General features: G+C 65.7%; 51 protein-coding genes, 2 tRNA genes and 1 pseudogene. 23 read left to right on the top strand and 31 right to left on the bottom strand.

The features are described 5' to 3' along the window. Positions 1–110 precede the first annotated feature (110 nt). Both ACFOYU_RS22695 and efp read right to left on the bottom strand, forming a co-directional pair. On the bottom strand, positions 111–1,295 hold the full coding sequence (locus tag ACFOYU_RS22695) for an aminotransferase (RefSeq protein WP_377035326.1): 1,185 nt from the start codon (positions 1,293–1,295) through the stop codon (positions 111–113). 128 nt (positions 1,296–1,423) lie between these two features. Then, positions 1,424–1,990, bottom strand: coding sequence for an elongation factor P (gene efp, locus ACFOYU_RS22690; RefSeq protein ID WP_226741833.1), 567 nt, complete (start codon positions 1,988–1,990; stop codon positions 1,424–1,426). Between the two features lie 166 nt (positions 1,991–2,156). On the opposite strand from efp, the gene epmA reads away from it, so the two are divergent. Next, positions 2,157–3,209 (top strand): EF-P lysine aminoacylase EpmA, encoded by a 1,053-nt coding sequence (epmA, locus tag ACFOYU_RS22685; protein ID WP_377035365.1) that lies wholly within the window; start codon positions 2,157–2,159, stop codon positions 3,207–3,209. Further along, positions 3,206–4,258 carry a lysine-2,3-aminomutase-like protein gene (locus tag ACFOYU_RS22680; protein WP_377035325.1) on the top strand — a complete coding sequence of 351 codons (1,053 nt, stop codon included), beginning with the start codon at positions 3,206–3,208 and terminating at the stop codon, positions 4,256–4,258. The genes epmA and ACFOYU_RS22680 overlap by 4 nt, the downstream gene beginning before the upstream one ends. 10 nt (positions 4,259–4,268) lie before the next feature. Here the strand turns inward: ACFOYU_RS22680 and arfB are convergent, their stop codons facing one another. Beyond that, on the bottom strand, positions 4,269–4,691 hold the full coding sequence (arfB, locus tag ACFOYU_RS22675) for an alternative ribosome rescue aminoacyl-tRNA hydrolase ArfB (protein ID WP_226741831.1): 423 nt from the start codon (positions 4,689–4,691) through the stop codon (positions 4,269–4,271). A 176-nt stretch (positions 4,692–4,867) separates the two neighbouring features. Between arfB and ACFOYU_RS22670 the strand changes: the two genes are divergently transcribed. Beyond that, positions 4,868–5,797, top strand: coding sequence for an AEC family transporter (locus tag ACFOYU_RS22670; RefSeq protein ID WP_226741830.1), 930 nt, complete (start codon positions 4,868–4,870; stop codon positions 5,795–5,797). A gap of 105 nt (positions 5,798–5,902) precedes the next feature. Next, on the top strand, positions 5,903–6,148 hold the full coding sequence (locus ACFOYU_RS22665; protein ID WP_377035324.1) for a hypothetical protein: 246 nt from the start codon (positions 5,903–5,905) through the stop codon (positions 6,146–6,148). A 3-nt stretch (positions 6,149–6,151) separates the two neighbouring features. Here the strand turns inward: ACFOYU_RS22665 and dprA are convergent, their stop codons facing one another. Genes dprA through ACFOYU_RS22640 form a run of 5 tightly spaced genes read right to left on the bottom strand, consistent with a single transcriptional unit; the run spans position 6,152 to position 10,574 of the window. Further along, the gene (dprA, locus tag ACFOYU_RS22660; protein ID WP_377035323.1) at positions 6,152–7,354 is read right to left on the bottom strand and encodes a DNA-processing protein DprA; all 1,203 of its coding nucleotides are present in this window, start codon (positions 7,352–7,354) and stop codon (positions 6,152–6,154) included. Continuing rightward, a complete protein-coding gene (gene plsY / locus ACFOYU_RS22655) occupies positions 7,351–7,950 on the bottom strand; it encodes a glycerol-3-phosphate 1-O-acyltransferase PlsY (protein ID WP_226741827.1) in 600 nt (199 codons plus the stop codon). The genes dprA and plsY overlap by 4 nt, the downstream gene beginning before the upstream one ends. Continuing rightward, complete coding sequence (locus tag ACFOYU_RS22650) at positions 7,943–9,256, bottom strand: dihydroorotase (RefSeq protein ID WP_377035322.1); 1,314 nt, start codon at positions 9,254–9,256, stop codon at positions 7,943–7,945. The genes plsY and ACFOYU_RS22650 overlap by 8 nt, the downstream gene beginning before the upstream one ends. After that, positions 9,256–9,621 carry a DUF4406 domain-containing protein gene (locus tag ACFOYU_RS22645; protein ID WP_226741825.1) on the bottom strand — a complete coding sequence of 122 codons (366 nt, stop codon included), beginning with the start codon at positions 9,619–9,621 and terminating at the stop codon, positions 9,256–9,258. The genes ACFOYU_RS22650 and ACFOYU_RS22645 overlap by 1 nt, the downstream gene beginning before the upstream one ends. Before the next feature lie 8 nt (positions 9,622–9,629). Beyond that, the gene (locus tag ACFOYU_RS22640; RefSeq protein WP_226741824.1) at positions 9,630–10,574 is read right to left on the bottom strand and encodes an aspartate carbamoyltransferase catalytic subunit; all 945 of its coding nucleotides are present in this window, start codon (positions 10,572–10,574) and stop codon (positions 9,630–9,632) included. Positions 10,575–10,686: 112 nt separating this feature from the next. Here ACFOYU_RS22640 and ACFOYU_RS22635 point away from each other — a divergent pair, with 112 nt between their 5' ends. From ACFOYU_RS22635 to ACFOYU_RS22625, 3 genes are all read left to right on the top strand, one after another. Then, positions 10,687–12,330, top strand: coding sequence for an isovaleryl-CoA dehydrogenase (locus tag ACFOYU_RS22635; RefSeq protein WP_377035321.1), 1,644 nt, complete (start codon positions 10,687–10,689; stop codon positions 12,328–12,330). A 137-nt stretch (positions 12,331–12,467) separates the two neighbouring features. Beyond that, positions 12,468–15,170, top strand: a complete 2,703-nt coding sequence (gene topA, locus ACFOYU_RS22630; RefSeq protein ID WP_377035320.1) for a type I DNA topoisomerase — start codon at positions 12,468–12,470, stop codon at positions 15,168–15,170. Positions 15,171–15,175: 5 nt separating this feature from the next. Further along, complete coding sequence (locus tag ACFOYU_RS22625; RefSeq protein ID WP_377035319.1) at positions 15,176–15,670, top strand: MgtC/SapB family protein; 495 nt, start codon at positions 15,176–15,178, stop codon at positions 15,668–15,670. On the opposite strand, the gene ACFOYU_RS22620 is transcribed toward ACFOYU_RS22625, so the two are convergent. Further along, on the bottom strand, positions 15,667–15,864 hold the full coding sequence (locus tag ACFOYU_RS22620; protein WP_377035318.1) for a hypothetical protein: 198 nt from the start codon (positions 15,862–15,864) through the stop codon (positions 15,667–15,669). The two genes, ACFOYU_RS22625 and ACFOYU_RS22620, sit on opposite strands and share 4 nt — an antisense overlap. 241 nt (positions 15,865–16,105) lie before the next feature. Here ACFOYU_RS22620 and parE point away from each other — a divergent pair, with 241 nt between their 5' ends. From parE to rpmG, 5 genes are all read left to right on the top strand, one after another. After that, positions 16,106–18,181: a DNA topoisomerase IV subunit B gene (gene parE, locus ACFOYU_RS22615; protein ID WP_226741819.1), complete on the top strand. Its 2,076-nt coding sequence runs from the start codon at positions 16,106–16,108 to the stop codon at positions 18,179–18,181. Positions 18,182–18,449: 268 nt separating this feature from the next. Beyond that, positions 18,450–20,765, top strand: a complete 2,316-nt coding sequence (rnr, locus tag ACFOYU_RS22610) for a ribonuclease R (protein ID WP_377035317.1) — start codon at positions 18,450–18,452, stop codon at positions 20,763–20,765. 9 nt (positions 20,766–20,774) lie between these two features. Further along, entirely contained in the window at positions 20,775–21,275 is a 501-nt protein-coding gene (locus tag ACFOYU_RS22605) for a DUF983 domain-containing protein (protein ID WP_226741817.1), read from the top strand. Next, positions 21,220–21,966 carry an NUDIX hydrolase gene (locus tag ACFOYU_RS22600; protein WP_377035364.1) on the top strand — a complete coding sequence of 249 codons (747 nt, stop codon included), beginning with the start codon at positions 21,220–21,222 and terminating at the stop codon, positions 21,964–21,966. The genes ACFOYU_RS22605 and ACFOYU_RS22600 overlap by 56 nt, the downstream gene beginning before the upstream one ends. 165 nt (positions 21,967–22,131) lie before the next feature. Beyond that, on the top strand, positions 22,132–22,299 hold the full coding sequence (gene rpmG / locus ACFOYU_RS22595) for a 50S ribosomal protein L33 (protein WP_091138407.1): 168 nt from the start codon (positions 22,132–22,134) through the stop codon (positions 22,297–22,299). Positions 22,300–22,583: 284 nt separating this feature from the next. Here the strand turns inward: rpmG and ACFOYU_RS22590 are convergent, their stop codons facing one another. From ACFOYU_RS22590 to ACFOYU_RS22575, 4 genes are all read right to left on the bottom strand, one after another. After that, positions 22,584–24,518 carry a hypothetical protein gene (locus ACFOYU_RS22590; RefSeq protein ID WP_377035316.1) on the bottom strand — a complete coding sequence of 645 codons (1,935 nt, stop codon included), beginning with the start codon at positions 24,516–24,518 and terminating at the stop codon, positions 22,584–22,586. 374 nt (positions 24,519–24,892) lie between these two features. Beyond that, positions 24,893–27,583 (bottom strand): hypothetical protein, encoded by a 2,691-nt coding sequence (locus tag ACFOYU_RS22585; protein WP_377035315.1) that lies wholly within the window; start codon positions 27,581–27,583, stop codon positions 24,893–24,895. A 695-nt stretch (positions 27,584–28,278) separates the two neighbouring features. Further along, complete coding sequence (locus ACFOYU_RS22580) at positions 28,279–29,187, bottom strand: hypothetical protein (RefSeq protein ID WP_377035314.1); 909 nt, start codon at positions 29,185–29,187, stop codon at positions 28,279–28,281. Beyond that, positions 29,184–29,567 carry a response regulator gene (locus ACFOYU_RS22575; RefSeq protein WP_226741790.1) on the bottom strand — a complete coding sequence of 128 codons (384 nt, stop codon included), beginning with the start codon at positions 29,565–29,567 and terminating at the stop codon, positions 29,184–29,186. The genes ACFOYU_RS22580 and ACFOYU_RS22575 overlap by 4 nt, the downstream gene beginning before the upstream one ends. Before the next feature lie 122 nt (positions 29,568–29,689). Here ACFOYU_RS22575 and ACFOYU_RS22570 point away from each other — a divergent pair, with 122 nt between their 5' ends. Beyond that, on the top strand, positions 29,690–29,959 hold the full coding sequence (locus ACFOYU_RS22570; protein ID WP_377035363.1) for a DUF3572 domain-containing protein: 270 nt from the start codon (positions 29,690–29,692) through the stop codon (positions 29,957–29,959). A 10-nt stretch (positions 29,960–29,969) separates the two neighbouring features. Continuing rightward, positions 29,970–31,244, top strand: coding sequence for a DNA polymerase IV (locus ACFOYU_RS22565; RefSeq protein WP_377035313.1), 1,275 nt, complete (start codon positions 29,970–29,972; stop codon positions 31,242–31,244). Here the strand turns inward: ACFOYU_RS22565 and ACFOYU_RS22560 are convergent. Continuing rightward, a complete protein-coding gene (locus ACFOYU_RS22560; protein ID WP_226741788.1) occupies positions 31,235–32,074 on the bottom strand; it encodes a cell envelope integrity EipB family protein in 840 nt (279 codons plus the stop codon). The two genes, ACFOYU_RS22565 and ACFOYU_RS22560, sit on opposite strands and share 10 nt — an antisense overlap. Positions 32,075–32,198: 124 nt before the next feature. On the opposite strand from ACFOYU_RS22560, the gene ACFOYU_RS22555 reads away from it, so the two are divergent. From ACFOYU_RS22555 to ACFOYU_RS22545, 3 genes are all read left to right on the top strand, one after another. Then, entirely contained in the window at positions 32,199–32,669 is a 471-nt protein-coding gene (locus ACFOYU_RS22555; RefSeq protein WP_226741787.1) for a RidA family protein, read from the top strand. Further along, on the top strand, positions 32,666–33,418 hold the full coding sequence (locus ACFOYU_RS22550; protein ID WP_377035312.1) for a glycerophosphodiester phosphodiesterase family protein: 753 nt from the start codon (positions 32,666–32,668) through the stop codon (positions 33,416–33,418). The genes ACFOYU_RS22555 and ACFOYU_RS22550 overlap by 4 nt, the downstream gene beginning before the upstream one ends. Positions 33,419–33,479: 61 nt before the next feature. Beyond that, positions 33,480–34,664, top strand: a complete 1,185-nt coding sequence (locus tag ACFOYU_RS22545) for a GNAT family N-acetyltransferase (protein WP_377035311.1) — start codon at positions 33,480–33,482, stop codon at positions 34,662–34,664. On the opposite strand, the gene ACFOYU_RS22540 is transcribed toward ACFOYU_RS22545, so the two are convergent. The 6 genes from ACFOYU_RS22540 to ACFOYU_RS22515 form a co-directional block, all read right to left on the bottom strand. Then, positions 34,665–35,204 carry an SRPBCC family protein gene (locus ACFOYU_RS22540; protein ID WP_377035310.1) on the bottom strand — a complete coding sequence of 180 codons (540 nt, stop codon included), beginning with the start codon at positions 35,202–35,204 and terminating at the stop codon, positions 34,665–34,667. After that, the gene (locus ACFOYU_RS22535; RefSeq protein ID WP_226741783.1) at positions 35,197–35,553 is read right to left on the bottom strand and encodes a helix-turn-helix transcriptional regulator; all 357 of its coding nucleotides are present in this window, start codon (positions 35,551–35,553) and stop codon (positions 35,197–35,199) included. The genes ACFOYU_RS22540 and ACFOYU_RS22535 overlap by 8 nt, the downstream gene beginning before the upstream one ends. A 118-nt stretch (positions 35,554–35,671) precedes the next feature. Beyond that, positions 35,672–35,926, bottom strand: a complete 255-nt coding sequence (locus tag ACFOYU_RS22530; protein ID WP_377035309.1) for a hypothetical protein — start codon at positions 35,924–35,926, stop codon at positions 35,672–35,674. Next, positions 35,923–38,382 (bottom strand): ATP-dependent Clp protease ATP-binding subunit ClpA, encoded by a 2,460-nt coding sequence (gene clpA / locus ACFOYU_RS22525; protein WP_377035308.1) that lies wholly within the window; start codon positions 38,380–38,382, stop codon positions 35,923–35,925. The genes ACFOYU_RS22530 and clpA overlap by 4 nt, the downstream gene beginning before the upstream one ends. A 30-nt stretch (positions 38,383–38,412) precedes the next feature. After that, positions 38,413–38,805: an ATP-dependent Clp protease adapter ClpS gene (gene clpS, locus ACFOYU_RS22520; protein ID WP_226741864.1), complete on the bottom strand. Its 393-nt coding sequence runs from the start codon at positions 38,803–38,805 to the stop codon at positions 38,413–38,415. Between the two features lie 255 nt (positions 38,806–39,060). Beyond that, the gene (locus ACFOYU_RS22515; protein WP_226741780.1) at positions 39,061–39,390 is read right to left on the bottom strand and encodes a phasin family protein; all 330 of its coding nucleotides are present in this window, start codon (positions 39,388–39,390) and stop codon (positions 39,061–39,063) included. Positions 39,391–39,643: 253 nt separating this feature from the next. Between ACFOYU_RS22515 and ACFOYU_RS22510 the strand changes: the two genes are divergently transcribed. Beyond that, a complete protein-coding gene (locus ACFOYU_RS22510) occupies positions 39,644–41,227 on the top strand; it encodes a serine hydrolase (RefSeq protein ID WP_377035307.1) in 1,584 nt (527 codons plus the stop codon). A 69-nt stretch (positions 41,228–41,296) separates the two neighbouring features. On the opposite strand, the gene ACFOYU_RS22505 is transcribed toward ACFOYU_RS22510, so the two are convergent. The 5 genes from ACFOYU_RS22505 to ACFOYU_RS22485 form a co-directional block, all read right to left on the bottom strand. Next, positions 41,297–42,010, bottom strand: a complete 714-nt coding sequence (locus tag ACFOYU_RS22505; RefSeq protein ID WP_377035306.1) for a DnaJ domain-containing protein — start codon at positions 42,008–42,010, stop codon at positions 41,297–41,299. Positions 42,011–42,157: 147 nt separating this feature from the next. Beyond that, positions 42,158–42,529: a hypothetical protein gene (locus tag ACFOYU_RS22500; protein WP_377035305.1), complete on the bottom strand. Its 372-nt coding sequence runs from the start codon at positions 42,527–42,529 to the stop codon at positions 42,158–42,160. An 80-nt stretch (positions 42,530–42,609) separates the two neighbouring features. After that, positions 42,610–42,861, bottom strand: a complete 252-nt coding sequence (locus tag ACFOYU_RS22495; protein WP_377035304.1) for a hypothetical protein — start codon at positions 42,859–42,861, stop codon at positions 42,610–42,612. A 24-nt stretch (positions 42,862–42,885) separates the two neighbouring features. Further along, the gene (locus ACFOYU_RS22490) at positions 42,886–43,323 is read right to left on the bottom strand and encodes a DUF1489 family protein (RefSeq protein ID WP_226741776.1); all 438 of its coding nucleotides are present in this window, start codon (positions 43,321–43,323) and stop codon (positions 42,886–42,888) included. 54 nt (positions 43,324–43,377) lie between these two features. After that, positions 43,378–45,381, bottom strand: a complete 2,004-nt coding sequence (locus ACFOYU_RS22485) for an acetyl/propionyl/methylcrotonyl-CoA carboxylase subunit alpha (RefSeq protein ID WP_377035303.1) — start codon at positions 45,379–45,381, stop codon at positions 43,378–43,380. A 325-nt stretch (positions 45,382–45,706) separates the two neighbouring features. Here ACFOYU_RS22485 and ACFOYU_RS22480 point away from each other — a divergent pair, with 325 nt between their 5' ends. After that, on the top strand, positions 45,707–46,156 hold the full coding sequence (locus ACFOYU_RS22480) for an acetyltransferase (RefSeq protein ID WP_377035302.1): 450 nt from the start codon (positions 45,707–45,709) through the stop codon (positions 46,154–46,156). Positions 46,157–46,199: 43 nt separating this feature from the next. On the opposite strand, the gene ACFOYU_RS22475 is transcribed toward ACFOYU_RS22480, so the two are convergent. The 5 genes from ACFOYU_RS22475 to ACFOYU_RS22455 form a co-directional block, all read right to left on the bottom strand. Continuing rightward, positions 46,200–48,908 (bottom strand): valine--tRNA ligase, encoded by a 2,709-nt coding sequence (locus ACFOYU_RS22475; RefSeq protein ID WP_377035301.1) that lies wholly within the window; start codon positions 48,906–48,908, stop codon positions 46,200–46,202. Positions 48,909–49,000: 92 nt separating this feature from the next. Next, positions 49,001–49,558, bottom strand: coding sequence for a PopZ family protein (locus ACFOYU_RS22470; protein ID WP_377035300.1), 558 nt, complete (start codon positions 49,556–49,558; stop codon positions 49,001–49,003). Positions 49,559–49,720: 162 nt separating this feature from the next. Beyond that, on the bottom strand, positions 49,721–51,067 hold the full coding sequence (locus tag ACFOYU_RS22465) for a TolC family outer membrane protein (RefSeq protein WP_377035299.1): 1,347 nt from the start codon (positions 51,065–51,067) through the stop codon (positions 49,721–49,723). Between the two features lie 233 nt (positions 51,068–51,300). Then, the gene (locus ACFOYU_RS22460; protein WP_226741771.1) at positions 51,301–51,963 is read right to left on the bottom strand and encodes a protein-L-isoaspartate O-methyltransferase; all 663 of its coding nucleotides are present in this window, start codon (positions 51,961–51,963) and stop codon (positions 51,301–51,303) included. A 21-nt stretch (positions 51,964–51,984) separates the two neighbouring features. Beyond that, positions 51,985–52,058: transfer RNA gene (locus ACFOYU_RS22455), tRNA-Cys, on the bottom strand. Positions 52,059–52,272: 214 nt separating this feature from the next. Here ACFOYU_RS22455 and ACFOYU_RS22450 point away from each other — a divergent pair. The 4 genes from ACFOYU_RS22450 (at position 52,273) to sseA (ending at position 55,615) form a co-directional block, all read left to right on the top strand. Beyond that, positions 52,273–52,347 (top strand) — tRNA-Asn (locus ACFOYU_RS22450). Positions 52,348–52,450: 103 nt separating this feature from the next. Next, the gene (locus ACFOYU_RS22445; protein ID WP_377035298.1) at positions 52,451–53,908 is read left to right on the top strand and encodes a cryptochrome/photolyase family protein; all 1,458 of its coding nucleotides are present in this window, start codon (positions 52,451–52,453) and stop codon (positions 53,906–53,908) included. A gap of 38 nt (positions 53,909–53,946) precedes the next feature. Beyond that, entirely contained in the window at positions 53,947–54,741 is a 795-nt protein-coding gene (locus ACFOYU_RS22440; protein WP_377035297.1) for an alanyl-tRNA editing protein, read from the top strand. A gap of 19 nt (positions 54,742–54,760) precedes the next feature. Further along, complete coding sequence (gene sseA / locus ACFOYU_RS22435) at positions 54,761–55,615, top strand: 3-mercaptopyruvate sulfurtransferase (protein WP_377035296.1); 855 nt, start codon at positions 54,761–54,763, stop codon at positions 55,613–55,615. A gap of 96 nt (positions 55,616–55,711) precedes the next feature. Here the strand turns inward: sseA and ACFOYU_RS22430 are convergent. Continuing rightward, positions 55,712–55,838: pseudogene (locus ACFOYU_RS22430) on the bottom strand (amino acid ABC transporter ATP-binding protein); the annotation flags it as partial.

Below are 55,838 nucleotides of genomic sequence, written 5' to 3'. Positions count from 1 at the left end.
AATCCTTGGACACCCGGTGCAGGGTGCCTGTTCGGCTGAGAGAGTAACAACCGCCCTGCACTCCTGCCAAGGGCGGGCACGAAGTTTATGGGTATAGCCCCGGCTGCCGCTCAGACCGCGAAGCCGCGCAGGCGCTCCGTCAGACCCGCGAGGATCTCGGCGCTCACATTGGCGAAGGCGATGCGCAGATGCCCGTCCTGCCCCGGCCCGAAATAGCTTCCCGGGAGGCCGAGAACGCCGCGCTCCGTGGCGAGCCTCTCCGCCACCGCCTGGGCGGTTTGCCCCGGGAAGGGGTGGCGCAGATAGGCGAAATACGCCCCCGCCGATTCGATGCGCCATTCCGGCAGCGGCGCGAGCGCCTCGCGGAAGATCCCGGCGCGGCGGTTGATCTCGGCCCGGTTCTCCTCCCGCCACTCCCGCAGCCCCTCGATGGCCCAGGGCAGCGCGGCCTGAGCCGTCCGCGGGGCGCAGATCTGGATGCAGTCGAGGATTTTCGCGACCTGTTCGATCAGCCCGGCATCGGCCGTGATCGCGCCCATGCGGTGGCCCGGAATGGCGTAGGACTTCGAGAAGGAATAGAGCTGGATCACGGTCCCGCGCCACTCCTCCCCGGTGAAGAGACCGTGCGCGCGGTTCACGCCGCTTGGCAGGAAATCCCGGTAAGTCTCGTCGATAACGAGATAAATCCCCCGGCGGCGGCACAGCTCGGCAAAGGCCTCGATCACGTGGGCCGGATAAACGGCCCCGGTCGGGTTGTTGGGCGTCACGAGCACGATGGCCTTCACCCGCCCGTCGATCAGCGCCTCGGCATCCTCCACCCGGGGCACGAAACCGGCCTCCGGATGGCAGGGCAGCGGGCGGGGCTCGACGCCCAGCATGTCGAGGCTCATCTGGTGATTGAAGTACCAGGGCGTCGGCAGCAGGACCGCGTCGCCCTGGCGGGCCAGCAGCATCATGGCGGCGAAGAAGGCGAGGTTGCAGCCGGCGGTGACCGCCGTGTCCTCCGGCGCGATCCTGCCCTCGTAGATCCGCGAGAGATCGGCCGCGTAGGCCTGCCGGAGCGCGGCGTCGCCTGCGATCGCCCCGTATTGGGCGCCCGCGGCGGAGCCTGCGGTGGCGGCGAGGCGCTCCAGCATCCCGGGATGGGGCGGATTGCCGGGCACGGCCTGGGACAGGTTGATGAGCGGCCCCAGGGCGCCGTCATAGCGCCTGGTCCAGCTCTGGGCTTCGGGAATGGGCGGGCTTCCGACATCCGCGACGAGGGGATTGATGGGGTTCAGGAGGCCGCTCGTCATGAAGGTCGTTCCACTCCGCACAAAATGAAGAAGGACAGGGATTTCCGGGGAACCGTCCCCTGAAATCGCCCATCCTTCAAGATCGAACGTGGGCGCTCAATCCGCCCCGTTCAGGCTGCCGGGCAGCTTTAGTCCTTGGCACGCTCCACGTAGGAGCCGTCTTCCGTCATGATCACGACGCGGGTGCCGGCCTGGATGTGGGGCGGCACCATGGTGCGGACGCCGTTCGACAGCATGGCGGGCTTGTAGGACGAGGAGGCTGTCTGGCCCTTCACGACCGGCTCGGTCTCGGTGATTTCGAGGGTCACGCGGGCCGGGAGCTCGATGGCGATCGGCACGCCGTTATGGGTGGAGAGCATCACCGGCATCCCTTCCTGCAGGTAGGGCTTCTGGTCGCCGATGATGTCCTCCGGCACGGCCACCTGGTCGTAGGTCTCCGGGTTCATGAAATGGAAGCCCTCGCCGTCCTCGTAGAGGAAGGTGTGCTCGCGGTCCTCGACGAAGGCGCGCTCGACCTGCTCCGTGGTGCGGTAGCGCTCGGAGACCTTCACGCCATCGGAGATGCGGCGCATGTCGAGCTGGGTCACAGGGGTGCCCTTGCCGGGATGGATGTTCTGGGCGGTAAGCACGACGTAGAGCCTGCCGTCGATGTCGACGACATTGCCCTTGCGGAGCGTAGAGGCGATGACCTTCACGAGAAGTCTTCCTTGTGACAGAGGTGGACACGTCGTAAGGGTCGGGCCAGCCCTGCCCCCGTCGACGCGAAAAGCGTTTTCGGTGCCGCAACTAAACCATCTTGGCGCAAATCGCCAGCCTGACCTCACGAAAGCCTGAACGGAAGCCGTGGACCGGAAAGCCGCCATCTCCACTCCCTCCCCCTGGTGGACGCCCCATGTCCATGCCGACCGGCGCCCGTTCCTCCTGGGCCGCAACCGGATCCAGGCAGCCCTGCGCGGCTATTTCGCGAGCCGGGACTTCGTGGAGGTCGATACGGCCACGCTCCAGGTCTCGCCCGGCAACGAGGCCCATCTCCACGCCTTCGAGACCGCCGCCGTCGGGCCGGACGGATCCCGGACGCCGCTCTATCTCCACACCTCGCCGGAATTCGCCTGCAAGAAGCTCCTGGCGGCGGGCGAGGCCCGGATCGCCTGCTTCGCTCATGTCTACCGCAACCGGGAGCGCGGACCGCTGCACCATCCCGAATTCACCATGCTGGAATGGTACCGCGCGGGCGAGAGCTACGAGGCCCTCATGCGCGACTGCGCGGAGATCCTGGCCCTTGCCGCCGAGACCGCCGGAACCCGCCGCCTCGCGTTCCGCGGCGGCGAGGCCGATCCCTTCCGGGAGCCCGAGCGCCTGAGCGTGGCGGAAGCCTTCGACCGCTTCGCCGGCATCGACCTCCTCGCCTCCATCGACCGGAGCGGCGCCACGGACCGGGACCGGCTGGCGGCGAGCCTGCGGGAGGCCGGTCTGCGGATCGCCGGGGACGACACCTGGTCGGACCTGTTCAGCCGCGTCATCGTGGAGCGGATCGAGCCGCAACTGGGCCATGGCCGCGCCACGATCCTGGACGAATACCCGGTCGCCGAGGCGGCCCTCGCCCGCCCCACGGCGCGGGACCCGCGGGTGGCGGAGCGCTTCGAGCTCTATGCCTGCGGCGTGGAACTCGCCAATGCCTTCGGCGAGCTGACCGACGCGGCCGAGCAGCGGCGCCGGTTCGAGGGAGAGATGGCGGAGAAGATGCGGGTCTACGGCGAAACCTACCCCCTGGACGAGGATTTCCTGGCCGCGCTCGCCCAGATGCCGGAGGCGAGCGGCATCGCGCTCGGCTTCGACCGCCTTGTCATGCTGGCGACAGGCGCCTCCCGCATCGAGCAGGTGATCTGGGCCCCCGTGCCGGAGACGCATCCGTGAACGCGAGCCGCCCCCTCCGCACCGCCGGGGACCTGATCGAGGCCGGTCTCCTGCCGCCCGAGCGCCTCGACGAGATCGAGCAAGTGGCGGAGCGCTACGCCGTCGCGATCAGCCCGGCCATGGCGGCGCTGATCGACCGGGACGACCCCGCCGATCCCATCGCCCGCCAATTCGTGCCGGACGGCGCCGAGCTCCACATCCTGCCGGAGGAGCGGGAGGACCCCATCGGGGATCTCGCCCACAGCCCTGTCGAGGGCATCGTCCATCGCTATCCCGACCGGGTGCTGCTCAAGGCCGTCCATGTCTGCCCGGTCTATTGCCGGTTCTGCTTCCGCCGCGAGATGGTGGGTCCCCAGGGGCTCGGGACCCTCTCGCCGGACGCCATGGACAGGGCCTTCGCCTATATCGCGTCACGCCCGGAAATTTGGGAGGTGATCCTGACCGGCGGCGACCCGCTGGTGCTGTCTCCGCGACGCCTCGCCGAGATCATGGAGCGGCTCGCCGCCATCGATCACGTGAAGATCGTGCGCTTCCACACCCGGGTTCCCGTCGTCGAGCCGGAGCGGATCGACGAAGCGCTGATCGCGGCGCTCAAGGCGAGCGGCAAGACGACCTATGTGGCGCTCCATGCCAACCATCCCCACGAGCTGACGTCCGAGGCCCGCGCGGCCTGCGCCCGTCTGGTGGATGCCGGCAGCGCGATGATCAGCCAGTCGGTCCTGCTCAGGGGCGTGAACGACGATCCGGACATCCTGGCCGCCCTCATGCGCGCCTTCGTCGAGACGCGGATCAAGCCCTACTACCTCCACCATCCCGACCTTGCCCCGGGCACCGGCCATTTCCGCCTTTCCATCGAGGAGGGCCAGAAGCTGGTCGCGGGCCTGCGCGGCCGGGTCTCCGGCCTGTGCCAGCCGGCCTACATCCTCGACATCCCGGGCGGGCATGGAAAGGCAGTGATCGGCGCGAGCACGATCCGGCCCACCGGCGACGGCTGCTATAGGGTCTCGGACTTCCGGGGCGGCGAGCACAGCTACCCGCCTGAGGCGTAGGAGCGCAGGATCAATCGAATCCCGGTTTGGCGCTGCGGCCCTTCTTGATGTCGGCGCGCCGGCCCTTCTCCTCCAGTCGGCGCTTCTTCGAGGCCAGGGTCGGGCGCGTGGGGCGGCGGGGCTTCGGCCGTTCGGTCGCCTGCCGGATCAGCTCGACGAGGCGGGCCACCGCATCCTCGCGGTTGCGCTCCTGGGTGCGGAATCGCTGGGCCGTGATGACGAGCACCCCCTCGTTCGTCAGCCGTTGACCGGCCAGACGCTCCAGCCTCGCCTTCACGTCATCCGGCAGGGAGGGCGATTGGCGCACGTCGAAACGCAGCTGGACCGCGCTCGACACCTTGTGCACGTTCTGCCCGCCCGGCCCCGAGGCGCGGATGAAGCTCTCCTGCAGTTCCGCCTCGTCGATGGCGATGGAATTGGTGACCTGGATCATGGAGCCTCTGGCGAAACACGGGAGACGAAGAAAACTGGGGCATCGCGCCCGGCATGTCCAATGAGAGCTTGGCCACGGCTTGTCGACCCTCCCGATAGGGTCTAAGCGCCTTTGACCATAGGAACGGCGCGGGTTCGAGAGCCGGCGCGTTCCGCCCTCCTGATCCGGCCTCCTGCATGTCCGCTGTCTTCGCGAGCCTCGTCCCCACCTTTCTCATCATCGCCACCGGCTGGCTCTGCCGGGCCACCGGCTTCGTGGACGAGAAGCACTGGGCCGGAATCGAGCGCGCCACCTACGTGATCTTCTTTCCCGCCCTGATCATCGACACCCTGTCCCGGGCCGATCTCGGCTCGGTGCCGGTCGCGGGCGTGGGCGGGGCCCTGATCGGCGCCATCCTGATCATGGCCACCATCGTTTTGGTGCTTCGTCCGGTTCTGGAGCGCCGCTTCGGGATCGACGGGCCGACCTTCACCTCGATCTTCCAGGGTGCGACCCGGTGGAACACCTTCGTGGGCCTGTCGGTGGCCGGAAGCCTGTTCGGGCAGCGGGGCATCGCCCTGATCGCGGTCGCCATCGCGGCCATGGTGCCGCTGCTCAACCTGCTCGCCTTCTACGTCTTCATCCGCTACGCGGGCCAGCCCCGGCAGAGCCCCTGGAAGATCCTGCATTCCTTCGTCACCAACCCCTTCATCTGGTCCTGCGCCGTCGGCCTGACGCTCAACCTCCTCGTCCCGCCCCTGCCCCAGCCCATCGTCGGCTATATCGAGATCATGGGGCGGGCGGCCCTTGCGGCGGGCCTGCTCATCGTGGGAGCGGGCCTCGACATCCGGCGGCTGAGCCGGCCCGGCCTGCCGCACTTCATCGCCTCGGGCCTCAAGCTCTTCCTGATGCCTGTGGTTGCGGTGACCCTGGCGCGCCATGTGGGCGTCGCCGGAAACGACATCGTCGTGACCATCATCGCCGCCTCGGTGCCCACGGCCAGCGCAGCCTATGTGCTGGCCCGCCAGATGGGCGGCAACGCGCCTCTCATGGCCGAGATCCTGACCCTGCAGACCCTGATTGCCCTGGTGTCGATGCCGCTGCTGATTTCCACCCTGGGCGCCTAGGAAACTCTGTTCTGCAACCAAAAGTCAGATATTGGCTATTGTTTTATTTATAGTTGAGCTGCTATCTAGACGGACCGAAACCGTCGAGACAGCCGTTCCTTCCCGATGTCCAAGGCCGTAAAGCACCCCAACAAGTCCGATGCGTCCCCGGAGAAGTCCCTCGAAAGCAAGATGGGACCGTCGCCCGAGACAGGTGCGTCCGCGGGAGAAACGGCCAAGTACATCGCGGAATTCACGGCGGAGCTGTCGTATCTGGCGCAGCGGGCCGATCTCGGCCTTCTCTCCTATCTCCTCGACATGGCCCGCCTGGAGGCGATCCGCACGGTCAAGGCCCAGCACGAGAAAGGCTGAGGCTCAGCGCGCCGCGAGCAGGGAGACGGCGTTGCCGCCGTGGCGTTCCAGCCTGCCTGCAATCTCCAGTTCGATCAGCGCCGTCTGCACCACCCGGATCGGAAGGCCCGACTGGCGCACGAGATCGTCGATGGCGACCGGCGAAGGTCCCAGCAGACCGACCAGATCGAATCCGGCGCCGTCCGTGTTCTCGCCTTCCGAAAAACCTGTGTCGGGCAGGACCAGCCCGACCGGAGGCCGGGCGATCTCCGGCAGGTCGAGCTCGTCCCACAATTCCTCGATGCCGGGCACGTGCTGGGGCTCCTCGACACCCGCTTCCGGCACAGCTCCCTTGGCGATCAGCGGCTCCAGCACGCTCGTGACGTGCTCGATTCCGGCGCAGAGGGTCGCGCCTTCGCGGATGAGATCGTTGGTGCCCTCGGCCCTGGGATCGAGGGGCGAGCCCGGCACGGCGAAGACCTCCCGCCCCTGCTCCAGGGCGAATCGGGCGGTGATCAGCGAGCCGGAGCGGCGCGCCGCCTCCACCACCACCACGCCGTAGGACAAGCCCGACACGATTCTGTTGCGCCGGGGGAAATCCCTTCCTCTCGGCTCCCACCCGAAGGGCATCTCGGAGATGACGGCGCCGCCGCGCTCCACGATGGAGAGCAGCAGGGCCTCGTTCTCGGCCGGATAGATCCGGTCGTGCCCGCCCGCGAGAACCGCCACCGTGCCGGTATCGAGGGTGGCCTTGTGCGCACGGGTGTCGATGCCGCGGGCGAGACCCGATACGACCACGTACCCGGCTTCGCCCAGCTGCCGCGACAGGCGCTCCGTGAAAGTCAGCCCCGAGGCGGAGGCGTTGCGCGAGCCGACGATGGCGACGGTCGGCCTCGCCAGCACGTCCGTCGAGCCGCGGACGGCGATGAGCGGCGGGGCCGTGTCGATGGCCTGCAGGGTCTTCGGGTATTCCGGCTCGCCCATGGCGACGAAGCGCACGCCCATCCGCGTAGCCGCGGCCATTTCCTTTTCCGCCTCCGCCCGGCTCGCGACCTTCAGCAGAAGACGGCCGCCTTTGCGGGCGAGATCCGGCAGCGCCTCGATGGCGGCCGAGGCGCCGCCGTAACGGTTGATGAGCGCACGGAAGGTCCGCGGGCCGACGTTCTCCGACCGGATCAGACGGAGCCAGTCGAGCCGCTGCTCGTCCGTGAGGCGGGCGCCGCTCATCCCTTCTGTCCGATCTTGCCCTCCGTCCCGGCGAGGAGGCGCTGGATGTTCTCGCTATGCTTCCACCACAGGAGGATCGCGAGAATGCCGGCCACGCCCGCCATTCTCGGCTGGTCGAGCAACAGGAGCACGATGGGCGAAGCAAGGCTCGCCACCAGCGCGGACAGGGACGAGTAGCGGAACGCGAAGGCCATGCCGAGCCATATCGCCGCGAAGACGAGCGCCGTCAGCGGGCTGAGGCCGATCAGGATGCCGATAAAGGTCGCGACGCCCTTGCCGCCCCTGAACCCGAGCCAGACCGGGTAGAGGTGGCCGAGGAAGGCGCCGAGCGCGGCGGCGGTGGCCGCTTCAGCCCCCCACATGCCGGCGATGAGGACCGCGGCCGTTCCCTTGAGGGCGTCGCCGAGCAGGGTCGCCGCGGCCAGGCCCTTGCGGCCGGTCCGGAGCACGTTGGTGGCCCCGATATTGCCCGATCCGACCTTGCGGATGTCCCCGAGCCCCGCCATCCGGGTGAAGATCACGCCGAAGGGGATCGAGCCCAGGAGGTAGCCGAAAACCAGGGCGCCCAGCAGGAGCAGGTTGGAATCGTCAGACATTCGCTTCTCTTGAACCGTTGCGGCGATCGAACACGATCCTGCCTCCAACCATCGTCACCGTCACCTGTCCTTCCAGACGGGCTTCGTCGAACGGAGTGTTTTTCGACAGGGACCGGAGATCGCGCTTGTCGAGGACGTAGGGCGCGTCGGGATCGAACAGGATGAGGTCGGCCGGGGCGCCGCGCTGGAGCCGTCCGCCCGGCAAACCAAGGATTTCAGCCGGCCGCGTGGACATCGCCCGCAGGACCTTGGGCAGGGAAACCTGACCCGCATGGACCAGCCGCAGGGCGGCGGACAGGAGCGTTTCGAGGCCGACGGCGCCGTTCTCGGCCTCCGCGAAAGGCAGCCGCTTGGTCTCCACATCCTGTGGATTGTGGTCCGAGACGATCACGTCGAGGGTGCCGTCGTTCAGCGCCTCGATCATCGCCTGCCGGTCGTCCTCGTGCCGCAGGGGCGGCGAGAGCTTGAGGAAGGTCCGGTAGTCGCCGATGTCGTTCTCGTTGAGGGCGAGGTTGTTGATAGAGATCCCGCTGGTGACGGGAAGCCCCCTCGCCTTCGCGTCCCGGACGATCTCGGCCGAATCGGCGCAGGAGATCATGGCGGCGTGGTAGCGCCCGCCCGTGAGGCGCACGAGGCGGATATCCCGCTCCAGCATCACGGTCTCGGCCTCGCGCGGAATGCCCGGCAGGCCGAGGCGGGCGGCGAACTCGCCCTCGTTCATCACCCCCTGGCCGACGAGGTCCGGATCCTCCACGTGATGGAGGATCAGCGCATCGAAATCGCGGGCATAGGTGAGCGCGCGGCGCATCACCTGGGCGTTGGTGACGGAGCGCGCCCCGTCCGTGAAGGCGATGGCGCCCGCCTCGCGCAGCAGGCCGATCTCGGCCATCTCCTCGCCTTTGAGTCCCTTGGTCAGCGCGGCGGCGGGGCGGACATCGACGATGCAGTTGTCCCGTGCCCGGCGCATGACGAAATCGATGATTGCCGGGTCGTCGAGGACCGGGTTCGTGTCGGGCATGGACACGATGGTGGTCACGCCCCCGGCGGCGGCGGCCTCGCCGGCGCTCTTCAGGGTTTCCCGATGCGCGGCCCCCGGTTCGCCGATGAAGGCGCGCATGTCGATGAGCCCGGGGCTGAGAACCTGCCCACCGCAATCGAGCACGTCCGCATCGGTTACGACCGCCACGTGCGGGCCGACATCCTGAATGGTGCCGCCCTGGATCAGGACGCCGCCCCGCTCCTCGCGCCCGCTGGCGGGATCGACGAGACGGGCGTTCTTCAACAGCAAGGGACGGTCAGCAATCATCACGCGCAACCTGGAATGTCTTCGTAGCGATGGAAAACGAGCTTCCCGTTCTCCTTGGCGAGGGCGACCATCTCGTCGGCGCCGGCCGAGGGTCCGCCGATCCGCAGGCAGGCGTCGCACTTGGCGACGAGGCGGCGCGCAATGGGATGGAAGATCTCGTCGAACACCGCGTCGCCGATCCGCTCGGAGCCCGCGAATTCGATGAGCGGCAGCGCGTACCATTCGCCCAGGACCGGCAGATGGCCGGCCCGGAACAGGCGCAGGGCCATGTCCATCATGGCGTCCACATTGGCCTGGATCTTCACCGGATCGTCGCCCGTGCCCGAGCGATAGGGTCCGGCGACGAGGATCATGAGGGGGGTCATAGGGATTCTCACCTGTTCGGCAGATGGCTCGCGAGAGCCTCGAGCACGGCCATGCGCACGGCGACGCCCATCTCGACCTGCTCGCGGATGAGCGACTGCGCTCCGTCCGCCACCTCGGAGGAGATCTCGACTCCGCGGTTCATCGGGCCGGGATGCATCACGAGGGCATCCGGCTTGGCAAAGCCAAGCTTTTCCTGGTCGAGACCGTAGAAGCGGAAATACTCCTTCACGGAAGGCACGAAGGAGCCGTTCATGCGCTCGCGCTGCAGGCGCAGCATCATGACGATGTCCGCGTCCTCGAGCCCCTTGCGCATGTCCGTGAAGGTCTCGAAGCCGAGGCGCTGGATGCCGGGCGGGATCAGGGTCGAGGGCGCCACGAGCCGCACCCGCGCGCCCATGGCGGCGAGCAGGATCATGTTGGAGCGGGCCACCCGCGAATGGAGGATGTCGCCGCAGATCGCGACCGTCAGCCCTTCGATGCGGCCCTTGTTGCGGCGGATGGTGAGCGCGTCGAGCAGGGCCTGGGTCGGGTGCTCGTGGGCCCCGTCTCCGGCATTCACCACCGAGCAATCGACCTTCTGGGCCAGAAGATGCACCGCGCCCGCCGCATGGTGGCGGACGATGATGAGATCGGGCCGCATGGCGTTCAGCGTCGCCGCGGTGTCGATCAGGGTCTCGCCCTTCTTCACCGAGGAGGACGCCACCGACATGTTCATCACGTCGGCGCCGAGGCGCTTGCCGGCGATCTCGAACGAGGATTGCGTGCGGGTGGAGGGTTCGAAGAAGAGGTTGATCTGGGTCCGGCCCCGAAGGGTCGACTTCTTCTTCTCGACCTGCCGGCTGACCTCGACCTGCTCATCGGCGAGGTCGAGCAGCGCCTGGATATCCAAAGGGGACAACCCCTCGATTCCGAGCAGGTGGCGGTGGGGGAAAGCGGATCGGGGAGTGCTCATCTTAAAGCGATGGCTATAGGCGGTCCGGACAAGGGCGGCAAGCCGCGTCTCTTCGCCAGAAACGTTCGTCACCCTACAATAAATGCGAGTGTGCTTTCCGGGATCGGCCGCCTTGTCCTTCGACACCCACCAGGTCTTCAACCAGACACCGCCCTTCGGGGACGTGAACCTCGTCACGGCGGACCGGCCCCTCCTCGATGCCCTCATGGCCAACGGAGTGGACAGGCCGCAGGAAACGCTCGGGCCTTTCGGCCAGGCCTGGGGCAGCGCGGAGCGTCTCGATCTCGGACGTCTCGCCAACGAGAACCCGCCGAAGCTGCGCACCCACGATCCGCGAGGCCACCGGATCGATGCGGTCGAGTTCCACCCGGCCTACCACGCCCTCATGCGCGCCAGCATGGCGGACGGGCTCCATGCCTCGTCCTGGGACGGCGCCGATCAGGGCCACCTGTCGCCGCGGGGCCAGGTGGAGCGGGCAGCGCGGATCTACGCGGTGGCGGGGGTCGAAAGCGGCCATGTCTGCCCCATCACCATGACGAATGCCTCGGTGGCGGCGCTCGCGGCGGCGCCGAACCGCCTGGCCGAATGGCTGCCGAGGATCCGGGCGCGGGACTACGATCCGCGCTTCGTCCCGTTCTGGGAGAAGAGTGCCGTCACCCTCGGCATGGGCATGACCGAGAAGCAGGGCGGCACCGACGTTCGCGCCAACACCACCACGGCCGAGGCCGCAGGCGGGGACGAATACGCGCTGACCGGGCACAAGTGGTTCATGTCGGCCCCGATGTGCGATGCCTTCCTGGTTCTGGCCCAGGCGCCGGGCGGGTTGACCTGCTTCCTCGTCCCGCGGTTCCGGCCGGACGGGTCGCTCAACGCCCTTCGCCTCCAGCGGCTCAAGGACAAGCTCGGCAACCGCTCGAACGCCTCCTCCGAGGTGGAGTTCGAGAAAGCCTTCGCGTGGCGCATCGGCGAGGAAGGGCGCGGGGTGCGCACGATCATCAACATGGTCCAGCTGACCCGGCTCGACTGCGCGGTGGCCTCGGCCGGGCTCGTGCGCATGGGCCTGAGCCTCGCCCATCACCACGCGACCCACCGCACGGTCTTCCAGAAGAAGCTGATCGACCAGCCGGCCATGCGGATGGTCCTGGCCGACCTCGCTCTCGAAAGTGAGGCCATGACGGCGCTCGGCATGAGGCTCGCCGCCAGCTTCGACCGCGCCGGCAGCGACGAGCGCGAGGCCGCCTTCAGCCGCCTCGTGACGCCTGCGGCCAAGTTCGGCATCTGCAAGGCGGCCCCGAACCTCCTCTACGAGGCCATGGAGGCGCTCGGCGGCAACGGCTATGTGGAGGAGAGCCCCCTGCCCCGCCTGTACCGGGAGGCGCCGGTCAACGCGATCTGGGAGGGGTCCGGCAACGTGATCGCGCTCGACCTCCTGCGGGCCGAGAACCGCGAGCCGGAGGTCGCGGCCTCGGTTCTGGAGAGTCTCATGGCCGAGGTGCAGAGCCTGCCCGGCGCCTCGGACGCCGCCCGCGACATCGTGCTGGCGCTCCAGTCCCCGGACGCGGAGGCGAAGGCCCGCCTCGTGGCCGACCGGCTCTTCACCCTGGCGGCGACGGCGGCCCTGGCGCGCTCCGCCCCTGCGGAAATCACCGAAGCCTATGCGCTGACGCGGCTTGCCTCGCCGGCCCGGATGATCGGGGCGAACGACCTGGGCAGGGCAGTGAAACCCTTGTTGGACCGGGTTTTTATGCCCATATAGACAGACAGCGGAAAGGTCGCATTTGACTTGTCCGCAATCATTGATCACTTATCCCGCCCCACGGCTGCCGGTCTCCGACGGCCGCTGTTTCGTCACGACACCGGGCGTCCGCTCCCCGTCACCGTAGGAAGTCGTCCATGAAAGTCCTCGTCGTCGAGTCGCCTGCCAAGGCCAAGACGATCAACAAATACCTGGGCAAGGACTACGAGGTCCTGGCGTCCTTCGGGCATATCCGCGACCTGCCCGCCAAGGATGGCTCGGTCGACCCGGATGCCGACTTCCGCATGATCTGGACCCTGGAGGACCGGGGCTCGAAGCGCGTGGCCGAGATCGCCAGGGCGCTCAAGGGAGCCGAGAAGCTGATCCTCGCCACCGACCCGGACCGCGAGGGCGAGGCGATTTCCTGGCACGTGGTCGAGGCGCTGCGCGAGAAGCGCGCCCTGAAGGACATGCCCATCGAGCGCGTGACCTTCAATGCGATCACCAAGGACGCGGTGCAGACGGCGCTGCGCCAGCCCCGCGAGATCGACCAGGCGCTGGTCGATGCCTACATGGCCCGCCGCGCGCTCGACTATCTCGTCGGCTTCACCCTTTCGCCGGTGCTGTGGCGCAAGCTTCCGGGAGCCCGCTCGGCCGGACGCGTGCAGTCGGTGGCGCTTCGCCTCGTCTGCGATCGCGAACTCGAGATCGAGACCTTCAAGACCCAGGAATACTGGTCGCTGATCGCCACCCTCGCCACCAGGGACGGCGGCGTGTTCGACGCCCGCCTCGTGGGTGCGGACGGCAAGAAGATCACCCGGCTGGACATCGGCACGGGCGCGGAGGCGGAAGCCTTCAAGAAGGACCTGGAGCTTGCGACCTTCACGGTCTCGAACGTCGAGGCCAAGCCCGCCAAGCGCCATCCCTACCCGCCCTTCACCACCTCGACCCTGCAGCAGGAGGCCTCGCGCAAGCTGGGCCTTGCTCCGGCCCAGACCATGCGCATCGCGCAGCGGCTCTACGAGGGCATCGATATCGGCGGCGAGACCGTGGGCCTCATCACCTACATGCGTACCGACGGCGTCGACATGGCGTCCGAGGCGGTGCAGGCCGCCCGCCGGGTCATCGGCAAGGAATACGGCGACCGCTACGTGCCGGACGTGCCGCGAAAATACACCACCAAGGCCAAGAACGCCCAGGAGGCCCACGAGGCCATCCGCCCGACGGACATGAGCCGCCTGCCGAAACACGTGGCGAAGTATCTGGAGCCGGAACAGGCCCGTCTCTACGAGCTGATCTGGATCCGCACCGTCGCCAGCCAGATGGAATCGGCGCAGCTGGAGCGCACCACCGCCGATATCGCGGCGGCGGTCGGCCCCCGCAAGCTCGACCTGCGCGCCACCGGCCAGGTGGTGAAGTTCGACGGCTTCCTGACCCTCTACAACGAGAGCAAGGACGACGATCCGGACGAGGACGAAGGCCGCCTGCCGCCGATGAAGGCTGGCGACCCGCTGGAGCGGCGCCGCATCGCCGCCAACCAGCACTTCACCGAGCCGCCGCCGCGCTATTCCGAGGCAAGCCTCGTCAAGCGCATGGAAGAGCTCGGCATCGGCCGCCCCTCGACCTATGCCGCCGTGCTCCAGACCCTGCGCGACCGCGAATACGTCCGCATCGAGAAGAAGCGCCTCGTGCCCGAGGACAAGGGCCGGATCGTCATCGCGTTCCTGGAGAGCTTCTTCCGCCGCTACGTGGAATACGACTTCACCGCCGACCTCGAAGAGCAGCTGGACCGGATCTCCAACCACGAGATCGACTGGAAGCAGGTGCTGCGCGACTTCTGGCGCGACTTCTCGGCCGCCATCGGCGAGACCAAGGAGCTTCGCACCACCGAGGTCCTGGACGCGCTCAACGAGCTGCTCGGCCCGCACATCTTCCCCGACAGGGGCGACGGATCGAACCCGCGCACCTGCCCGACCTGCGGCACGGGCCAGCTCTCGCTCAAGCTCGGCAAGTTCGGCGCCTTCATCGGCTGCTCGAACTATCCGGAATGCAAGTACACCCGCCAGCTCGCCGCCTCGGGCGTCGACGGCGACGGCGAAGGCTCCTCGGAGAACGGCGGCACGCCGGGCGTGAAGGTGCTCGGAGACGATCCCGAGACCGGCCAGCAGGTCACGCTCCGGGACGGCCGGTTCGGACCCTTCGTGCAGCTCGGCGAGGGCGAGAAGCCCAAGCGCTCCTCCCTGCCGAAAGGCATGTCCCCTGCCCTGGTCGATCTGGAAAAGGCGCTCAAGCTCCTGGCGCTCCCGCGCCAGGTGGCGACGCACCCCGAGACGGGCGAACCGATTCTCGTCAGCATCGGCCGCTACGGACCCTACGTTCAGCACGGCAAGACCTATGCCAATCTCGGCAAGGACGACGACGTGCTGGAGATCGGCGGCAACCGGGCCATCGACCTGATCGTCGCCAAGGAAAGCGGCGCCGGCGGCTTCCGCCGCGGCGCGGCCGATCCGGGCCGTCCGCTCGGCGAGGATCCGGAATCGGGCAAGCCCATCGTGGTGAAGGCAGGCCGCTTCGGGCCCTACGTCACGGACGGCGAGACCAACGCGACCCTGCCGAAGACCACCTCGGCGGAAGCGGTGACCCTCGACGAGGCGGTCGGCCTTCTCAACGCCCGCCGCGCCATGGGCGGAAGCAAGAAGTCCGCTCGCGGCCGCAAGGCTCCGGCCAAGAAGGCGGCTGCCAAGAAAGCTCCCGCAAAGGCCGCCACGAAGACGGCAGCCAAGAAGCCGGCCGCCAAGAAAGCCCCTGCCAAGAAGACCGCGACCAAGAAGGCCGCCTCGAAGGCTGCTCAATCCGGCTGAATGCGATGACCGAGTGGTTTTTCGCGTTCCATGCGGAGCACAGAGAGTCTTTCGAGATGCTGCTCCGCCTCTTCGTGGCGATGGTCTCTGGCATGGCCATCGGCCTGAACCGGGACCTCTACGGCAAGCCCATCGGCATGCGGACGCTGGGGTTGGTTTCGCTCAGCTCGGCCCTCGCCGTCATGGCAGGCTCGTCCTACGGGCACGTTCATTTCGAGGAGGACGCGGTCAGCCGCGTCATCCAGGGCATCCTGACGGGAATCGGCTTTCTCGGCGCGGGCGTGATCATCCGCCGGCAGGACGGATCCGACGTTCAGGGCCTGACCACGGCCTCGACGGTCTGGATGGCGGCGGCCCTAGGGGTGACGGCCGGCGTGGGAGCTTGGTTCATCACCATCGTCGGAAACGGGCTCGCGCTCTCGCTCCTGGTGTTCGGAAAGCCCGCGGAAAGGTGGCTCAACAGCCTCTTCGGCGGGCGGCATGAAAGTGCCGAGGACTAGAAGCTGAGCCAGAGGGCCAGAACGGCGATCAGCGCCATGGCCAGCCACAGCAGGTTCGTCCCGTAGCTTCGGCCCGCCGGGGCGGCCCGGAGGGTCTCGGGTTCCTCGAAGGCGAAGGCTTCCCCGGCCGTACGCGCGGCGCGGTTCAGGTGAAGCTGCTGTGCCGTTCCCAGGGTCGTCCGCGTCGTCACCATCGCTCTCCGTTAAGCTCGGGTTAGCCTAACCTCCCAACGTGAACACTAACTAAACAGTTCCTCGTGACGAACGTAAGACATTCTTTAGGGGCAAGCTGAGCCGTTGCGACCCTTTTTCCCATCCCCACCTTTTATGGCTTGCGGGCCAACGAGAGCCTTTATGTTTCCGTTTTGTTCACGTATGAATTTGTGAATGAGATATGGTGTAAAGAAAACCGAATCATCACGAACCAAGGTCCCAATGACCGATAACGACGATCTCTTTGGGGGCAGCGGGGCTGCGTCCGCGAAGCGGGCGGTGCCGGCCTCGGCCAGGAACGCCGCCGCGAAAGTGTCCCGCACTGCACCGCCGCCGCCGCAGGGCACGCCCGGCGAAAGCGGCTACGACGCTTCGGCCATCGAGGTGCTGGAGGGGCTGGAGCCCGTCCGGCGCCGTCCGGGCATGTATATCGGCGGCACGGACGAGAAGGCCCTCCACCACCTCTTCGCCGAGGTGATCGACAACTCCATGGACGAGGCGGTGGCGGGTCACGCGACCTTCATCGAGGTGGAGCTGGAGGAGGACGGCTGGCTCTCGGTCATGGACAACGGCCGCGGCATCCCGGTCGATCCGCACCCGAAATTCCCGAAGAAGTCGGCGCTCGAAGTCATCATGACCACGCTCCACGCGGGCGGTAAGTTCGATTCGAAGGTCTACGAGACCTCCGGCGGCCTGCACGGCGTCGGCGTGTCGGTGGTCAACGCCCTGTCCGAAACCCTCGAGGTCGAGGTGGCGCGCGGCCAGACCCTCTACCGCCAGGTCTTCGCCCGCGGCGTCCCCCAGACGAAGCTGGAAACCGTGGGCCGGGTTCTCAACCGGCGCGGCACCAAGGTCCGCTTCAAGCCCGACCACCAGATCTTCGGCAAGGACGCCCATTTCCAGCCGCGCCGCCTGTTCAAGATGGCGCGCTCGAAGGCCTATCTGTTCGGCGGCGTCGAGATCCGCTGGAAATGCGCGCCCTCGCTGCTGGAGGGCGTCGAGAACGTTCCTGCGGAAGCCACCTTCAAGTTCCCGAACGGCCTGAAGGACTATCTGGCCCGGGACATCGAGGGCAAGGAACTGGTCACCGACCAGGTCTTCTCCGGAAAGATCGCCAAGCCCGGCGGCCACGGCTCCCTGGAATGGGCGGTCGCCTGGATGGCGAACGAGGACGGGTTCTCCTCCTCCTACTGCAACACGATTCCGACCCCTGAGGGCGGCACGCACGAGAACGGCCTGCGCATCGCCCTCCTGCGCGGATTGCGCGACCATGCCGAGCGCGTGAACCAGCAGAAGCGCATGGCGGCAGTGACCACCGACGACGTGATGGCGACCTGCGCGTCCATGCTGTCGGTCTTCATCCGCGAGCCGGAATTCCAGGGCCAGACCAAGGACAAGCTGGCGACGCTGGAGGCCGGGCGCATCGTCGAGGCCGCGATCCGCGACACCTTCGACCACTGGCTCGCCGCCTCGCCGCAGCAGGCCAACAAGCTGCTCGACTGGGTGATCGACCGGGCCGAGGAGCGCCTGCGCCGCCGCCAGGAGAAGGAGGTCGCCCGCAAGACCGCGACCCGCAAGCTGCGCCTGCCGGGCAAGCTGGCGGACTGCACCAACGCGGGCATGGCCGGCTCCGAGCTGTTCATCGTCGAGGGCGACTCGGCCGGCGGCTCGGCCAAGCAGGCCCGCGACCGCGCCACCCAGGCCGTTCTGCCCCTGCGCGGCAAGATCCTGAACGTGGCCTCGGCGGGGCGGGACAAGCTGCACCAGAACCAGCAGCTCTCGGACCTCGTCCAGGCGCTCGGCTGCGGCATGGGCTCCCAGTACCGGGATGCGGACCTGCGCTACGACAAGGTCATCATCATGACCGATGCTGACGTGGACGGCGCCCATATCGCGTCCCTGCTGATCACCTTCTTCTACCGGCAGATGCCCCGGCTCATCGACGCCGGGCACCTCTACCTCGCCGTTCCGCCTCTCTACCGGCTGACCCAGGGCACGAAATCGGCCTATGCACGGGACGATGCCGACCGGGACCGCCTGATGAAGACGGTCTTCAAGGGCAACGGCAAGGTCGAGATCGGCCGCTTCAAGGGCCTGGGCGAGATGCTGCCGGCCCAGTTGAAGGAAACCACCATGGATCCGAGGAAGCGCCTGCTTCTGAAGGTGGTGGTGGAAAGCGACGAGCGGCCCGAGACCGGCGACACAGTGGAGCGCCTGATGGGCAACAAGCCCGAAGCCCGCTTCACCTTCATCCAGGAACGCGCCGCCTTCGCCGACGAGGCAGACCTGGACATCTGACGGGGTGTCCGAAATTTTTTCGAAAAAATTTCGAAACCGCCGGAACCTTCTTTGAAGTTCCTCGTTAACAGGCATCACCGGCTCATTCTGCCCCCACGGGCCGGTCCCTTAAAAGACTCCGATTTCGGGGTCTTTTTTTTGTCTCGAGCCTGAAAGCGGGCCCGAATGGATCCATTGCCCCGGCTCATGCGTCGTCTTCGGGGCAGTCCCCCTAGCGGCGGCCCTGTCCCCATGCGACAAGACATCACAATCTGATCGAGTTTGACCCTTGGCGAAACGCACCAAAGACTCCGTCTCCACGCTCCCCTCGCGGGAGGATCTCGTCGCCTTCATTTCCAGCGCGACCGGCAAGCTGGCCAAGCGCGACATCGCCAAGGCCTTCAACATCAAGGGCGGCGACCGGATCTGGCTCAAGCAGATGCTGAAGGACCTGGAGATCGAGGGCGTCGTCGACCGCCGCCGGAAGGTAGTCCACAGGGCGGGGCAGCTCCCTCCGGTGGTCCTGGCCGACATCACCAAGCGGGACCGGGACGGCGAGCTCATCGCGGTGCCGACCGAGTGGGATGCCGAGGAGCACGGGGATATCCCGACGATCATCATCACCCCTCCCCGCAAACCGCGCCCGGGCATGCCTGTCGCCGGTGTCGGCGATCGGGCCCTCCTGCGCGTCGACCCTCTGAAGGAGGGCGACATCCATCGCTATGCGGGCCGCGTCACCAAGATCATCGCCAAGAAGCAGGCCCAGGTGCTCGGCATCTTCCGGGCCCTGCCCGAGGGCGGCGGACGGCTCGTGCCGGTGGACAAGAAGGCCCGCGAGCAGGAACTTCAGATCAACCCGGGCGACGAGGGCGGGGCGCAGGACGGCGACCTGGTGGCGACCAGCATCGTCAAGCACGGGCGCTACGGCCTGCCCCATGCCAAGGTGCAGGAGCGCCTCGGCTCCGTGAAGTCCGAGAAGGCGATCAGCCTCATCGCGATCTATGCCCACAACATCCCGAACGTGTTTCCCAAGGATGTCCTGGAAGAGGCCGAGAAGGCCCAGCACGCGACGCTTGACGGCCGCGAGGACTGGCGGAAGCTTCCGCTCATCACCATCGACCCCGCCGACGCCAAGGACCACGACGACGCGGTCCATGCGGTGCCGGATCCGGACACCGGCAACGAAGGCGGATTCGTGGTCACGGTGGCGATCGCCGACGTGGCGGCCTATGTGCGGCCGGGCTCGGCCCTCGACCGCGAGGCGCAGGAACGGGGCAACTCGGTCTACTTCCCCGACCGGGTCGTGCCGATGCTGCCGGAGCGGATCTCCAACGATCTCTGTTCCCTGCGCCCCCAGGAGGACCGCCCCGCCCTGGCCGTGCGGATGGTGATCGGCCCCGACGGACGCAAGAAGAGCCACAGCTTCCACCGGGTGATGATGCGCTCGGCCGCCAAGCTCTCCTACCAGCAGGCGCAGGCCGCCATCGACGGCCGCCCGGACGAGACCTCCGGCCCGATCCTCGATTCCATTCTCAAGCCCCTCTGGGCTGCCTACGAGGCCGTGAAGAAGGCGCGCGACATCCGCGAGCCGCTGTTCCTCGACCTGCCCGAGCGCAAGATCGTGCTCAAGCCCGACGGCACAGTGGACCGGGTCTTCGTGCCCGAGCGGCTGGAGGCGCACAAGCTCATCGAGGAGTTCATGATCCTCGCCAACGTGGCCGCGGCGGAAACCCTGGAAAAGGCCGACAGCGACCTGATCTACCGGGTCCATGACGAGCCGTCCCTGGAGAAGATGCGGTCCTTGAGCGAGGTGCTGGCCTCCATCGGACTCAAGCTTCCGACGCAAGGCGCCCTGAAGCCCGAGCTGTTCAACCGCATCCTGCGCAGCGTCGAAGGTTCGGAGCACCAGCTCTTCATCAACGAGGTGGTTCTGCGCTCCCAATCGCAGGCGGAGTACTCGGCGGAAAACTACGGCCATTTCGGCCTGAACCTCAGGCGCTACGCCCATTTCACCTCGCCCATCCGCCGCTATGCCGACCTTATCGTGCACCGCGCCCTCATCAGTGCGCTCAAGCTCGGCAAGGACGGGCTGAGGCCCGACACGACCCGGGCGGAGCTGATCGAAGTCAGCGCCCGCATCTCGGCGGCCGAGCGGCGCGCCATGGCGGCGGAGCGTGAGACAATCGACCGCCTCATCGCGCACTTCCTGGCCGACCGGATCGGGGCCACATTCAACGGGCAGATCTCCGGCGTCACCAAGGCCGGGCTCTTCATCAAGCTCGAGGATACGGGCGCGGACGGTTTCGTGCCGGCGGCCACCATCGGCGAGGACTACTACGCCTTCGACGAGCGGACCCATTCCATGCGCGGCGAGCGCACGGGAGAGACCTACCGCCTCGGCGACAAGGTCGAGGTCAAGCTGGTCGAGGCGGCTCCCGTCGCCGGCGCGCTCCGCTTCGTGCTGCTCTCCAAGGGACGCTACAGCGGCAGGCCCTCCGGAGCCAAGAAGGGGGCCAAGCGCATGCGCGGCGGCCCGAAGGCCGCCAAGGACAGCCGGCGCACGGCGACCCGCGTGAAGGTGAAGCGGTCGAGCCGCGCCCGATAAGGAACGACGATGCCCTATTCCATCGAAACCGCGACGCCACGCGATCCGGCTGCGGTTCCGGTCTTCACCGCCATGAGGCGCGGCTTCATGGGCCGCTGCCCGGCCTGCAACCGGGGCCGCCTCTTCGGCCGCTTCCTCAAGGTGGCGGACCAGTGCGATGCCTGCGGGACCGAGTTTCACCACCACCGGGCGGACGACTTCCCGCCCTACATCGTCATGTTCGTGGTGGGCCACCTGATCGGCTACGGCATCCTCATGACCGAGACCAGGATGGAGGTTCCCATGTGGCTCCATCTGGCGCTCTGGCCCGCCCTCACGCTCGTCCTGTGCCTTGCGCTTCTCCAACCGGTGAAAGGCGCTGTCGTGGGCCTGCAATACGCGCTAGGTATGCATGGCTTCGGCGCGGCCCGCGCCGGGAGCGGAGAACAGGACGGGGAGCGGACACGTGACGGAGATGCAGGCGCAGCTGGAACAGATGGAACGCTTCGCGTCCGCGACGCGCGATCCTAAGGCCCCGGCGCTCCGCCCTGCCGACGCCGCCACCCTCATCATCATCGACCGCAAGGGACGCACCCCCAAGGTGCTCATGGGCAAGCGCCATGCGGGACACAAGTTCATGCCCGGCAAGTTCGTCTTCCCCGGAGGACGGATCGAGGCGGGCGACCGTTCCATGGCGGTCGCGGGCGCCCTTCACCCGCGGGCCGAGCATGCCCTCATGGCGCGGGTGACCCGCCCCTCCGCCCAGCGCAGCCGCGCCCTGGCGCTGGCCGCCATCCGCGAGACCTTCGAAGAGACCGGCCTGCTTCTCGGCACCAAGGATTACGGCAGCCCTGACAGGGTGCCGGAAGGCACGCCCTGGGCCACCTTCAAGGAGCGGGGGATCTTCCCGGATCTCGAGGCCCTGCACTTCATCGGCCGCGCCATCACGCCGCCCAAGCGCGTGAAGCGGTTCGACACCCGCTTCTTCGCCGTGGACCGGACCGCCATCGCGGAAGAGATCGAAGGCGCCGTCGGCCCCGATTCGGAACTCGTGGAGCTGACCTGGGTCACCATCGAGAAGGCGCGGGCCCTGGACCTGCCGCCGATCACCGCCGTGCTCCTCTCGGAGCTGGAATCGCGGATCGCCGCCGGATTCGGCCATGAACTGCCGGTGCCCTTCTTCTACCAGAAGCGCGGCCGTTTCGTGCGGGAATTGCTGTAAAACCCGGGCTTTTGGCCGCCCATCCTCTCCGTCCGGCCTTTCTCGCCGAGGGAAAGTCTTGACGGAGCGGCCTAAATCGGGCATGGGAAGCCACGATTTTCTCGGCCGGGTTCGCCCGGCCTTTGCGTTTCGGCCACGCCGAGCGCCGAACCAAGAGGTCCGACCATGGCCAAAGCCGCAACCATCAAAGTGAAGCTCGTCTCCACCGCCGACACGGGCTATTTCTACGTGACGAAGAAGAACTCCCGCACGATGACCGACAAGATGTCGTTCAAGAAGTACGACCCGGTCGCCAAGAAGCACGTCGAGTTCAAGGAAGCCAAGATCAAGTAACGGCTTCGCTTCACGTTGCAGAGAACATAAGCCGCTCCCTTCGGGGGGCGGTTTTTCTTTTGGACTCCCCTGCTCGCCTTTCGTCGGCGCCAGCCATTCCGCAAGAATGCCGCGGGTTGCGCGACGAGAGACCGAGCGCGGAGGCTGTATCAGATGACGGGGGCAGCCGCGCCGACGCCTCCCTCTTCCTCGAGGGCATTCCAGCACGGAGTTCCCCCCCTCTAAAGCAAAAGCCCCTCCCCGGCTGATGCCGAGGAGGGGTTTCATAGCGCCGCCGCAATCCGTCAGATGATCTCGAAGTCGTCCGCGCGCAGCTTCAATCGCTTTCTCAGGATGGCGATCTCCACGGCCTCCTTCGAGCCCGAGCCGTCCACGTCGATGGACAGCTTGCCGCTCCTCGGATCGAAGAGAACGTAGTCGTTGCGGTCGTCTGCCTCGCGGCCGATCTCGAAGAACGTCTTCTTCAGCTTGGCCGGCTTGTCCAGACTGCCCTTCTTACCGAGCTTCTTGAGGATCTTGTTGTCGAGGAAGATCGTATCGTCCTTGACCTTGAAGTCCTTGATCCGGTCGGCATCCTTCTTGCGTGCCTTGGTGTCGAACACGAACACGTCCCGGCCCGTGCCGCCGTAGAGCATGTCCTTGCCCTTGCCGCCCCAGATCAGATCGTCGCCTGCGGAGCCCTTCAGGCGGTCGTTGCCGGAAAGGCCGACGAGGACTTCGTCCGAGGCGCGGCCCGTGATCTTGTCGCCCTTGGAGGTGCCGTTGACCTTGATCCGGTCGCCCGCCGCGAACTGCAACGCTCCCATTGCCGCGAACTGGGCGATGGAGAGTGTGATCGCATTGTCGCTGGCGTCGAGAGCATCGACGCCCTTGGCCGCGAGTTCGGCGATCTGCGCAGGGGTGAGGCCGCGGATCTGCGCGCCTGCATCCGCGAGGACCAGGGAATCGGCCGCCGACAGAGTCACCGTTCCGAGGGCGCCGAACTGTGCGAGGGACAGGGCGAGGGAATTGTCGGTGGCATCCACCGTGCCGACACCCTGCGCGGCCAGCGCTCCGATCTGGGCCGGGGTCAGCGCGGCGATGGCGGCGCCCGTATCGGCGACCGCGACGGTGCTTCCTCCTTGGGAGAGCGCCCCGCCCAGGGCCTCAATCTGCGAGACCGACAGGGTCACGGCATTGTCGCTCGCCTCGAAACCATCGACGCCCTTCGCCTTCAGCGCCGCGATCTGAGCACCGCTCAGGCTCGCGAGATTGGCGCCCGTATCACGCACGGTGACATTGTCGTCGGCGGCAAGGACGGTGGCCGTTCCGGCCAGAGCCGCGGCCTTGCCTGCATTCAGCACCACCGGAGCCGCTGCATCGAACATGTCGACGCCCTTGGCGCCGAGGGCCGCAATCTGAGCCGCCGTGAAGTCCCCAATGGATCCGGATACGGTGACGTTGCTGCCCGCCGTGTAGCCCATTCCCCCACTCACTAGGGTCGCGGCCTGCGAGGCGGTGAGATTGACGGCATCTGTCGCGTGCAGCCGGTCGATGCCCCGCGACGCATAGTTCTGGAGCATCGTGGAGGAGATCCCCGCAAGCTCCGCAGCCGTTCCGGAGATGGAAACCTCGTCGGCCGCGGCGAATGCCACCGCTTCGTCGATGCTGTTCACCTGCGCCAGCGTCAAACCGATGGCATCGCCGATGACATCGATGGCCACGACCCCTTTGCCGTCGAGGGCGCTGAGCTGAGCGTCGTCAAGCTCCGTGATGTTGCGGCCGGTATCGCGCAGGGTGACGGCATCATCCTCGGAAATCCCGTCCAGCGTTTCGTTGAGGCCCTGCGTTGCCAGGATCTGCGCGGCGGAAAGCGTGATCTCGTCGTCGACCGCATCCAGGTACCGAATGTTCTTGCCGTTCCGTCCCAGGAGCGTGATTTGCTCCGCAGAGAGACCGGCAATGTTCTCACCCTCATCCGAGATGAAAACCCTCGAACCGGACGTGAAAGTAATTACCGTGCCCAGGAGAGCCTTGGCCTGGTTCACCGTCCAATGGGAAACGTTGCCGGTCTCATCGGAAACGACCTGCAGGTGATCGACCCTGTAATCGCTCAGGGACTCGATTTCTCCGACCGTGAGAGCATTGAAGTTCGTCACCGTGTCGATGACGATGACGGTATCGCCGTCGTTGAAGCGCCCGCGGAGGGCTTCCTGAATGGTCACGTAGACATCGGCCATGGCGGCTCACCTTTCGATTTCCCGGTTTAAACCCGTGCCTGAGCGGCATCTTTCGGGGAGTAATCCAGGGGCGAGGGAAAGAGGTCTACTCTCTAAAAAGAGAGTACCGGCAGCATGCCAGGGCAATAATTTGTAATATCAGGCATTTACCTCAGAAATATCACTGGATCAGCCGTGATGATTTTGAGCGAATTGGTCAGACAACCTTGCAGAAACTATTGGCAATTCGTCGATTCGGATACGAATTCTCCCACTCGATCTGACGAATCGGCCTCCGCGTCTCAGGCAGTGCCATGGCAGGCATGTCTTCCTCAGAGAAAACCCCTCCCCGGCTGGTGCCGAGGAGGGGCAGGGCTCGGGCGTGCTTCACCACGTCAGACGATGAAGAAGTCCTTGTTCGTCAGCTTGAGGTTCTTGTCGAGCCTGGCGATCTCGACCGCCCGCCCGGAACCCGAGCCGTCGGCATCGTAGTAGAGCACGCCGTTCTTCTTGTTGTAGATCAGGTAGTCGTTGCGGTCGTCGGCACTGCTGTCCCGCTCGAAATACGAGCTCTTCAGCTTGCCCGGCTTGAACTCGCTGCCCTTTCCGAGCTTCTTGAAGACCTTGTTGTCGAGATAGATCGTGTCGTACTTCACGTTGAAGTCGGTGATCTTGTCGAGGTTCATTCTCTTGTGCGGCTTGGCATCGAACACGAAGGTGTCCCTGCCCTTTCCGCCGCTCATGATGTCGTTGCCGCTGCCGCCGTAGAGCCAGTCGTTGCCGTCCTGGCCGTAGAGGCGGTCGTTTCCGGAGCCGCCTTTCAGGAAATCGGCGCCGTCACCACCATAGAGACGGTCGTTTCCGGAACTTCCGTTGAGGAAGTCGGCCCCATCGCCGCCGTAGAGACGATCGTGGCCCCTGCCACCGTCGATGATGTCGTTGGACGAGCGGCCGACGATCCGATCCGAGCCGGAGGTTCCGGTGATCTTCAGGGTATCCTCGGCCGCGAACTGGAGCGAGCCGAGAGCCGAGTACTGGGCGAGGGACAGACTGGCGAAGTTGTCCGTCGCATCGAGAGCATCGATGCCGCGGGGCGCCAAGGCTCCGATCTGGTCCGGCGAGAGGGACGACAAGGCTCCGCCGCTGTCCCTCAACGTGATCGTGTCGCCCGCAGTCAGGCCGACCGAGCCCAACGCATTGAGCTGCGCCAGGGACAGGGCGAGAACGTCGTCGCTTGCGTCGATGCGGTCGATGCCTCTGCCGTTCAGGGCGGCGAGCTCCGCAGCCGACAACCCGCCGAGTGCGGCTCCCGTATCCGCAAGGGCTACGTCGTCCCCGGCAGCAAGCGAGATTCCGCTATCGGCGAGCGCCGCAGCCTGATCCGCCGTCAGGGACACGGCACCGTCACTCGCGTCGATCACGTCGACCCCGTCGGCTCCAAGAGCCACGATCTCCGCCGCCGAGAGTGCCGAGAGTGCCGCTCCCGTATCGGACACCGTCACGACATCATTGGCTGCAAAACTCAGTGCCGAACCTGAGACAAGGAGGGCTTGCCCGACCGAGACGGTGACGACGTTGTCGGTGGCGTCGAGAGCATCGACGCCTGCCGCAGCGAATGCCGCAAGTTCCGCCTGGGTGAGCGAAGCGATGGCCGCGCCCGTGTCGGAGACCGACACCACATCGCCCTGCGTCAGCGCGATGGAGCCGAGCGCGTTGAGCTGGTCGCGCGACAGGTTCAGCACGTCGTCCGTGGCGTCGATGCGGACGACGCCCTGACCGGTGAGCGCCGCAATCTGCGCGGCCGTCAGGGCGGCGATGTTCGTGCTCGTGTCGGAGATGGTCACCGCGTCAGTGTTGGAGAGCCGACCACCGAAGGCGGCGAGCTGCGCGAGAGACAGGCTCACCGCATTGTCGCTCGTGTCGAATGCCACCACTCCCTGAGCCGTGAGGGCTGAGATCTGCGCGGGCGTCAGGGCGGCGATATTGGCGCTCGTATCGGAGATGGTCACCGCGTCAGTGTTGGAGAGCGTGCCTCCGAAAGCTGCAAACTGCGCCAGCGATAAAGTGACAGCATCATCGGTCGCATCGAAGCTGACCACTCCTTGGGCAACGAACGTAGCGATCTGCTCGGCCGTCAGGGCGGCGATATTGGTGCTCGTGTCGAAGATTGTCACCGCGTCAGTGTTGGAGAGCCCACCACCGAAAGCCGCGAACTGCGCTACGGACAGGGTCACGGCATCATCGGTCGCATCGAAGGCATCGACACCCTTCGCCGTCAGCGCAGCGATCTGTTCCGGCGACAAAGCGCTGAGAGCCGCGCCTGTATCCGACACCGTCACGGCGTCATCGGCGCCGAAGGCGATGTTTGTGCCGAGCAACGCCGCTGCCTGCACGCCTGCCAACGTCACGGCGTTGTCGGAAGCATCAAGGATGTCGACGCCGTCCGCAGCAAGGGCTGCGATCTGGTCTGCCGTCAGGGCTCCCAGTTCAGCACCGGTACCGGTCACGACGACCGTGTCGGCGGCCGTAACGCTCACGACGCCTAGGGCGTTGAACTGCGCCAGGGAGTAGATGAGAACATCGTCGGTGGCATCGACGACGTCGACGTTCTTGGCCTCCAATCCCGCGACCTGCTCGGGAGTGCCCCCTGCGAAAGCGTCACTCGAGCCTTGGATCGTGACGACATCCTCCTCCGAGAAGACGACGTCTCCCAGGGCGGCGAACTGATCCAGGGAGAATGTGAGCGCACCGTCCGAGGCGTCGAGGATGTCCACATTGGCGGCGGAAAGGGCGGCAACGTCGTCGGGTGAGCCGCTCTGAAGGACCGCCGCCGTATCGCGAACCGTCACCGTATCTGCGTCGGTCAGCGCAACCGGCCCCAGCGAAACGAACTGGTCGATGGACAGGACCAGCGCCTCGTCGGTCGCGTCGATCGTATCGACATTGAAATTGCGGAGCGCCAGGAGCTGTTCAGGAGAGAGCGCCGCGATGTTCGCGCCCGTATCCGTAAGGATGACGTCGTCTTCCGCCAGGAAAGGTTCGGTAGCTGCAAGATATTGTTCAACGGTCAAAACAACGGTGGCCATGTGATGCCTCTCATTCGTTTGCTGTCCCACCGCGGCTCATTCGGAGCGGGAGAAAGGACGCGAAGGCACCTCGTCCAATACCCGTAAGGGGAGTATTCAAAAGACCCAAAGGGATGAATTCGGCTATTTGCTGAGCACTCTTCGCGGCTCGCAGATAAGAATTCAGTATTATTGATTATCTGCCTCTGCTGCGCGGTCCGCTGTTCTCGCCTCCCGTGGAGCGATACTTGAGCCCATTCGAATTTACAAAAACGCTGCAGAACAAAGGAGCATAAGCTTGGCCGTACTGCATCGGGATTACCGATGCTCAACGCCATCCTCGGAATTGTTCCCATAGCCGGAAGGATATGTCCCTTGCGGCATGGAGGCACGAGCCGCTGGGTTACAGCGGGCGGAACACTGCCGAGCGAAAAGACGAGGCTGTCTTCAAGGGGGAGAGGTGGCCAGCCGGGGACGGCTCTGTTGAGGAGGCAACGATCCGCCCCCGGGCTGGCCGAGCCTACGAATTCCCAGGAGATGCGGCGGACCTGAGCATCCGTGAGGCATTACGGCTCCGCTCATGCGGAGAATTCAATCCGAACATATAGGAAACATCGGGCGGCGCAAGCGCCCCTTCGTTCAAATGTCCTTTATCCAAAGGAAACGCCAAAACCCTGCTCTGTCAACAACAAGAGTCGGATTGCTCACGCTGCGGCTCAAGCAGCGAGGTGATTTGGTGGCAAGGGAACTCCGGACCAAGCCAGCCGGGGGCAGGATTCCAGTCTTGCTGCGAGTGCCTTCAGCGACGTTCCCAAAATGTGCTTCCGGGAGCCCAGCCGAACACGGAGCAGGGTTTCGCACCGGTCGAGGGGGCGCAGAAGGACGTCGTGGAGCGCGCCCTCCGGAGCTTCTGCGTAGACCGCTCCGGCATCGTCGCCCAGGCCGATCAGTCCGAATGCTCCCGCCATGCCGCCGAGACGCAGATGCTGGCGCAGGAGAGCCGCGGCCAACCCTTCCTCCCGGAGCGCCGTGAAGTCGCAGGCGATCACGCCGAAGGCCTCCCTCGTCACCGCTGCGAGGGCCTCCTCCGCATGGGAGGCCGTCGTCACAGGGAATTCCGGCGCCAGGATCTCCTCCAATCGCTGCCGGGACCGGACCTCGGGATCGAGAACGAGGATGCGCGCGCGGCCCGCTGCAGCGGGCGGAACGTCCTGCCCGCCGATAACCGCCATCCGGCGCAGGTTTCCGGTTCGCTCGGACAGCTCGGCAAGGCTGTGCATCCGCAGGAGAAAGAGCCGGTCGGGCATGGAGACCGGGAAGCATTCGTCGACCTGGGTCTCGAGCGCCTGGAGCCGGAGCCGCGGTTCGCCGTCCCGCATCGCCAGCCCCAAGGGAAGGTGCCGAAGCGTGCCCTCCCCCTTGAGCTTCCGGCAGAAGGCGAATGCGTCGAGACCCGGCTGGACCGCATCGAGGAGCACCACGTCCGCCATGCCCCTGCGGCAGAGAGCGAGGCCGTCGCGCCTGTTCGTGGCGATCACCGCATCGAAGCCTGCGCCAAGAAGGGTTTTCTGAAGGGCCTGCGTTCTGACAAAGACGGTGCCGACGATCAGAACCCGGGCCGTCATGAGCGGGGGGTGTCGGCGTCGAGATAGGTCTTGACGGTGGCGATGAACTTGGCGACCGAGATGGGCTTGGACAGATAGGCCTCGCAGCCCCCTTCCCGGATCCGCTCCTCGTCGCCCTTCATGGCGAAGGCGGTGATCGCGATGACCGGGATGGACTTGAGGTCGTCGTCCGCCTTGAGCCAACGGGTCACCTCGAGCCCCGATACCTCCGGGAGCTGGATGTCCATGAGGATCAGGTCGGGTTTGTGAGCGCGGGCGAGCTCCATCGCCTCGATGCCATGGCCCGTCTTCAGGGTCGCATAGCCGTGAGCCTCGAGGAGATCGTTGAAGAGCTTCATGTTGAGTTCGTTGTCCTCAACGATGAGCACCGTCTTCTTCATTGCCGCTGTCCCAGGGGCCCAAAATCCGACTTCACCGGCCCGCTTGTTCGTCCGATGATAAGGCTACATTCGAACCTATTGATGAATTGCAAATCCCTCGCAGGAAGATGCCCTTGAAGAAAATGAGCGTCGATGAGGCCGAACGTGTCGCGTTAAGCGCCTTCTCCTATATCACCAATGATGAAGACCGGCTGAACCGTTTCCTGGCCGTCTCGGGCCTGAGAGTGGACACGATCCGCATCGCGGCCGAATCGGCGGGGTTCTTCGCCGGCATTCTGGACTACATCGCCTCGGACGAGGCCCTGCTCGTCGGCTTCGCGGAGGAACAGAAGATCAAGCCGGAGCAGGTCATGCAGGCCCACTGGACCCTCTCCCCCTCCGAGTTCGAATAGCTCCCCCGCCATGAGCGACGCCCCCTTCTGCCGGGACTGCCTGACCTTCGCCGGATCGTCGCTGGCGCAGCGATGCAAGGCCTGCGGCTCCCCGCGCCTGCTGCGGCATCCGGAGCGGGACCTGCTCTCCATTGCCCATGTGGATTGCGACGCCTTCTTCGCGGCGGTGGAGAAGCGGGACGACCCGAGCCTGGCGGACAAGCCGGTCATCATCGGCGGGGGCAAGCGCGGGGTGGTGGCCACGGCCTGCTACGTGGCGCGAACCTATGGCGTCCGCTCCGCCATGCCCATGTTCCAGGCCCTCAAGGCCTGCCCCCACGCGGTCGTCATCAAGCCGAACATCGACAAGTACCGGGTCGCCGGGCGCGAGGTGCGGCGCCTCATGCTGGAGCTGACCCCCCTCGTGGAGCCTGTCTCCATCGACGAGGCGTTCCTGGACCTGTCGGGAACGGAGCGCCTGCATCACGGCAGCCCCGCCCTCACCCTGGCGCGCTTCGCCCACCGGGTGGAGAACGAGATCGGCATCAGCATCTCGGTCGGCCTGTCCTACAACAAGTTCCTGGCCAAGATCGCCTCGGACCTGCAGAAGCCGCGCGGCTTCTCGGTGATCGGCCGGGCGGAGGCGGCGGATTTCCTGGCGGACAAGCCGGTTTCGATCATCCCCGGCATCGGTGCGTCCGCCCAGAGCCGCCTGTCGAAAGCGGGCGTGACCCTCATCGCCCATCTGCGCGACGTTCCGCTCAAGACCTTGTTCGAGGCGCTGGGCCGCGACTCGCAGCGGCTGTCGCGGCTCGCCTGGGGCGAGGACAGCCGCTCCGTCACGCCGGAGCGGGAGACCAAGAGCATCTCGGCGGAAACCACCTTCGATGTCGATCTGCGCTCGTTCGAGGATCTGGAACCGGTCCTGTGGCGACTGGCCGAAAAGGTCTCGAAGCGTCTCAAGGCCGCCGGGCTTGCGGGCCAGAGCGTGACCCTGAAGCTCAAGGACAAGGATTTCCGCCTCCTGACCCGAACCCGCTCGGGCCTGCCGGCGACCCAACTCGCGGCCCGCCTGTTCGATCCGGCGCGCCAGCTTCTCAAGGCGGCCTGCGACGGCACCGCCTACAGGCTCATCGGCATCGGCGCGGCGGATCTGTGCGACGGCGCGGAGGCGGACCGGGGCGACCTGGCGGATCAGACCGTGGTGCGCCAGGCCCACATGGAGGCGGCCATCGACAGGATCCGCGACAAATTCGGCGCCGCGGCCCTGCAGAAGGGCATCGCCTTCCGCAAGCCTCAGCGCTGACAGGCCGGCGCCGCGGTGGGCTGGACCTGGAGGCTCTGGAGATCGCCCTTCAGGGCGAAGTCGCCGTAATCGAGCTTCAGCGCCCGGCTGATCCCGTTCTCATAAAGCTCGAACGAGATGGTGTAGACGGGCGTCTGGTCGCCCGTGCCGTCCGTGAAGTAGCTGATGGTGACCGGCCATCGCGGCGAGCTTGCCACGGCGTCCTGGCGCACCGCCTCTTCGAGACCCGCTCCAGCGCCCGGCTCGATCCGGTTCCCGATCAGCGCCAGGGTGTCGTAGATCTTCTTGCCGTCGTCGGAACCGTCATAGACCCGCACCGCCAGGGTCCTCCGTCCCTCGCGGCCCGCCTCGATGAGCCGCTTGAGATGCTCCGTCGGGAAGATCGGCTGGCCGTCGGCCGCGAAAGTGGCATCCTTCGGCTGCTTGAAGCGCACATCCAGCGTGCCGTCGGGGCTGAGCTTCGCATCCCCGTCGACGCCCTCGCGGGTCAGGCCCTGCATGGTGGAGGTGGACTTGAAGCGCATGGACAGGCCGTCGCCGGCCTCATAGGTCGCCGTGCGCGTGTCCACGGTCCGCGAGCCCGACTCCGTGCTGTCGAGGACGGTCACCTGACGGTAGGTCAGCGTATATCCCTCACAGGCATTGCCGCCGAAATCCATCGCGATGCGCCCTCGGGCGGCCTCGACACCGCGAGATCCCTCCGAGCGCAGAAGCGACAGGTCGTAGACCGCCCTGTGCGGGACGAGCTGCACCGGATTCTTGGATGTCTCGGCCGCGGCCGAGACGAGCATGGCGATGGAAAGACCCGTTGCCATCAACAAGGAACGCATAAAACCTCCGATCCCCCAACTCACGAAGATAGAATCCTCCTGCGGACAGGGCAACGTTCCACCTTGCGTCTCCTTGGCTCATCCGCCACTAGTCTTCGGGATTAGACCAAGCCGAGGCTTCATCATGAGCGCAGTCGACAAGAAACTTCAGGATCTGGGCATCACGCTCCCGACACCCGCAGCACCCGTGGCGAATTATGTGCCGTTCGTGCGAACGGGCAACCTGATCGTCATCTCGGGCCAGCTCTGCCTCGGCCTCGACGGCAAGCTCGCCGAGGAGCACAAGGGCAAGCTCGGGGGCGAGATTTCTCCCGATGTCGGCCAACAGGCCGCCCGTCTCTGCGCCATCAACCTCCTGGCCCAATTGAAAGCCGCTATCGGCGATCTGGACAAGGTCGTTCGTTGCGTGCGCCTCGGCGGCTTCATCAATGCGGTGCCCACCTTCGCGGGCCTCGCCCCGGTCATGAACGGCGCCTCCGACCTGATGGTCGAGGTGCTGGGCGATGCGGGTCGCCATGCCCGCTCCACCATCGGCGTCGCGGAACTCCCGCTCGATGCCTGCGTGGAAGTCGAAGGGATGTTCGAAGTCCGATGAGCACCCCCGACTGGCTCGTCGCGAAGCCCATTGCCCATCGCGGCCTCCACGACAAAGCCAACGGCGTGATCGAGAACACGATCTCGGCCGCCGAGGCTGCCATCGCCCGCGGCTTCCCGATCGAACTCGACGTGCAGCTCACGGCCGACAACGAGGCCGTCGTGTTCCACGACTTCGAGCTCGACCGCCTCACCGGCGATACCGGCGTGGTCGCGGAGCGTAGGCTCGCGGACCTGACGAAGATCGAGATTTCCGGCGCCAGGGGCGGCGACAGGATCCCGTCGCTGAAGCAGTTCCTCGACACCGTCGCCGGCCGCGTCCCGCTCGTCGTCGAGATCAAGAGCAAGTTCAACGGCGACATGACCCTGACCAAGCGGGTCTGCGAGATCCTGAGCGGCTATAGCGGTCCGTTCGTGATCAAGTCGTTCGACCCCGATATCGTCGCGACCCTGCGCACGAGCGCTCCGTCGATCACGCGCGGGATCATCGGCGAGCTGAACTACGCCTCGAAGAACGACAGCTTCATGAGCGCCGAATTGAAGCACCGGCTGGCCAACCTGCTGCATTTCAGCGAGTCCCAGCCGCAATTCGTCTCCTGGAAGGTGCACGACCTGCCGTCCGCCGGCCCCCATCTCTGCAAGGTGCTGGGCAATCTGCCCGTCATGACGTGGACCGTTCGCACCCCCGAGGAGCGCGCCCGCGCCGAGAAGTACGCCGACCAGATGGTGTTCGAAGGCTTCCTGCCCTGAACTTGAAAGGATCTCGCCGGAGCCTTAGCTTCTTCTGCAACGGCGAGATCCTTATCCATCAGTGACATTTCAAGTTAAAATTGCCCAGGGCCTCAAGGCGGTACCCGCCGCCGCATGGGACGCCTGTGCCTTTCCCGCCCGCACGAACGGGGACGGTGCGGAGGATCCGCACAATCCCTTCGTCTCCCACGCCTTCCTGTCCGCACTGGAAGATTCCGGCTGCGTCGGCGGCCGGTCCGGCTGGGCGCCGCTTCACATCGTCGTCGAGGACGAGGCGGAAAAGCTTCTCGGTGCGGTTCCGTGCTATCTGAAGTCCCATTCCATGGGCGAGTATGTGTTCGACCACGCCTGGGCGGACGCCTATACCCGCGCGGGCGGGCATTACTATCCCAAGCTTCAGGTCGCGGTCCCCTTCACCCCGGTCACGGGCCCACGGCTGCTCGTTCCCGAAGGCCCTCAGACCGAGGAGGTCCGGACGCACCTGATCGCGGGGCTGCGGGCCGTGCGGGATCAGACGAACGCCTCGTCGATCCATGTCACCTTCCTTGAGGAAGCGGACATGAAGGCGCTGGTCGCCAGGGGCTTCCTGCGCCGGGACGACCAGCAGTTCCACTGGTTCAACGACGGCTACGCGACCTTCGACGATTTCCTCGGCGCCCTGGCCTCGCGCAAGCGCAAGGCGATCCGGCGCGAGCGGCGGGATGCGCTCCAGGATGGGATCACCATCGAATGGGTCACGGGCAGCGACATCACCGAGGCCCATTGGGACGCCTTCTTCGCCTTCTACATGGATACCGGCTCGCGCAAATGGGGCCGCCCCTATCTCAACCGCCGCTTCTTCTCCCTGATCGGCGAACGCATGGCGGACCGGATCCTCCTCGTCATGGCAAAGCGGGCCGAACGCCATATCGCGGGCGCCATCAACTTCATCGGAGACACCCGTCTCTACGGCCGCAACTGGGGCTGCATCGAGGATCATCCCTTCCTGCATTTCGAGGTCTGCTACTACCAGGCCATCGAATTCGCCATTGCCAAGGGGCTCGACAGGGTCGAGGCGGGTGCGCAGGGCGAGCACAAGCTGGCGAGAGGCTACAGGCCCGTCACCACCACGTCGGCGCACGACATCGCCGACCCGTCCCTGCGCCGCGCCGTCCGAGCCTATCTCGATCAGGAGCGGCTCTATGTGTCGGAAGCCGCCGAGGAACTGGCCTCGGCGACTCCGTTCCGCCATCGGGAGGGCGAATGATCAGCCTGCCTGCAGGCGTGTCTCGTATTCCGTTTCCAGCCGCCCGAAGGTCGTCCAGAACGGACCAGGCGTCCGATCCTCCAGCTGCGCGACGAGGATGTCGAGATGGGTGTGCCAGCCTCCGGAGACGCTCAGCATGGCGGCCCTGCCGCCGAGGCGCCGATGGGTCAGGACCAGGCGCACGCGGTCGCCCTGAGGCGTCAGCTCGTAGGTGACCTCCGATTCCTCGCCCTTGTTCCCACCCCAGGTGTGGCTGAGGAGACACGGCGGCTCGCACCGGGTCACAATGGCGGTGAAGCCGGCCCCGTCCTGATACTTCCGGTACTTGTCGGGGATCACCTCCGGGCTGGAAGACAGCTCCGAATTGCGGAACACGAGTTCCACCCCTCCGCCGACGCGCAGTTCCATCGGCCCGGACGCGAGCCACCTCGCCCGCTTGTCCGACTCCGTCAGGAAGGCCCAGACACGCTCGATCGGGCCCGGCAGCAGACGTTCGAACCGGACCGTGTCGGCCGCGGTGACAATGCCGTAATCACTCATGTTCCCCTCCTTCGTCGTGGGACGTGTCGACCTGGCCGAGCTCGCGCTCCAGGGCGTCGAGTCGTTCGGTCCAGAAGCGTTCGTAGAAGCGCAGCCATTCGTCCGCGGCTGCGAGCGGTGCCGGGTCGAGGCTGCAGACATGGGTCCGCCCCCTCACCGTCCGGCGGACCAGCCCGGCGCTTTCGAGGGCCCGGACGTGCTTGGAGGCTCCCGCAAAGGACATCCTGAACGGAGCCGCCAGTTCCCCGATGCTCCGTTCGCCGCCGGCGAGACGGCGAAGCATGTCGCGCCTCGTGGGATCGGCCAGAGCCTGGAAGACGGCGTCGAGTTGTGCGCTTTGTTCAACCATACGGTTTAACATACATGCGCACGATATTTATTCAACCGATAGGTTTACTATTATGCCAAAAAATGCCCCGCCTCTGTCGGGAGGCGGGGCTGGTTCGGTTCTTGAGGACCGGAGAGCCTTACAGGTTGGACGTGATGGCCCCGAGCCCCTCGATGATTGCATCCACCGAAGTGCCCAGTGCATTCAACACGGTCTCGACCAGCCAATAGCTGCCGACGACGATGACCGGAACCAGGATCCAGCCAAGGATCTCCTCGAACCAGACGCGCCGGCGACGACGGATCTCGCGCTCTTGGCGCCAGGACAGCCGTGTCGCCGGAGCGGCCGCTGTCGAAGCGGGCTCCAAGGGGCCCTTGTGAAGCTCAGTCGTCATGCTCTAACCAGCGGAACCTTCGGAACGGTGCGGATACCTCCGCCCCCATTACCACCGGGCCCTTTCGGTTTCACGGACTTTTTCGTCTTTGAACCGCTGGACTTAGCGCGAGGCTTTTTTTTCGCCTTTGTGACATCTGTCTCCGGCTTCGGCTTCACCGGCCCTTCGGGATACTCGAACCCGAGGGTCTGGAGGCCGATCTCGTCCGCCTTGACCACCACGCGCACGGCGCCGCCGTCCTTCAGGCGACCGAACAGGATGTCGTCGGCCAGAGGCGTCTTGATCATCATCTGGATCAGACGGCCCATCGGGCGAGCGCCCATGGCCTCGTCGTAACCATGCTCGACCAGCCAGTCGCGGGCTTCGTCCGTGAGCTCGATCGTGACGTTGCGGTCGGCCAGCTGGGCTTCGAGCTGCATCACGAACTTATCGACGACTTTCTGCACCACTTCCTTCGGCAGGTGGCCGAACGAGATGATGGCATCGAGGCGGTTGCGGAATTCCGGCGTGAACAGCCGGTTGACCGCTTCCGTATCGTCACCTTCACGCTTGGTGCGGGTGAAGCCATAGGCCGGACGGGCCATGTCCGCGGCGCCGGCATTCGTGGTCATGATGATGATCACGTTCCGGAAGTCGACCTGCTTGCCGTTGTGATCCGTCAGCTTCCCGTGGTCCATGACCTGGAGCAGGATGTTGAACAGATCCGGGTGCGCCTTCTCGATCTCGTCGAGGAGCAGCACGCAGTGCGGGTGCTGGTCGATGCCGTCGGTCAGCAGACCGCCCTGGTCGAAGCCCACATAGCCGGGAGGCGCGCCGATGAGGCGGCTGACCGTGTGGCGCTCCATGTACTCCGACATGTCGAAGCGCAGGAGCTCGACGCCGAGCGACGTGGCGAGCTGCCGGGCGACCTCAGTCTTGCCGACACCGGTCGGACCCGCGAACAGGTAGGAGCCGATGGGCTTCTCCGGATCGCGCAGGCCGGCCCGGGCGAGCTTGATCGCCGAGGTCAGCGCCTCGATGGCCTTGTCCTGGCCGTAGACGACCCGCTTCAGGGTGTCCTGCAGGTGGGCCAGAACCTCGGCATCGTCCTTCGACACGGTCTTGGGCGGGATGCGGGCCATCGTGGCGATGGTGGCCTCGATCTCCTTCAGGCCGATGGTCTTCTTGCGGCGGTTCTCCGGCAGCAGCATCTGCGAGGCGCCGGTCTCGTCGATCACGTCGATGGCCTTGTCCGGCAGCTTGCGGTCGTTGATGTAGCGGGCCGAGAGCTCCACCGCAGCCTTCACGGCCTCGTTGGTGTAGCGGAGCTTGTGGAACTCCTCGAAATAGGGCTTGAGGCCCTTCACGATCTCGATGGCATCCGGCACGGACGGCTCGTTCACGTCGATCTTCTGGAACCGGCGCACGAGGGCCCGGTCCTTCTCGAAGTACTGGCGGTACTCCTTGTAGGTCGTGGAGCCGATGCAGCGCAGGGTGCCCTGAGCCAGGGCAGGCTTGAGAAGGTTCGAGGCGTCCATCGCGCCGCCGGACGTGGCGCCGGCGCCGATCACCGTGTGGATCTCGTCGATGAACATGATCGCGTTCGGGTGCCCCTCGATCTCCTTCATCACCTGCTTCAGGCGCTCTTCGAAATCGCCGCGATAGCGGGTGCCGGCCAGCAGGGTGCCCATGTCGAGGGCGAAGACCGTGGCGTCCTTCAGGACCTCCGGCACCTCGCCGCGGATGATCTTGCGGGCGAGACCTTCCGCGATGGCGGTCTTGCCGACGCCGGGATCGCCGACGAGCAGGGGGTTGTTCTTCTGGCGGCGGCACAGGACCTGGATCGTGCGCTGCACCTCGCCTTCACGGCCGATGAGCGGATCGATCTTCCCGTCCCTCGCCTTCTTGTTGAGGTTGACGCAGTAGGCCTCGAGCGCGTCGCCCTTCTTCTTCGGGCGGGCATCGGACTCGTCCGGGGTGGGGCGCTCGTTCGACTCCTCCTCGGTCCCGCGCGGCGTGCGACCCTCGGAGAGGCCCGGACGCTTGGCGATGCCGTGGCTGATGTAGTTGACCGCGTCGTAGCGGGTCATGTCCTGCTCCTGCAGGAAATAAGCCGCGTGGCTCTCCCGCTCGGCGAAGATCGCGACGAGCACGTTGGCGCCCGTCACCTCGTCCCGGCCGGAGGACTGGACATGGATGACCGCGCGCTGGATGACGCGCTGGAAGCCCGCGGTCGGTTTGGAATCCTGCCGTCCATCGGCGACCAGGTTCGCCAGCTCGCTGTCCACGTACTCGACCAGGTTGCGGCGCAGGACGTCGAGATCGACGTTGCAGGCCCGCATGACCGCCGCCGCATCCTGATCGTCGATCAGCGCCAGCAGCAGGTGCTCCAAGGTCGCGTATTCGTGACGGCGCTCGCCGGCGAGAGCGAGAGCTCGGTGAAGGGCTTGTTCTAGACTGCGAGAAAAGCTCGGCAACGGCTTATCCTTTGTGAGACGGTGTCTCGGCTAATTCTTTTCCATAACGCACTGAAGGGGATGTTGGTGCTTCCGGGCGAAGTCCATCACCTGGGTCACCTTCGTCTCCGCGACTTCGTAGGTAAAAACTCCACATTCTCCGACGCCGTTCTGGTGCACGTGCAGCATGATCCGAGTGGCGTCTTCTCGGTTCTTGTTGAAGAAACGCTCCAGGACATGCACCACGAACTCCATGGGGGTGTAATCGTCGTTCAGAAGGAGAACGCGGTACAGGTTCGGCCGTTTCGTCCTGGGCTTGGCTTTTGTGATGATTGCCGTGTTCGAGCGGCCGCCCTCGTCCCCTCCGCCGGGGGGCTGCGACCCGGCGCCGGATGCGAGAACCTGCTCCGATCGGGCTAATTGGCCCTGAGCTAAACGCCGCATGATGTTTCGACCGACCCTCTTTATTGGCATGTGGTCCGCGACCTGCGCTTCCAGCCGACCGCGACGCACTACCAAATGTATAGTCGCTCTCTTCGGTTCGCTAGATCAACCAGATGGGAGGTCGCAGGCCTGCCTTAAAGAGCGACATGTTGAACACCTTTTCCGCAGGAAGCGGCGGCGGCAAAGGGCCGCCCCAAACGCAAAACGCCCGGCCTCGACGGCCGGGCGTTCCGTTTTACGCGTGTGCGTCCGGCCTTAGGCCTTCTTGTTCAGAATGCCTTCGAAGGGCTTCAGCGCCTCGGTTGCGAGGGCGGAATAGAGAGCGCCCATCTTCGTCGACTGGCTGACGAGGCTGTCGTAGGCGCCCTTGACATAATCGGTCTGAATCTCGATTGCCTTGTCCAGCGTCCGCACGCCGATAAGCTTTTCCATCGTCGAGGTGTTGTGCTCGAACGATTTCCGGGCGAATTCGGCAGACTCGGTGGCGATGGCCTGGGCATTGGTCGAGAAGGCACCGAAGGCCTTCATGGCGGCGTCCAGGTTGCCCTGACCGAACTTCTGGATTTGTTCGAACGAGTTAATCATGATGAACCTCGGCTTTTGATACTTTCGCTGGCATAATACTGCCCAGCAAACGATAAAGCATAATATGTGCACTGCACAAAAAATGTCAACTTCATTGTGCATTGCACAATGAGTCAGTCACAAGGGTCCCGCCGTTAACGCGCTCGTAACCGCAACCTCTTACCGTCGAAGACTGTGTCGCGCCGGCAACGATCTCCACCAAGGGGCGGCTGGCGAAAGGCCTAAGACCAAACGAAACAGGGATTTTTTCAGGATGAGTTCAGTTTGGGTCGGACGTCGAAGGACTTTGGCCATTGTCGGAATTGCTACGTCCATTGCCATTGCCCTTACCTCCCCCGCTGACGCCGCCCGCCGCAAGGCGAAGAGCGGCGGCGGCTACAATCCCCCTTATGCCTCCATCGTCGTCGACGCGAAGACCGGCAAGGTCCTCCAGGGCACGAACGCGGACGAGCCCCGGATTCCGGCCTCGATCACCAAGGTCATGTCGCTCTACCTGCTGTTCGAGCAGCTCGAGCGCGGCCGGATGCGCCTGGATACGCCTCTCACGGTTTCAGCCTATGCAGCCGGCCAGGCCCCGACTAAGCTCGGCCTGAAGCCGGGTTCGACCATCGAGGTCGAGGACGCCATCAAGGCCATGGTGACCCTCTCGGCCAACGACGTTTCCGTGGTGGTCGCCGAAAACATTGCCGGCTCGGAGGACGCCTTCGCCCAGATGATGACACGCAAGGCGCGTGAGCTGGGCATGAACTCCACCGCCTTCTACAATCCGCACGGCCTGCCGCACGACCCGCCCAACATCACGACGGCTCGCGACCTGGCGATCCTGGGGCGTGCCGTTCAGGACCGCTTTCCGAAGTATTTCGCCTATTTCCAGACACGCTCGTTCCAGTACGGCCAGCGGAACATCCGGGGCCATAACCGGCTTCTGGGGAAGGTCGAGGGCGTGGACGGCATCAAGACGGGCTATACCCGCCTTTCCGGCTTCAACCTGCTGACCTCCGTCAACACCGATACCCGCAGCGTCGTCGCCGTGGTGCTCGGCGGGCGCTCGGGCGCCTCGCGCGACCAGCAGATGGCCGCGCTGATCGACAATCACCTGCCGCGTGCCTATGCGGGCGCCCGGCTGACGCCTCCCGTCGTCGAAGGGACCCATTCGACCACCGTGGCCGCAGCCCCCGCTCCTGCTCCGGTCGTCCCTGCCGCCCCTGTGAGGGTGGCTGCGGCAACCCCCGAAGCGCCGGTGCCTCAGCCGGCTCCCGAGCGCAAGCCGCTCGATCTGAGCTCCCTGCGGCCGGTCGTCGCCTCGGCGGCAGGCGCCAGCTCCACCACGACCCCGTCCTCCGGCCCGGCCATCCGCTGGCAGAAGGGTCCGGATCCGGTGCCGCAGAATACGCAGGCCTATGCTGCCCTCCCGAACGAGACGACGCCGGTTGCGTCGGCCGCTCCGCAGCCGAAGGTCTCGGCGAAAGTGGAAGACCGCGTGCCCGCCTCGGCTCCTGCCCCTGCCCCCGTCAAAACGGCCGCGATCAAGGTCGAAGCGCCCAAGGCCGAGGCCGTCGAGGCCCAGAAGCCCGCTGCTCGTCCGGCTGTGAGCGGCTGGGTGATCCAGCTCGGCGCAACCGATGATGAGGAAAAGGCCAAGGCCATGCTCGACGCGGCCCGCTCGCGCTCCGGCAAGCTCCTCGCCAAGGCAGCCCCCTTCACCGAGAAGATCACGAAGGACGGCAGCACCCTCTATCGCGCCCGCTTCTCCGGTTTCGACGAATCCGCAGCCGCCGAGCGCGCCTGCAAGACCCTGAAGAAGAGCGGCTTCGCCTGCTTCGCCTCCCGAGGCTGACCCAAAGACTGGTGACGGCGCGCGTATTGCGCCGTCACCCTTCCCCCTCACCGGATCGCGCGTGGAGTATCAGCGATGTCGGCTCAACAGAGTTTCCCTGGCCTGGTTTACCCGGGCCGCGAGATAAGCCGTCCCCCCATGGTCGGGATGGAGTTTCTTCATCAGCGTCCGATACGCTTTCTGGACCTGGTCGACGCTCGCGCCAGGCTGAAGCCCCAGGATCTGGTAGGCTTCCTCTTTCGACATTACGCCCGCATGCGCATGAGTGCGCGTCCGCGTGTCGCGATCTCCCTGAGCGTATTCACGCCATCCGGCAAACCGGCGATCAAAATAAGCCTCTAGGAGGGCGACGCCCTCGGGATCAAGGGCGCTGCACTCCTCGTGGAGGCGCTGGAAAGCGGACTGGTCGAGACTGGAAAACTGCCGTCCGGCGAAGGTCCCGGCCAGAACCGAGCCATCCATCATCCCGGTGGAATGGTCTATTTCCATCTCGATCATCGCGGAGCGGATGCGGGAGAAGCGGCTGCCGGAGCCGCCCTTCATCCGCTGCCAGGGCCCCGGCAGGCTCAGGACGCTCCAGCCCAGAGCCCAGGCCCCGAAGCCTCCGAGCAGAAGGGCCATATCGATCCGCCCCCGCAAGCCGAGCACGACCGCGGCGCCCAGAGCCGCGACGCCGGCGGCAACCTTGAGCGCCTTGGCGACGGCGGCCGTGTCGGATCGAACGAAAACCTTCGCTAGCCACCACAGAAGCCCGGCGACAGCGATCCCGTAAAGCAGCATCATGATCGTGCTCCCCGCTTCCACATGTGGGCGGGGACGAGGCGCTTGTAAATGCGCCTCATGACCAAGGTACGAAGATTATGGAAAATCGGGAGCGGCCGGGGATCCCAAGGCAGGGCCGCGATGGCTGCGCGGCCGCTCCGGAAAGAGCTAGTGCAGGAGACGGGCCGGGCCGCGCTGGCGCTCGCGCTCCCATGCCTGAACGACGACCCCATTGATGCCCACATCCTGCAGGCGGTCGCTCAGATCGATGAAATGACGCTCCGTCGTCTCGACGTCGACCTCGATCTGTTCGTCGTCAGGCTGGGATTCATCGGCTAGTTCGAGCTCCGAGGCAGCGTACCTCTCGTAGGCGGCGGACATTTCCGCATAGGCGAAAGCCACGGGAAGGGTACGGAAGATCGTGGAAAACTCCTCGTCCAGGTCACCTGTTGCCAGATCGCGCATTTGAACGAGATACCCGTCCGCATGCTCACACACTTCATAACGCCAGTGCCGGCCTTCGGATGCTGTTAGAAGCATCGCCACCTCCACTCAACTGAACTGTTGAGCAAATGCGAATCGCGGCTCGGCGGTTCCACGAGGCGGCTTAGGGAAAAAGGCTAACGGCGGAGGCCTGTTTCCGCCCTGACGCGACCGCCGACCCGCACCTTGGTGCCATGACCGAGATCGACGAAGCCGTCGCCGCCTCTCATGTCGCTGTGAACGGAGGACTTCGCCTCGCGTCGATCGAGGTGCCTGCACTCGGGCGGCAGGTGAACGGGGATGCCGGGCGGCACGTCCGGCATGCGGCACTCTTTCGCAAGCGCCGGTCCCGCGGCAATGAGCAGGCCGAGAATGATGACGGGTCGCATAAACATCGCCTCGATTAACACATGTTAGAGTAGTCCGAGTTCGGCAAGCTCGCGACGCATGGTTTCAGGCATGACGGCGAGATCGCCGGTCCCGGCGCCGATGTCACGCGGAGCGTCTTTCGAAGCGAGATAGCGCCAGCCCTGGAACGGCCTGTACGGACGCGGCTCGACGCAGACGACCTTCGGCTCCAGCACGAGCCTGCAGCGGCCGATCCCGTCCGCATCGGTGAACGGACGGACATCGAGAAGAGCCTGGCGACAGGCCACCTGCCCGCGAATGACCCAGAACAGGGACCCGCCATCGAGCAGTTCCTCGACGCGCTTTGGCACCATGCGCGTGGTGTGCGTCTGCTCGTAGTCGCGCCCGAGGCGCCGATAGTGACCCCGGTTCTCCTCGATCCATTCCTCGAGGTCCGTGATCGAGTCGCAGCCGACGCAGAGCTTGATAAGATGCAGTGCCATGCGAATGTTGAACCATGCGTGCCGGAACCGGAAAACCGGACGATGCGCCGCAGGTCACTCCTCCCTCTTAAGAACGATGAGCCGCGCGCCTTCCGCCACCTGGGCGCCGGGTTCGGCGGCAATTTCAGCCACCTCGCCGTCCGCGGGCGCGATCAGGACATGCTCCATCTTCATGGCCTCGACTATGGCGAGTCGCTGCCCCTTCTCGACCCTGTCGCCCGGCTGCACGAAGAGCGCGATGAGCTTTCCATGCATGGGCGCCTTGATGGAATCGCCGCCATCCATGTGTTCGAGATCGATGTCGAACGGATCGTACATCGCGATGCGCGTCTGGCGCCCCTCGCGCAGGACGATGACTCCGTCGTCGGTCATCGCGAAGCCGCGCGGGTCGAGAGGCATGTAGTCCTCGATCAGATGCGAGACGCCATCGCCCCACCGCACCGCGACGTTCAGGGCCGCGTGATGTGCGCTCGGATCGGGCCATTCCAGCACGGCCTCGGTGCGCTCGCCGTCGACCTTGATCGGGAAGCCCTGGCGGCGCGGCCCGGCGAGTTGGAAGCCGTCATGATCGTCCCAGGCGGTTTCAGCGCTACCCACTTGGACGGTCGAGCGATAGTTCCGCAGGTCGAAATCGTGCTCCAGCAATCTGAGCACGCCGAGACGGACCGATTCCGGATCCGCCGCCTGAGGCGCGGCACCGAGCTGCTCCATGTTGCGGTCGATATATCCCGTGTCGAACTGTCCCTTCCTGAACTCCCTCGCCTCGCAGAGCTTCTTCAGGAAGGCCACGTTGGTCTTCGGTCCTGCGACGACGGTGTCGCCCAGTGCCTCGGCCAAGCGCGAAAGCGCTTCCTCGCGGGTGGCCCCATGGGCGATGACTTTCGCGATCATGGGATCGTAATAAGGCGTGACCTCGTCGCCCGCCTGCACCCCGGTATCGATGCGGAGCCCCTCGTCTTCCGGAAAGTCGAGCGCCCAGAGCTTTCCCGTCGATGGCAGGAATTCCTTCTCGGGATCCTCGGCGTAGAGGCGCGCCTCGACCGCATGGCCGTGGATTTCGAGGTCGTCCTGGTTGAAGGGAAGCCAGTCGCCCGAGGCAACCTGGAACTGAAGCTCCACGAGGTCCAGGCCGGTGATTGCTTCCGTCACCGGATGCTCGACCTGAAGACGGGTGTTCATCTCCATGAAATAGAACCGGTCGGGGCGGAGCCCCTCGCGACCGTCCGCGATGAATTCCACCGTACCCGCGCCCACATAGCCGACGGCGCGCGCCGCCTCGACGGCGGCCTTGCCCATGATTTCGCGCATCTCGGGCGTCATGCCGGGGGCCGGCGCTTCCTCGATCACCTTCTGGTGCCGGCGCTGGAGCGAGCAATCGCGCTCGAAGAGGTGCACCACGTTGCCCTCTTGGTCGGCGAAGACCTGGATCTCGATGTGGCGCGGGGCGAGGATGTATTTCTCGACCAGAACGCGCGGATCGCCGAAGGCGCTCGAGGCCTCGCGCTGCGCACTTTCCAGGGCCGCATCGAAGTCGGCCGCCTTCTCGACCCGCCGCATTCCCTTGCCGCCGCCGCCGGCCACAGCCTTGATGAGGACCGGATAGCCGATCTCATAGGCTTTCTGCCGCAGGAAGTCCGGATCCTGCTTGGAGCCGTGATAGCCCGGCACGACCGGCACCCCGGCCTGCTGCACAAGGGCCTTCGCGGCATCCTTCAGGCCCATGGCACGGATCGCCGAGGCGGGCGGGCCGACGAAGACGATTCCGTTCTGGGCGCAGGCCTCGGCGAACTCCGCCCGCTCGGACAGGAAGCCGTAGCCGGGGTGAATGCAGGCGGCGCCCGTACGCTTGGCGACGTCGAGGATGCGTTCGATCTGCAGATAGCTCTCCCGTGCGGGCGCCGGACCGATGAGATGGGCCTCGTCGGCCATGCGCACGAAGAGCGCATCCGCATCCGCTTCCGAATAGACCGCAATGGTGCGCATGCCCATCCGCTTGGCGGTCCGGATGATGCGGCATGCAATCTCGCCGCGATTGGCGATCAGGACACTCTCGAGCACGTTCCAATCCCTCGTCCGAAGCCTTTGGCCACTTGCCGATCAGCTAGAGCAAAACCCGCAGGTCTTGTCACCATCCAACCTGCGGCCCTGCGTCTCCGGTCCCAGGTCATAGGGCGCCGACCACCCGTTCGTAGGGGCTGGAGCATAGATTGGCCGCATCCGAGCGGAAAACCTCCGAGCGGAACGTCGACCAGTGGAATTCCCTCCTCTTCAGGACGATAATCCGAAACAGCCTGCATGCAGATTACGACCGGCACGGCACGCCGACTGTTCCCGCCTGTCGCCTGCGGCAGGCCCTCTGCCAAGTTCTGGAGCTCGACCCGCCATGATCAGGATTCGCCCATCGCGCCCCACGGACGTGCCCGCCATGTTCGAGATCTGGCGGGAGGCGGTGCGCGCCACGCACGGCTTCCTGACGGAAGAGGACATCCAGTTCTATGCCGTACAGGTGCGGGACCATTACCTGCCATCCTGCCCCTTCTGGGTCGCCACCACGGAAGGCGATGAGCCGAAGGGCTTCATGGGAATGACGGGAGCGAAGATCGACGCGCTTTTCGTTCATCCCTCGGAGCACGGCAAGGGAATAGGCCGGGCGCTCGTCGCCCATGCCGCGTCGCTCGCCGGTGAGCTGACGGTCGACGTCAATGAGCAGAACGCGGGGGCCTGCTCGTTCTACGGGCGGCTCGGATTCCGTCAGACAGGGCGGTCGGAGCTCGATGGTTCGGGAAAGCCGTTCCCGATCCTGCATCTTGCGCGCGCCAGCGCCACGACCTGACGGCCCGACGCGAAAAGGGCCGCCTCTCGGCGGCCCTCTTTGGTTACGCGTCCTTGAGGCGTCCCAGCGCCTCTTCCATCTTGCCCTTCCGCGAGAGGGCCTCGTCCCGGCGCTCGCGCTGCTCCTCGACCACCTCTTCCGGCGCCCGCTTGAGGAAGTCCGCGTTTCCGAGCTTCGCGTCGATCTTTCCGACCTCGGCATCAAGCTTCTGGATCTCCTTGGCGAGACGCGCCCGCTCGGCCGCGAGATCGATGACGCCTTCCAGCGGAAGGGCCGCCACCTCGCCCCGGATCAGAAGCTGGATCGAGCTCTTGGGAGCGGCATCGGCCGTGCCGATCTCCGACAGGCGCGCGAGGCGCTTGACGATGTCGCCCCAGCGCCCGACACGGGCCTGCACATCGGCCGAAGGCGACACGAGCACCAGCGGAATCTGCGCACCTGCCGGAACGTTCGTCTCGGAACGGGCCGAACGCACCTCGGTGACGAGGTCGACGACCCAGCCGATCTCCGCCTCGGCGGCCTCGTTCACGAGCCCCTTGAGCTCCGGCCATGGCGTCAGCGCCAGAATGGTCTCGCGCTTCGGGCCTTCCTCGCCCTTGATCGCCCACAGCTCCTCGGTGAGGAACGGCATGAACGGATGCAGGAGCTTGCAGATTTCATCGAACACGAAGGCGATGGTCGCACGCGTCTCGTCCTTCGCAGGAGAATCCTCACCCTGCAGCACGGGCTTGGCGAGTTCGAGCGTCCAGTCGCAGAAGACGTTCCAGACGAAGCGATAGGCTGCGAGCGCCGCTTCGTTGAACTTGTAGGCCTGGATGCCGGCCGCGACCTCGTCCACCGCCTTGGCGCACTCGCTGAGCGCCCATTGATTGAGCGTCTCCTTGACGGAGGCCGGATCGAAGCCTTCGACGCGCTTGCACTCATTCATCTCGGCGAAGCGTGCCGCGTTCCAGATCTTGGTCGCGAAGTTGCGGTAGCCCTCGACGCGCTGGACGCTGAGCTTGATGTCGCGTCCCTGGGCGGCCATGGCCGAGAGCGTCATGCGCAGGGCGTCCGCGCCGTACTGCTCGATGAGTTCGAGGGGGTCGATCACGTTCCCCTTCGACTTCGACATCTTCGCGCCCTTCTCGTCACGGACGAGGGCATGGATGTAGACCGTGTCGAACGGCACCTCGTCCATGAAGTGCAGGCCCATCATCATCATGCGGGCGACCCAGAAAAAGATGATGTCGAAGCCCGTCACGAGGGTGTTGGTCGGATAGTACCGCTTCACCTCCGGCGTCTCTTCGGGCCAGCCGAGCGTCGAGAACGGCCACAGGGCCGAGGAGAACCAGGTATCGAGCACGTCCTCGTCGCGCTTGAGCGCCACGTCGCCGCCGTGCTTGGCGCGGGCCTCGGCCTTCGCCTCCTCTTCGCTCATGGCCACGTAGGTGTTGCCCTGATCGTCGTACCAGGCGGGAATCTGGTGTCCCCACCAGAGCTGACGCGACACGCACCACGGCTCGATGTTCTCGAGCCATTGGAAATAGGTCTTCTCCCAGTTCTCGGGCACGAACTTGGTCTGTCCCTTGCGCACGGCACCGAGCGCCCGCTCGGCCAGCGGCTTCACGTTCACGTACCACTGATCCGTGAGATAGGGCTCGATCACCACGCCCGAACGGTCGCCGTGCGGAACCATGTGGGTGTGGGGCTCGATCTGGACGAGGAACTCCTTCTCCTCGAGCAGCGCCACGATGCGCTTGCGCGCCTCGGCCCGGTCGACGCCGTGGAGAGCGAGAACGGCTTCGAGCTCGCCCGTCGAGGGCAGATCGGCGAGGAAAGCCTCGTTGCCGGCGAGCTGAAGCTCGGCCTCCGGGCCCAGGATGTTGATGAGCGGCAGCTTGTGGCGCCTGCCGACCTCGAAATCGTTGAAGTCGTGCGCCGGGGTGATCTTCACCGCACCCGTGCCCTTCTCCGGGTCGGAATATTCGTCCGCCACGATGGGGATGCGGCGGCCCACGAGCGGCAGGACGGCGAACTTGCCGACGAGATCCTTGTAGCGCTCATCCTCGGGATGAACGGCCACGGCCACGTCGCCGAGCATCGTCTCCGGGCGGGTGGTGGCGACCGTGATGAAGCGGTCCGCCTCCCCCTCGACAGCATAGCGGATGTGCCAGAGGCTGCCCTTCACCTCGACCTGCTGGACCTCCAGGTCCGAGATCGCGGTCTGGAACTTCGGGTCCCAGTTCACAAGGCGCTTGTCCTTGTAGATCAGCCCCTGCCTGTAGAGATCGACGAAGACCTTCAGGACGGCGTGCGACAGCCCCTCGTCCATGGTGAAGCGCTCGCGCGACCAGTCGCAGGAGGCGCCGAGGCGCTGGAGCTGCGACTTGATCCTGCCGCCGGATTCTTCCTTCCAGGCCCAGACGCGATTGACGAACTCCTCGCGCCCGAGCTGGCGCCGGTGGATCTGCTGCTCCATGAGCTGGCGCTCGACCACCATCTGGGTGGCGATGCCCGCATGGTCCATGCCCGGCTGCCAGAGAACGTCGCGCCCCCGCATGCGCTCGAAGCGGCAGAGGATGTCCTGGATCGTGTTGTTGAGGGCATGCCCCATGTGGAGCGATCCCGTCACGTTCGGCGGCGGGATGACGATCGTATAGGGGCTCGCGTCCTTGCGATCCTGCCGCCCGGCCTTGAAGGCCTCGGCCTCATCCCAGCGGGTTGAAATGCGCGCCTCGACGGCGGCGGGATCGAACGTCTTGTCCATCATGGGTCAGTACCGGCAAGTTGGCGCGCCAAACGCGCGAGCAAGACGGCTACAAACCGGACCGATGCGGCGAAGTCAACCGAAGGAAAACAAACTCAGCGCCGGCTGCGGGTCACCCGCTCGATTTCAGCCTGGACGAGCCGCTCGACGAGAGGCGGAAGGTTGTCGTCCAGCCACGTCTTGAGCATGGGACGCAGCATTTCCTTCGCCAGATCCTCCAGGGTCTTCGGCGCATTCTGCGCCACCGTCGAATCAAGACGCATGAACGCATCCGCGACGGAAGCATCGGCCTTGCTGGACAGGAGCGGCTCCTCGGCCTCGATTGCCGGAGCAGGAATGATCGGCGCCTTGGCGCTTGAAACCCGCGGCTGAGGGGCCGGCTGCTCGACCTTGGCAATGCTGGGGAAATCCATCACGGGCGCATCGTCACCCATCTCGTCGTCTTCGTCCTCGTCGAAGGCCGTGAGAACAGGCGGTTCCAGCTCCGGATCGGGCAGGATCGGCAGTATTTCGGCAGAGACTTGGTGCTCCGTCAGGTCGAGCACGTTCCGCAGGGGCGAGCCCTCACTGGAAGACGCTCCCGGCTGCACGATCTGCAATGTCTCTTGGTCATCAGCGATGATGCGCCGGATGGAAGCAAGTATTTCTTCCATCGAAGGTTCGCTGATCTTTGCGCTTACTGAAGTCATCTGCCCGCCCGCCGCACTCTTTATAGAGTTTAAGAATCACATTCTTACGAATGTCTTAAGTATTTCATAGGCAGGCGGGGAAGCAAGTAGAGCCGGGCGCAACAATCGCGTTGTCGCCCGGATTTTTCAGCGTCCGTCAGGAGTGACCAGGCCACCCCAGAGATCCTTGACCTGATCGAAGTGGATCTTCGGGCTGTAGTGGTTGACGGCAAGGCCGAGGGCACGGGAGTTCAGGCGACCCATGGCCTGGACGACCGCATAGGAGGCGACCACACGGTCGCGCTGGGCCGTGATGAGGTTCACCCGGGCGTTGAGCAGTTCCTGCTGGGCGTTGAGGACGTCCAGAGTTGTGCGCTGACCGACCCGAGCCTCCTCGCGAACGCCGTTGAGCGCGGTCTCGGCAGCATCCACCTGAGACTGGGCGGCGGCAATCTGAGCCCGGGCCGCCTCGAGCTGCCCCCAGGAGGTGATCACGAACGCGCGGACCTGATCGCGAATGGCATCGGCTTCCAGACGGCGCTGACCGACGACTTCCTTGGCCTGGCGGGTGCTGGCATAGGCTTGGCCGCCGTCGTAGATCGGCACGTTCAGCTGAGCGACCACCGAGGCCGACAGGGCACGGTCGCCTTCGACCTGGTTGTCGTAGCGCTGCGCGACCGTACCGCGCACGCCGAGCTGCGGCGCCAGGGCGCCCTGCTCGATCTTGACCTGCAGCTCGGCCACATCGACCCCATGCAGGGCCGCCTTGATGGCCGGGTGCTCGTTGAAGGCGATCCGGAGGGCGGCATCCACGTTCCGGGGCACCAGCCGGTCCAGCGGACGGCCCGGCGCGAGCTGGCGCGGCTCGGCTCCGACGACCTGCCGGTACTGGGCAATGCTGGCGCGGAGGTTCGACTCGGCCAGGCTGGCCTGGGAGCGCGCAAGCGCCAGGCGGGATTCGGCCTGGGCCACGTCGGTTCGCGTCACTTCGCCGACGTTGAAGCGGTCCTGGGTCTGGCGGAGCTGTTCGTCGATCACCTCGACGTTGTTGCGCTGGAGATCGAGGATCGCCGTGTCGCGCAGCACGTTCATGTAGGCGGAGGCCGCATCGAACAGGATGTTCTGCTCGTTGTTGTTGAGGTTTTCGCGCGCCCCGAACACGGACGATTCAGCCTGCCGGACGGAGTTTTCGGTGCGAAACCCGTTGAAGATCGTCTGATCGACCTGCACGCCGACCCCACGAGGAGTGAGCCTGCTGATCCCTCCCCCGCCTCCCGGACGGGTCACGTCCGAGAAGGTCCGGCCCACATCCGCCGAGGCATTGACCTGAGGACGGTAGCCGGACTTCGCGCGGGCCACGTTCTCGTCCGTGGCGCGAACATTGGCGCGCTGGGAATTCAGGGTCGGATTGTATCCGTAGGCACGGGCGAGCGCACTTTCCAGGGTTTCCGCGGAAGCCCCCGAAGCCCCCGCCAAGACGAAAGCAGAGGCCATTACGCCGAAGAGAGTCCGGTACTTTTTAATAAACTGACTGTTGTTCACGCCCACCTGCCCGTCGGCTCAGCGGTCCTCCCGCAGCCCGACCTATGAATTTTCTAATCCAACCCGACTCAAAGCGAAACAATACCCAAGGGGTAAGAGTCGGCAATCGTCTGTGCGGCGGTTAGTAGCGATTAGTGGGGGAGTGGCGCAAAAAAGCGACACTGCCGGCTCCCGTGCCGACCGACTCAGAACGTGAATCCGGGCTTGGCCTGGAACGGCTCGAGCAGAGGAGCGGCGGCATCGAACATGGTGCGCTCGCCGAAAGTGTCGCCGGAACGGACGTAGAGCGTCGCACGAGCGGCACGGCCGCGGCCCTTCACGCAGACCAGACGCCCACCGTCGGCCAGCTGCTCGAGCAGGCGCTCGGGACGCAGCTCGACGGCGCCGTTGATGAGGATGGCCTTGTAGGGGGCATTTTCCGGGCAGCCCTGATCCAGGGGGCCGTACTTGACGGTGACGCCCGCGACACCGGCAGCGGCAAGGCACTCTGCAGCGGTGGCGGCGAGCCCCTCGTCCGATTCAAGGGCCGTCACCTGTGCGCCCAGGGTGGCAAGAACGGCGGAAGAATAGCCGCGACCGCAGGCTACATCCAGAACCGCGTCCCCGGCCTCGATTCCGAGGGCCTGGATCAGACGCCCCATCACCATGGGCGACAGCATGTAGCGCCGTTCGGCGCCTTTGCTGACGGGAATATCCTGATCGATATAGGCAAGTTCCTCGCGCCCCGGCAGCACGAACCGCTCCCGCGGCACGTCGTCCATGGCATCCAGAAGAGGAATGTCGTTCACATCGAACGTGCGCAGCTGGCTATCAACCATCATACGGCGCGCCTGCGTGAAATCGACCATAGATTGCCTCAGAAGAAATTTTGGAGGCCTCGCCCGGAATCGAACCGGGGTGCAAGGATTTGCAGTCCTCTGCGTAACCACTCCGCCACGAGGCCATCCGGGGCGTGCCGCGAACGCGACGGGTGCTCCATAGCAGAGCCCGCACCAAAAGAGCAACAGTCGCTTTTCGAGATGAGTCACAATCAAGGGACTTGCAACCCGCCCAAGCCCCCGTTATATGCCTCCCCACCGCAGGCCGCTGCGGCATCTGGTTCGCCAGACGCACCGGCCCAGGGAAGCACACCGCGCTTCCTGAAGGTGTGGCATTATTCCGGCGTGGCGCAGCGGTAGCGCAGCGGACTGTTAATCCGTTGGTCGTAGGTTCGAATCCTACCGCCGGAGCCATCCTTCCCATCATAGGACAATCTCCCATCTTCAGCCTCGGCCCTTCCATTCTGGACGGGGTTTCCGCGCGCCCGGCGGCACTGCGCCGCTGACGGAGAGGACTTTGCCCGCTCCGGCCCTCGTCTGGTTTCGTGACGATCACCGCCTGTCCGACAATCCCGCTTTGACGGCGGCGCTTGCGAGCGGCTCGCCGATTCTGTGTTTCTATATTCTCGACGAGGCATCCGAGGGTTTTCGTCCGTTTGGCGGCGCAGCACGCTGGTGGCTTCACGGTTCTCTCGAAGGCCTGGACTCGTCCCTGAAGGCTCTCGGATCCGAGCTGATTCTGCTGAGAGGTCATGCCCGCGACGTCGTGGAATGGCTTGTCCGGGAGACTGATGCTGCCGCCGTGTTCTGGAATCGCCGCTATGCGGCACCGGAAATCGCTGTCGATTCAGCCATCAAAGCCTCGCTGCAGAACAAGGGAATCACCGTCCGCAGCTTCAACGGCCGGCTCATCCACGAGCCTTGGGAGATCAAGAACCAGGCCGGACGCCCGTTCCAGGTCTTCACTCCTTACCTGCGCGCCGTCCTGTCGAGGGCGCTTCCAGCTCCCCTGCCCGCCCCGCAAGCCATTTCCGCCGGACACTGGCCTTCATCCATTCGCCGCGCGCATATCCCCCTTGCGTCGATGGGCCTCGAACCTTCCCGACCCGACTGGGCGGGAGGTCTCAGACGCAGCTGGCGGCGGGGAGAGGCCCAGGCTCGGGAGAAGCTTTCGCGGTTTCTGGACACGGCTCTGCGGGGCTATGCGGAGAATCGGGACAGGCCCGCCATGGCCGGCACGTCGCGCCTGTCTCCGCACCTGCGGTTCGGCGAAATCAGCCCGCGGCAGATCTGGCACGCTGTGGCCGCGCGCGTTGCGGAAGAGCCCGACCTGGAGCGGGATGCGGCGAAATTCCTGGGCGAGGTGATCTGGCGCGATTTCTGCCATCAGCTTCTCCACGACCACCCCCATCTCCCATTCGCCTCCCACAACGCCCGCTTCGAGCGCTTTCCCTGGAGCGAGGACGCGCGGATGCTCGCGGCCTGGCAGCACGGACGGACCGGCTATGCCATTGTCGATGCAGGCATGCGCCAGCTCTGGCAGACCGGCTGGATGCACAACCGGGTCCGGATGATCGCCGCATCCTTCCTGATCAAGCATCTCCTGACCGATTGGCGGCAAGGGGAAGCCTGGTTCTGGGACACCCTGGTGGATGCGGATGCAGCCAACAACGCCTTCGGCTGGCAGTGGACCGCCGGAAGCGGCCCGGACTCGGCTCCGTTCCATCGCATCTTCAACCCGGTCGCCCAAGGCGAGAAGTTCGATCCAGGCGGAGACTACATACGGGAATATCTGCCGGAGCTTGCCGGCCTGCCGGCGGCGCTGATCCACAAGCCATGGGAGGCCTCGCCGGACCTGCTCCGTTCCGTCGGCATCACGCCGGGAGAGACGTATCCTCACCCCGTGGTGCCGCACGGCGCCGCACGGGAGCGGGCCCTGGAGGCCTTTCGCAGCCTGCGCGCGCCATCACCCTGATTCTCTTTCGGCGAAGAGCGCTTGACCCGCCTGCCCGGTTGCCGTCAGCATCGCGCCGGATCCTCCGGCTGCCTGAACGCCGGTCTCAAGCTCACTACGACGGAACGATGATGACTGCCACGACGCCCCTGTTTCGCGACGATGCCTATGCTTCCTCCTGCCAGGCGACGGTGACCGGCGTCACGCCGGAAGGCGGCGTCGTTCTCGACCGCACGGTGTTCTATGCTCAAGGCGGCGGCCAGCCCGGCGATGCCGGTGCGATTCTTCGCTCCAACGGCGAGCGGATCGCCGTGACGAACACGGTCTACGGCCCCGACCGGTCGCAGATCGTCCATCTGGTTGGAACGGAGGCGGCTTCCCGCATCGCGCCCGGAGAGTCCGTCGAACTTCAGCTCGACTGGGCCAAGCGCTTCAAGCGGATGCGCGTCCACACGGCCCTGCACCTGCTCAGCGTCGTGCTGCCCTACCCGGTCACCGGCGGCGCCATCGGCGACGGGGACGGCCGGCTCGATTTCGATCTTCCCGAAGGAGGGCTCGACAAGGCGGATGTGACCGAGAAGCTCAATGCCCTGATCGCCCGGGACGCTCCGGTCACGGAGCGCTGGATCACCGACGAGGAGCTGGATGCCAATCCGGGCCTCGTCAAGACCATGTCCGTGAAGCCGCCGCGAGGCTCGGGCCGCATCCGCCTCGTGGAGATCGAAGGCATCGATCTCCAGCCCTGCGGCGGCACTCACGTGCGCCGCACCGGCGAGATCGGAACGGTGGCGATCACCGACATCGAGAAGAAGGGCAAGCAGAACCGTCGCGTTCGCATGTCCCTCGTCGATTGAACCCATCAGGAGCAGTTCGATGACGCAGCCCTTCGTTTCCACCGCATGGCTTCAGGAGCATCTGAACGACACGAATCTCGTGGTCGTGGACGGCTCCTGGTATCTCCCGACCCAGAACCGCGACCCCGAGGCGGAATATCTCGCCGGCCACATTCCCGGTGCGGTCCGCTTCGACATCGACACGGTCAAGGACCGCTCGTCGTCCCTGCCCCACATGCTGCCGTCGCCGGAGGAATTCGCGCGGATTGTCGGCACCATGGGCATTTCAGAGGACATGACGGTCGTCGTCTATGACGGTGCGGGCCTGTTCTCGGCCGCACGGGTGCGCTGGACCTTCCGCGTCTTCGGCGCGAGCAACGTCTTCATCCTGGACGGCGGGTTTCCGGCCTGGAAGGCGGAGGGGCGCCCCATCGAGACCGGCCCGGAGCGGCAGCGCGAACCGAGGACGTTCACGCCCTCCTTCGATGCGGATGCCGTGGCTGACGTGACGGACGTGCAAGCGGCGCTCGGCTCGGATAGCATCCAGGTGGTTGACGCGAGGCCCGCGGACCGCTTCCGTGGCGAAGCACCCGAGCCCCGTCCGGGATTGAGGGCAGGACACATGCCGAAGAGCCTCAACGTTCCTTTCTCGCAACTCGTCGAGAACGGCCGCCTGAAGGACAAGGCGGGCATCGACCAGGCGCTGGAGCAGGCCGGCGTCGATCCCGGCCGCCCGGTCATCGCGAGCTGCGGTTCCGGCGTCTCCGCGGCGATTCTCTCGCTGGCGCTCGAGACTGCGGGACATCCAGCCGGCGTGGTCTATGACGGCTCCTGGGCCGAATGGGGCGCGCGGGAGGACCTACCGGTCGAGACTGACCTGCCGCAGAAGCTCTAGATCGGATCGGGACCAGGTCCGATTCTCCACACGACCGGTCGAACATGAAAAAGCCCCGAGACATCTCGGGGCTTTTTGCGGTCTCCGATGACTGGATCAGTGCAGGATCTGGGACAGGAAGAGCCTCGTGCGCTCGTGCTGCGGGTTCCTGAAGAACTCGTCGGGCGTGTTCATTTCCACGATCTGCCCGTAATCCATGAAGATCACCCGATCCGCCACCTGG

It is taken from the genome of Microvirga sp. GCM10011540, from assembly GCF_042650665.1.
Classification (GTDB): domain Bacteria; phylum Pseudomonadota; class Alphaproteobacteria; order Rhizobiales; family Beijerinckiaceae; genus Microvirga; species Microvirga lenta.
Note: the sequence above shows the minus strand (reverse complement) of the source record. Positions and strands in the feature narration are given on the sequence as shown.

Bases quoted from the DNA above. Each gene is read 5' to 3' on its own strand.
- ACFOYU_RS22460 (WP_226741771.1), bottom strand. From the start codon at position 51,963: ATGGTCGATTTCACGCAGGCGCGCCGTATGATGGTTGATAGCCAGCTG.
- topA (WP_377035320.1), top strand. From the start codon at position 12,468: ATGAAAGTCCTCGTCGTCGAGTCGCCTGCCAAGGCCAAGACGATCAAC.
- clpS (WP_226741864.1), bottom strand. From the start codon at position 38,805: ATGCGGCGTTTAGCTCAGGGCCAATTAGCCCGATCGGAGCAGGTTCTC.
- ACFOYU_RS22575 (WP_226741790.1), bottom strand. From the start codon at position 29,567: ATGAAGAAGACGGTGCTCATCGTTGAGGACAACGAACTCAACATGAAG.
- ACFOYU_RS22695 (WP_377035326.1), bottom strand. From the start codon at position 1,295: ATGACGAGCGGCCTCCTGAACCCCATCAATCCCCTCGTCGCGGATGTC.
- ACFOYU_RS22500 (WP_377035305.1), bottom strand. From the start codon at position 42,529: ATGCTTCTAACAGCATCCGAAGGCCGGCACTGGCGTTATGAAGTGTGT.
- plsY (WP_226741827.1), bottom strand. From the start codon at position 7,950: ATGTCTGACGATTCCAACCTGCTCCTGCTGGGCGCCCTGGTTTTCGGC.
- arfB (WP_226741831.1), bottom strand. From the start codon at position 4,691: ATGATCCAGGTCACCAATTCCATCGCCATCGACGAGGCGGAACTGCAG.
- ACFOYU_RS22670 (WP_226741830.1), top strand. From the start codon at position 4,868: ATGTCCGCTGTCTTCGCGAGCCTCGTCCCCACCTTTCTCATCATCGCC.
- ACFOYU_RS22535 (WP_226741783.1), bottom strand. From the start codon at position 35,553: ATGGTTGAACAAAGCGCACAACTCGACGCCGTCTTCCAGGCTCTGGCC.
- sseA (WP_377035296.1), top strand. From the start codon at position 54,761: ATGACGCAGCCCTTCGTTTCCACCGCATGGCTTCAGGAGCATCTGAAC.
- ACFOYU_RS22590 (WP_377035316.1), bottom strand. From the start codon at position 24,518: ATGGCCGATGTCTACGTGACCATTCAGGAAGCCCTCCGCGGGCGCTTC.
- ACFOYU_RS22645 (WP_226741825.1), bottom strand. From the start codon at position 9,621: ATGACCCCCCTCATGATCCTCGTCGCCGGACCCTATCGCTCGGGCACG.
- ACFOYU_RS22665 (WP_377035324.1), top strand. From the start codon at position 5,903: ATGTCCAAGGCCGTAAAGCACCCCAACAAGTCCGATGCGTCCCCGGAG.
- ACFOYU_RS22570 (WP_377035363.1), top strand. From the start codon at position 29,690: ATGAGCGTCGATGAGGCCGAACGTGTCGCGTTAAGCGCCTTCTCCTAT.
- dprA (WP_377035323.1), bottom strand. From the start codon at position 7,354: ATGAGCGGCGCCCGCCTCACGGACGAGCAGCGGCTCGACTGGCTCCGT.
- ACFOYU_RS22640 (WP_226741824.1), bottom strand. From the start codon at position 10,574: ATGAGCACTCCCCGATCCGCTTTCCCCCACCGCCACCTGCTCGGAATC.
- ACFOYU_RS22550 (WP_377035312.1), top strand. From the start codon at position 32,666: ATGAGCACCCCCGACTGGCTCGTCGCGAAGCCCATTGCCCATCGCGGC.
- ACFOYU_RS22510 (WP_377035307.1), top strand. From the start codon at position 39,644: ATGAGTTCAGTTTGGGTCGGACGTCGAAGGACTTTGGCCATTGTCGGA.
- ACFOYU_RS22505 (WP_377035306.1), bottom strand. From the start codon at position 42,010: ATGATGCTGCTTTACGGGATCGCTGTCGCCGGGCTTCTGTGGTGGCTA.
- ACFOYU_RS22625 (WP_377035319.1), top strand. From the start codon at position 15,176: ATGACCGAGTGGTTTTTCGCGTTCCATGCGGAGCACAGAGAGTCTTTC.
- ACFOYU_RS22585 (WP_377035315.1), bottom strand. From the start codon at position 27,583: ATGGCCACCGTTGTTTTGACCGTTGAACAATATCTTGCAGCTACCGAA.
- ACFOYU_RS22605 (WP_226741817.1), top strand. From the start codon at position 20,775: ATGCCCTATTCCATCGAAACCGCGACGCCACGCGATCCGGCTGCGGTT.
- parE (WP_226741819.1), top strand. From the start codon at position 16,106: ATGACCGATAACGACGATCTCTTTGGGGGCAGCGGGGCTGCGTCCGCG.
- ACFOYU_RS22480 (WP_377035302.1), top strand. From the start codon at position 45,707: ATGATCAGGATTCGCCCATCGCGCCCCACGGACGTGCCCGCCATGTTC.
- ACFOYU_RS22495 (WP_377035304.1), bottom strand. From the start codon at position 42,861: ATGCGACCCGTCATCATTCTCGGCCTGCTCATTGCCGCGGGACCGGCG.
- ACFOYU_RS22580 (WP_377035314.1), bottom strand. From the start codon at position 29,187: ATGACGGCCCGGGTTCTGATCGTCGGCACCGTCTTTGTCAGAACGCAG.
- ACFOYU_RS22515 (WP_226741780.1), bottom strand. From the start codon at position 39,390: ATGATTAACTCGTTCGAACAAATCCAGAAGTTCGGTCAGGGCAACCTG.
- ACFOYU_RS22560 (WP_226741788.1), bottom strand. From the start codon at position 32,074: ATGCGTTCCTTGTTGATGGCAACGGGTCTTTCCATCGCCATGCTCGTC.
- ACFOYU_RS22475 (WP_377035301.1), bottom strand. From the start codon at position 48,908: ATGATGGACAAGACGTTCGATCCCGCCGCCGTCGAGGCGCGCATTTCA.
- ACFOYU_RS22555 (WP_226741787.1), top strand. From the start codon at position 32,199: ATGAGCGCAGTCGACAAGAAACTTCAGGATCTGGGCATCACGCTCCCG.
- ACFOYU_RS22650 (WP_377035322.1), bottom strand. From the start codon at position 9,256: ATGATTGCTGACCGTCCCTTGCTGTTGAAGAACGCCCGTCTCGTCGAT.
- ACFOYU_RS22600 (WP_377035364.1), top strand. From the start codon at position 21,220: ATGCAGGCGCAGCTGGAACAGATGGAACGCTTCGCGTCCGCGACGCGC.
- ACFOYU_RS22620 (WP_377035318.1), bottom strand. From the start codon at position 15,864: ATGGTGACGACGCGGACGACCCTGGGAACGGCACAGCAGCTTCACCTG.
- ACFOYU_RS22490 (WP_226741776.1), bottom strand. From the start codon at position 43,323: ATGGCACTGCATCTTATCAAGCTCTGCGTCGGCTGCGACTCGATCACG.
- ACFOYU_RS22465 (WP_377035299.1), bottom strand. From the start codon at position 51,067: ATGGCCTCTGCTTTCGTCTTGGCGGGGGCTTCGGGGGCTTCCGCGGAA.
- ACFOYU_RS22530 (WP_377035309.1), bottom strand. From the start codon at position 35,926: ATGACGACTGAGCTTCACAAGGGCCCCTTGGAGCCCGCTTCGACAGCG.
- rpmG (WP_091138407.1), top strand. From the start codon at position 22,132: ATGGCCAAAGCCGCAACCATCAAAGTGAAGCTCGTCTCCACCGCCGAC.
- ACFOYU_RS22540 (WP_377035310.1), bottom strand. From the start codon at position 35,204: ATGAGTGATTACGGCATTGTCACCGCGGCCGACACGGTCCGGTTCGAA.
- ACFOYU_RS22565 (WP_377035313.1), top strand. From the start codon at position 29,970: ATGAGCGACGCCCCCTTCTGCCGGGACTGCCTGACCTTCGCCGGATCG.
- ACFOYU_RS22470 (WP_377035300.1), bottom strand. From the start codon at position 49,558: ATGGAAGAAATACTTGCTTCCATCCGGCGCATCATCGCTGATGACCAA.